The 54,554-nt window shown below is 70.3% G+C and carries 59 protein-coding genes, 1 tRNA gene and 1 pseudogene (2 of these 61 only partly in view); 34 read left to right on the top strand and 27 right to left on the bottom strand.

Annotated features, from left to right (window positions below; genetic code table 11):
• The 6 genes from IO33_RS0103575 to IO33_RS0103550 all read left to right on the top strand — a co-directional run.
• On the top strand, positions 1–820 hold the 3' portion of the coding sequence (locus IO33_RS0103575) for a glutamate ABC transporter substrate-binding protein (RefSeq protein ID WP_031160041.1). 212 nt of this gene lie to the left of the window's left edge; the window shows 820 of its 1,032 coding nt (coding positions 213–1,032); the start codon falls outside the window, past its left edge; the stop codon is at positions 818–820.
• Positions 821–863: 43 nt separating this feature from the next.
• On the top strand, positions 864–2,138 hold the full coding sequence (locus IO33_RS0103570; RefSeq protein ID WP_031160039.1) for a coiled-coil domain-containing protein: 1,275 nt from the start codon (positions 864–866) through the stop codon (positions 2,136–2,138).
• A complete protein-coding gene (locus IO33_RS0103565; RefSeq protein WP_031160037.1) occupies positions 2,135–4,633 on the top strand; it encodes a serine/threonine-protein kinase in 2,499 nt (832 codons plus the stop codon). The genes IO33_RS0103570 and IO33_RS0103565 overlap by 4 nt, the downstream gene beginning before the upstream one ends.
• Before the next feature lie 3 nt (positions 4,634–4,636).
• The gene (locus tag IO33_RS0103560; RefSeq protein ID WP_031160035.1) at positions 4,637–6,052 is read left to right on the top strand and encodes a PP2C family protein-serine/threonine phosphatase; all 1,416 of its coding nucleotides are present in this window, start codon (positions 4,637–4,639) and stop codon (positions 6,050–6,052) included.
• 110 nt (positions 6,053–6,162) lie between these two features.
• Entirely contained in the window at positions 6,163–7,503 is a 1,341-nt protein-coding gene (locus IO33_RS0103555; RefSeq protein WP_031160033.1) for a vWA domain-containing protein, read from the top strand.
• Between the two features lie 35 nt (positions 7,504–7,538).
• On the top strand, positions 7,539–9,089 hold the full coding sequence (locus tag IO33_RS0103550; RefSeq protein ID WP_031160031.1) for an FHA domain-containing protein: 1,551 nt from the start codon (positions 7,539–7,541) through the stop codon (positions 9,087–9,089).
• Between the two features lie 14 nt (positions 9,090–9,103).
• Here IO33_RS0103550 and IO33_RS0103545 read toward each other — a convergent pair whose 3' ends face one another.
• Positions 9,104–10,081: a methyltransferase domain-containing protein gene (locus IO33_RS0103545; protein WP_031160029.1), complete on the bottom strand. Its 978-nt coding sequence runs from the start codon at positions 10,079–10,081 to the stop codon at positions 9,104–9,106.
• An 80-nt stretch (positions 10,082–10,161) separates the two neighbouring features.
• On the opposite strand from IO33_RS0103545, the gene IO33_RS0103540 reads away from it, so the two are divergent.
• Positions 10,162–10,566 (top strand): globin, encoded by a 405-nt coding sequence (locus IO33_RS0103540; protein ID WP_031160026.1) that lies wholly within the window; start codon positions 10,162–10,164, stop codon positions 10,564–10,566.
• A gap of 23 nt (positions 10,567–10,589) precedes the next feature.
• On the opposite strand, the gene IO33_RS0103535 is transcribed toward IO33_RS0103540, so the two are convergent.
• The 4 genes from IO33_RS0103535 to IO33_RS0103520 form a co-directional block, all read right to left on the bottom strand.
• The gene (locus IO33_RS0103535; protein WP_031160023.1) at positions 10,590–11,267 is read right to left on the bottom strand and encodes a DUF8185 domain-containing protein; all 678 of its coding nucleotides are present in this window, start codon (positions 11,265–11,267) and stop codon (positions 10,590–10,592) included.
• Positions 11,264–11,677 carry an acyl-CoA thioesterase gene (locus IO33_RS0103530; protein ID WP_031160021.1) on the bottom strand — a complete coding sequence of 138 codons (414 nt, stop codon included), beginning with the start codon at positions 11,675–11,677 and terminating at the stop codon, positions 11,264–11,266. Before IO33_RS0103530 ends, IO33_RS0103535 begins: the two co-directional genes overlap by 4 nt.
• A gap of 6 nt (positions 11,678–11,683) precedes the next feature.
• Positions 11,684–13,348, bottom strand: a complete 1,665-nt coding sequence (gene ettA / locus IO33_RS0103525; protein WP_031160019.1) for an energy-dependent translational throttle protein EttA — start codon at positions 13,346–13,348, stop codon at positions 11,684–11,686.
• A 365-nt stretch (positions 13,349–13,713) separates the two neighbouring features.
• Positions 13,714–14,469 carry a GntR family transcriptional regulator gene (locus IO33_RS0103520; RefSeq protein WP_031160016.1) on the bottom strand — a complete coding sequence of 252 codons (756 nt, stop codon included), beginning with the start codon at positions 14,467–14,469 and terminating at the stop codon, positions 13,714–13,716.
• A 79-nt stretch (positions 14,470–14,548) separates the two neighbouring features.
• Between IO33_RS0103520 and IO33_RS52100 the strand changes: the two genes are divergently transcribed.
• From IO33_RS52100 to IO33_RS0103485, 7 genes are all read left to right on the top strand, one after another.
• A complete protein-coding gene (locus IO33_RS52100; RefSeq protein ID WP_031160013.1) occupies positions 14,549–14,827 on the top strand; it encodes a hypothetical protein in 279 nt (92 codons plus the stop codon).
• 132 nt (positions 14,828–14,959) lie between these two features.
• The gene (locus IO33_RS52095; protein ID WP_245235670.1) at positions 14,960–15,151 is read left to right on the top strand and encodes a hypothetical protein; all 192 of its coding nucleotides are present in this window, start codon (positions 14,960–14,962) and stop codon (positions 15,149–15,151) included.
• A gap of 202 nt (positions 15,152–15,353) precedes the next feature.
• Complete coding sequence (locus IO33_RS0103505; protein WP_031160009.1) at positions 15,354–15,578, top strand: hypothetical protein; 225 nt, start codon at positions 15,354–15,356, stop codon at positions 15,576–15,578.
• 8 nt (positions 15,579–15,586) lie between these two features.
• A complete protein-coding gene (locus IO33_RS0103500; RefSeq protein WP_031160007.1) occupies positions 15,587–16,318 on the top strand; it encodes a GntR family transcriptional regulator in 732 nt (243 codons plus the stop codon).
• Positions 16,315–16,617, top strand: a complete 303-nt coding sequence (locus IO33_RS0103495) for a hypothetical protein (protein ID WP_031160005.1) — start codon at positions 16,315–16,317, stop codon at positions 16,615–16,617. The genes IO33_RS0103500 and IO33_RS0103495 overlap by 4 nt, the downstream gene beginning before the upstream one ends.
• Before the next feature lie 261 nt (positions 16,618–16,878).
• Positions 16,879–17,103, top strand: coding sequence for a hypothetical protein (locus IO33_RS0103490; protein ID WP_157857787.1), 225 nt, complete (start codon positions 16,879–16,881; stop codon positions 17,101–17,103).
• Between the two features lie 304 nt (positions 17,104–17,407).
• Positions 17,408–18,175, top strand: a complete 768-nt coding sequence (locus IO33_RS0103485; RefSeq protein WP_031160000.1) for an HNH endonuclease — start codon at positions 17,408–17,410, stop codon at positions 18,173–18,175.
• Positions 18,176–18,608: 433 nt separating this feature from the next.
• Here the strand turns inward: IO33_RS0103485 and IO33_RS51645 are convergent, their stop codons facing one another.
• Positions 18,609–18,926 carry a hypothetical protein gene (locus IO33_RS51645; RefSeq protein ID WP_031159998.1) on the bottom strand — a complete coding sequence of 106 codons (318 nt, stop codon included), beginning with the start codon at positions 18,924–18,926 and terminating at the stop codon, positions 18,609–18,611.
• A 404-nt stretch (positions 18,927–19,330) separates the two neighbouring features.
• On the opposite strand from IO33_RS51645, the gene IO33_RS46880 reads away from it, so the two are divergent.
• Entirely contained in the window at positions 19,331–20,794 is a 1,464-nt protein-coding gene (locus IO33_RS46880; RefSeq protein ID WP_245235669.1) for a pentapeptide repeat-containing protein, read from the top strand.
• A 385-nt stretch (positions 20,795–21,179) separates the two neighbouring features.
• Here IO33_RS46880 and IO33_RS50250 read toward each other — a convergent pair whose 3' ends face one another.
• The 4 genes from IO33_RS50250 to IO33_RS0103465 all read right to left on the bottom strand — a co-directional run bounded on the left by IO33_RS50250 (position 21,180) and on the right by IO33_RS0103465 (position 24,499).
• Positions 21,180–22,058, bottom strand: a complete 879-nt coding sequence (locus IO33_RS50250) for an SMODS domain-containing nucleotidyltransferase (RefSeq protein ID WP_157857786.1) — start codon at positions 22,056–22,058, stop codon at positions 21,180–21,182.
• 2 nt (positions 22,059–22,060) lie between these two features.
• Positions 22,061–22,675 carry an SLATT domain-containing protein gene (locus IO33_RS0103475; RefSeq protein ID WP_167349428.1) on the bottom strand — a complete coding sequence of 205 codons (615 nt, stop codon included), beginning with the start codon at positions 22,673–22,675 and terminating at the stop codon, positions 22,061–22,063.
• A 119-nt stretch (positions 22,676–22,794) separates the two neighbouring features.
• Positions 22,795–23,718, bottom strand: coding sequence for a PD-(D/E)XK nuclease domain-containing protein (locus IO33_RS45735; protein WP_051926373.1), 924 nt, complete (start codon positions 23,716–23,718; stop codon positions 22,795–22,797).
• Between the two features lie 316 nt (positions 23,719–24,034).
• Positions 24,035–24,499: an NUDIX hydrolase gene (locus tag IO33_RS0103465; protein ID WP_031159990.1), complete on the bottom strand. Its 465-nt coding sequence runs from the start codon at positions 24,497–24,499 to the stop codon at positions 24,035–24,037.
• A gap of 18 nt (positions 24,500–24,517) precedes the next feature.
• Between IO33_RS0103465 and IO33_RS0103460 the strand changes: the two genes are divergently transcribed.
• From IO33_RS0103460 to IO33_RS0103395, 13 genes are all read left to right on the top strand, one after another.
• Positions 24,518–25,297 (top strand): GntR family transcriptional regulator, encoded by a 780-nt coding sequence (locus IO33_RS0103460; protein WP_031159988.1) that lies wholly within the window; start codon positions 24,518–24,520, stop codon positions 25,295–25,297.
• Between the two features lie 138 nt (positions 25,298–25,435).
• Positions 25,436–25,792 (top strand): SCO3933 family regulatory protein, encoded by a 357-nt coding sequence (locus tag IO33_RS0103455; protein ID WP_031159987.1) that lies wholly within the window; start codon positions 25,436–25,438, stop codon positions 25,790–25,792.
• A gap of 2 nt (positions 25,793–25,794) precedes the next feature.
• Positions 25,795–27,153, top strand: coding sequence for an FtsK/SpoIIIE domain-containing protein (locus IO33_RS0103450; RefSeq protein ID WP_031159984.1), 1,359 nt, complete (start codon positions 25,795–25,797; stop codon positions 27,151–27,153).
• 83 nt (positions 27,154–27,236) lie between these two features.
• The gene (locus IO33_RS0103445) at positions 27,237–27,428 is read left to right on the top strand and encodes a hypothetical protein (RefSeq protein ID WP_031159982.1); all 192 of its coding nucleotides are present in this window, start codon (positions 27,237–27,239) and stop codon (positions 27,426–27,428) included.
• Complete coding sequence (locus IO33_RS0103440) at positions 27,428–28,117, top strand: DUF2637 domain-containing protein (protein WP_031159980.1); 690 nt, start codon at positions 27,428–27,430, stop codon at positions 28,115–28,117. Before IO33_RS0103445 ends, IO33_RS0103440 begins: the two co-directional genes overlap by 1 nt.
• Before the next feature lie 21 nt (positions 28,118–28,138).
• Positions 28,139–28,333: a hypothetical protein gene (locus tag IO33_RS0103435; protein WP_031159978.1), complete on the top strand. Its 195-nt coding sequence runs from the start codon at positions 28,139–28,141 to the stop codon at positions 28,331–28,333.
• 1 nt (position 28,334) lies between these two features.
• Positions 28,335–28,526, top strand: coding sequence for a mobile element transfer protein (locus IO33_RS0103430; RefSeq protein WP_031159976.1), 192 nt, complete (start codon positions 28,335–28,337; stop codon positions 28,524–28,526).
• A gap of 12 nt (positions 28,527–28,538) precedes the next feature.
• On the top strand, positions 28,539–28,694 hold the full coding sequence (locus IO33_RS49130; protein WP_107069211.1) for a hypothetical protein: 156 nt from the start codon (positions 28,539–28,541) through the stop codon (positions 28,692–28,694).
• Positions 28,695–28,717: 23 nt separating this feature from the next.
• On the top strand, positions 28,718–29,035 hold the full coding sequence (locus tag IO33_RS0103420; RefSeq protein WP_031159973.1) for a hypothetical protein: 318 nt from the start codon (positions 28,718–28,720) through the stop codon (positions 29,033–29,035).
• Positions 29,036–29,162: 127 nt separating this feature from the next.
• On the top strand, positions 29,163–30,539 hold the full coding sequence (repSA, locus tag IO33_RS0103415; RefSeq protein WP_209438799.1) for a replication initiator protein RepSA: 1,377 nt from the start codon (positions 29,163–29,165) through the stop codon (positions 30,537–30,539).
• A gap of 53 nt (positions 30,540–30,592) precedes the next feature.
• The gene (locus IO33_RS0103410) at positions 30,593–30,739 is read left to right on the top strand and encodes a helix-turn-helix transcriptional regulator (RefSeq protein ID WP_245235673.1); all 147 of its coding nucleotides are present in this window, start codon (positions 30,593–30,595) and stop codon (positions 30,737–30,739) included.
• Positions 30,739–32,019, top strand: a complete 1,281-nt coding sequence (locus IO33_RS0103405) for a tyrosine-type recombinase/integrase (RefSeq protein WP_031159967.1) — start codon at positions 30,739–30,741, stop codon at positions 32,017–32,019. Before IO33_RS0103410 ends, IO33_RS0103405 begins: the two co-directional genes overlap by 1 nt.
• Before the next feature lie 466 nt (positions 32,020–32,485).
• Positions 32,486–33,799, top strand: a complete 1,314-nt coding sequence (locus IO33_RS0103395) for a cytochrome P450 (RefSeq protein WP_245235668.1) — start codon at positions 32,486–32,488, stop codon at positions 33,797–33,799.
• Between the two features lie 37 nt (positions 33,800–33,836).
• Here IO33_RS0103395 and IO33_RS0103390 read toward each other — a convergent pair whose 3' ends face one another.
• The 5 genes from IO33_RS0103390 to IO33_RS0103370 form a co-directional block, all read right to left on the bottom strand.
• The gene (locus IO33_RS0103390) at positions 33,837–34,394 is read right to left on the bottom strand and encodes a GNAT family N-acetyltransferase (protein ID WP_031159963.1); all 558 of its coding nucleotides are present in this window, start codon (positions 34,392–34,394) and stop codon (positions 33,837–33,839) included.
• A 56-nt stretch (positions 34,395–34,450) separates the two neighbouring features.
• The gene (locus IO33_RS0103385) at positions 34,451–35,857 is read right to left on the bottom strand and encodes a Cys-Gln thioester bond-forming surface protein (RefSeq protein ID WP_390982557.1); all 1,407 of its coding nucleotides are present in this window, start codon (positions 35,855–35,857) and stop codon (positions 34,451–34,453) included.
• Between the two features lie 252 nt (positions 35,858–36,109).
• A complete protein-coding gene (locus IO33_RS0103380) occupies positions 36,110–36,589 on the bottom strand; it encodes a single-stranded DNA-binding protein (RefSeq protein ID WP_031159958.1) in 480 nt (159 codons plus the stop codon).
• A 311-nt stretch (positions 36,590–36,900) separates the two neighbouring features.
• A complete protein-coding gene (locus IO33_RS0103375; RefSeq protein ID WP_425347950.1) occupies positions 36,901–38,859 on the bottom strand; it encodes a GTPase in 1,959 nt (652 codons plus the stop codon).
• Positions 38,860–40,083: 1,224 nt separating this feature from the next.
• Entirely contained in the window at positions 40,084–41,694 is a 1,611-nt protein-coding gene (locus IO33_RS0103370; protein ID WP_031159953.1) for a dynamin family protein, read from the bottom strand.
• A gap of 318 nt (positions 41,695–42,012) precedes the next feature.
• On the opposite strand from IO33_RS0103370, the gene IO33_RS0103365 reads away from it, so the two are divergent.
• Positions 42,013–42,085: transfer RNA gene (locus tag IO33_RS0103365), tRNA-Arg, on the top strand.
• A 256-nt stretch (positions 42,086–42,341) separates the two neighbouring features.
• Here IO33_RS0103365 and IO33_RS0103360 read toward each other — a convergent pair.
• Entirely contained in the window at positions 42,342–42,617 is a 276-nt protein-coding gene (locus tag IO33_RS0103360) for a hypothetical protein (protein WP_031159950.1), read from the bottom strand.
• Between the two features lie 72 nt (positions 42,618–42,689).
• Positions 42,690–43,469 carry a hypothetical protein gene (locus tag IO33_RS0103355; RefSeq protein ID WP_031159947.1) on the bottom strand — a complete coding sequence of 260 codons (780 nt, stop codon included), beginning with the start codon at positions 43,467–43,469 and terminating at the stop codon, positions 42,690–42,692.
• 508 nt (positions 43,470–43,977) lie between these two features.
• Here IO33_RS0103355 and IO33_RS0103350 point away from each other — a divergent pair.
• From IO33_RS0103350 to IO33_RS0103340, 3 genes are all read left to right on the top strand, one after another.
• Complete coding sequence (locus tag IO33_RS0103350; protein WP_031159945.1) at positions 43,978–44,451, top strand: hypothetical protein; 474 nt, start codon at positions 43,978–43,980, stop codon at positions 44,449–44,451.
• Between the two features lie 266 nt (positions 44,452–44,717).
• Positions 44,718–45,017 carry a hypothetical protein gene (locus IO33_RS0103345; protein WP_031159942.1) on the top strand — a complete coding sequence of 100 codons (300 nt, stop codon included), beginning with the start codon at positions 44,718–44,720 and terminating at the stop codon, positions 45,015–45,017.
• Between the two features lie 221 nt (positions 45,018–45,238).
• Positions 45,239–45,541: a hypothetical protein gene (locus tag IO33_RS0103340; protein ID WP_031159939.1), complete on the top strand. Its 303-nt coding sequence runs from the start codon at positions 45,239–45,241 to the stop codon at positions 45,539–45,541.
• Positions 45,542–45,675: 134 nt separating this feature from the next.
• Here the strand turns inward: IO33_RS0103340 and IO33_RS51640 are convergent, their stop codons facing one another.
• The 9 genes and pseudogenes from IO33_RS51640 to IO33_RS45730 all read right to left on the bottom strand — a co-directional run bounded on the left by IO33_RS51640 (position 45,676) and on the right by IO33_RS45730 (position 52,257).
• Positions 45,676–46,110: a hypothetical protein gene (locus IO33_RS51640; RefSeq protein WP_063765728.1), complete on the bottom strand. Its 435-nt coding sequence runs from the start codon at positions 46,108–46,110 to the stop codon at positions 45,676–45,678.
• Positions 46,111–46,450: 340 nt separating this feature from the next.
• Entirely contained in the window at positions 46,451–46,726 is a 276-nt protein-coding gene (locus IO33_RS50245) for a hypothetical protein (protein WP_157857785.1), read from the bottom strand.
• A 147-nt stretch (positions 46,727–46,873) separates the two neighbouring features.
• On the bottom strand, positions 46,874–47,197 hold the full coding sequence (locus tag IO33_RS0103325; protein ID WP_031159935.1) for a hypothetical protein: 324 nt from the start codon (positions 47,195–47,197) through the stop codon (positions 46,874–46,876).
• 112 nt (positions 47,198–47,309) lie between these two features.
• On the bottom strand, positions 47,310–47,555 hold the full coding sequence (locus IO33_RS0103320; protein ID WP_031159933.1) for a hypothetical protein: 246 nt from the start codon (positions 47,553–47,555) through the stop codon (positions 47,310–47,312).
• Between the two features lie 169 nt (positions 47,556–47,724).
• Positions 47,725–49,137, bottom strand: coding sequence for a condensation domain-containing protein (locus IO33_RS0103315; RefSeq protein ID WP_031159931.1), 1,413 nt, complete (start codon positions 49,135–49,137; stop codon positions 47,725–47,727).
• A gap of 278 nt (positions 49,138–49,415) precedes the next feature.
• The gene (locus IO33_RS0103310) at positions 49,416–50,282 is read right to left on the bottom strand and encodes a tyrosinase family protein (protein ID WP_031159928.1); all 867 of its coding nucleotides are present in this window, start codon (positions 50,280–50,282) and stop codon (positions 49,416–49,418) included.
• A complete protein-coding gene (locus IO33_RS0103305; protein WP_031159925.1) occupies positions 50,266–50,763 on the bottom strand; it encodes a tyrosinase cofactor in 498 nt (165 codons plus the stop codon). The genes IO33_RS0103310 and IO33_RS0103305 overlap by 17 nt, the downstream gene beginning before the upstream one ends.
• Before the next feature lie 156 nt (positions 50,764–50,919).
• Positions 50,920–51,204 (bottom strand): annotated as a pseudogene (locus IO33_RS0103300) (vitamin K epoxide reductase family protein); the annotation flags it as partial.
• Positions 51,205–51,603: 399 nt separating this feature from the next.
• Positions 51,604–52,257, bottom strand: coding sequence for a hypothetical protein (locus IO33_RS45730; protein WP_051926372.1), 654 nt, complete (start codon positions 52,255–52,257; stop codon positions 51,604–51,606).
• Positions 52,258–52,885: 628 nt separating this feature from the next.
• Here IO33_RS45730 and IO33_RS52090 point away from each other — a divergent pair.
• Positions 52,886–53,251, top strand: a complete 366-nt coding sequence (locus IO33_RS52090) for an LPXTG cell wall anchor domain-containing protein (RefSeq protein WP_051926371.1) — start codon at positions 52,886–52,888, stop codon at positions 53,249–53,251.
• A gap of 112 nt (positions 53,252–53,363) precedes the next feature.
• On the opposite strand, the gene IO33_RS0103285 is transcribed toward IO33_RS52090, so the two are convergent.
• Entirely contained in the window at positions 53,364–54,236 is an 873-nt protein-coding gene (locus IO33_RS0103285) for a beta-1,6-N-acetylglucosaminyltransferase (RefSeq protein ID WP_078963255.1), read from the bottom strand.
• A gap of 280 nt (positions 54,237–54,516) precedes the next feature.
• On the opposite strand from IO33_RS0103285, the gene IO33_RS0103280 reads away from it, so the two are divergent.
• A protein-coding gene (locus IO33_RS0103280; RefSeq protein ID WP_209438795.1) for a sugar transferase crosses the window boundary here: on the top strand, positions 54,517–54,554 show its beginning. Its footprint extends 1,441 nt past the window's final position; 38 of the gene's 1,479 nt are visible here — the first part of the coding sequence; its start codon is at positions 54,517–54,519; the stop codon falls past the right edge of the window.

Here is a 54,554-nt window from a genome sequence, read left to right as displayed (position 1 = left end):
GTCGCCGTCCGGCGCCGACGGGCCGGCCGTCGACGCGATCAAGGCCCGTACGGGCGCCCGGCGCAAGCTGATCGTCGGGGTCGACCAGAACAGCTACCGCTGGGGCTACCACAACCCGAACACCCAGGGCGCGGAGCTGGAGGGTTTCGACATCGACCTGGTGCACCGGATCGCGCAGGACATCCTCGGCGACCCGGACGCGGTGCAGTTCAAGGCGATACCGACCAGCCAGCGGATCTCCGCGATCCAGGACGGGCGGGTCGACATGGTCGTACGGACCATGACGATCACCTGTGAACGGCTCCAGCAGGTGGCGTTCTCCGCCCCCTACTTCAAGACCGGCCAGCAGGTCCTCGCGCCCAAGTCGTCGTCCGTCACGGGCTACAACGGCACCCTGGCCCACAAGCGGATCTGCACGGCGGCCGGTTCCACGGCGCACACCAAGCTGGACGCCGACCAGAAGGCCGGCTCCCTGCCCGCGTCCACCGACCTCTCCACCACCGTCCCGAACCAGCTGGACTGCCTGGTCAGGCTGCAACTCGGCGAGGTGGACGCGGTGGTGACCGACGGCGCGCTCGCCGCGAGCCAGGCCGCGCAGGACCCGACCGTCGAGCTGAAGGGCGCGGCGTTCACGACCGAGTACTACGGCGTGGCGATGAAGCAGGACGCCTCCGATCTGGTACGCCGGGTCAACCGCGTCCTGGTGGGCTACCGCACCAGCGGCTGGCAGGCGTCGTACGACATGTGGCTGTCGGCCACACTGGGGAAGGACTCGACCGCGTCCAAACCGCACGCGCCGCGGTATCTGCGGACGAGTTGAGCCACATCCGACCGGAACACTTGAGCGCAGCGAGAGGTGATCGATGGGCGTCACGGACCCCGCCGGGCCGGTGATGGACCGGGACGAGGTGGACCGTGCGCTGGCGCGGCTCGGCCAGGAGCACGAGGCGATCGAGACCTCGCTGCTGGCGCTGCAGGACCACGCGGGCCGCAGACTCCTCGAAGGCGCCGAACTGACCGGCGTGACCCGGGAACGCTGGCAGGCCACGGAGGCGCGGATCACCCTGCTGTGGGGGTACTTCGACGCCTACGCGGACACGGTGCGCTCCGCCCGCGAGATCCGTACCCGGCGCCGCTGGGCCAGCCGCGAGGACCTGGTGGAGCTGACCGGGCTGCTGCGCGGCGAGTCGGTGACCGTCGCCGGGAGCGGCACGCTGAGTGAGTCGTTCTCGCTGGCCGGCCTGGTGGACCGGATGAACGAGCTGTACGCGACGAGCCTGGACCTGGTCGTCGCCGCCGACGCGGTGTGGTCGGCGCTGCCCGCGCGGATCGATTTACTCGCCGCGGAACTCCAGCGCACCCGGAAGCTCGCGCACTCCGTCGGCGTGCGCCCCGGCGAGCACCCCTCCGGTGACGACCTGGAGCGCATCACCCGCACACTGACCAGGCTGCGCGAGGACGTCGTCTCGGACCCGCTGGCCTTCTGGGTGCCGGCCGAGGGCAGTTCGGCGCCCGGCGGCGGCCGTCCGGACACCACGGTGTACGACCGTGAGGCGCGCGCCCTGGAGGACGTGCGCCGGGAGATCGACGCCGTGCTGACGGTCCGGCAGGACGCGGAGGCCCGGCTGATCCGGCTGCGGGACGTGCTCTCGCGCGCCGACCGCACCCTGGCCGAGGCCCGCACGGCGCGTGGCGAGGTGCTGGCGAAGATCGCGGCGACCGAGGTGCCGGTGGTCAGCGGCCCGCCGACCGTGCTCCAGGAGCAGCTGGCGACGGCGGCCGAGTACCGCAGGCAGGCGCAGTGGCACCGGCTGTCCCCGCTGCTGGAGTCGCTGGAGCAGAAGGCCGAGGACGAACTGCTGCGCGCCCGCGAGTCGTTGACGGCGGTGACCGCGCCGCTCGCGGTGCGCGCCGAGCTGCGCGGCCGGCTGGACGCGTACAAGGCGAAGGTCGCCCGGCACGGCCTCGCCGAGGACCCGTTCCTGGTCGAGCGGTACGACGCGGCCCGGCGCATGCTGTGGAGCGCGCCCTGCGACCTGCGGGTGGCCGAGCAGGCCGTGCTGCGCTACCAGCAGCTGGCGGCCGAGCTGCTCGGCGGCGCGGGAACGCCGCAGGACCGGAAGGGGGACCAGCCATGAGCCAGCCGGGGCAGAACTGTCAGCGGCCGGACTGCGAGGGGTCGTACGAGGACGTCGGCGGCGGTGAGCTGTACTGCGACACCTGCGGTCTCGCCCCGGTCGTGTCGGCCGGGGGTCCCCCCTCCGGGGGAGGGATGGTCGGCTCACTGGCGACCGGCGTGACCAGGGGGGCGGCGGACAGCGGCAGTTCCCGCAGCAGCTCCCGTACGTCGTCGCAGTCGTCGAAGTCGCGCCGCTCGGTGTCGGGCCGGCTCTCGCGGTCCCTGTCGGGCCGGTCCAGCGGGCGCTCGGTGTCGGTGCGCAGCTCCGGCTCCTCCGCCGGCACCTCCACGCGCGGGCGGCTCGGCGCCGGGCTGGTGAACGTGCCGCAGGTGCCCCGGCCCGACCCGCGCGCCATGGTGCTCGACCACCCGGAGGTGCCCGAGCGGAAGCGGTTCTGCTCGCGGTCCGACTGCGGGGTGCCGGTGGGCCGGGCCCGGGGGGACCGGCCGGGGCGCACGGAAGGTTTCTGCACCAAGTGCGGGCACCCCTACTCCTTCGTGCCGAAGCTGAAGGCCGGGGACGTGGTGCACGGCCAGTACGAGGTCGCCGGCTGTCTCGCGCACGGCGGGCTCGGCTGGATCTACCTCGCCGTGGACCGGGCCGTCTCCGACCGGTGGGTGGTGCTCAAGGGCCTGCTGGACACCGGCGACCAGGACGCGATGGCCGCGGCGATCTCCGAGCGGCGCTTCCTCGCGGAGATCGAGCACGCCAACATCGTGCGGATCTACAACTTCGTGGAGCACCTCGACCAGCGCACCGGCTCCCTCGACGGCTACATCGTCATGGAGTACGTCGGCGGCAAGTCCCTGAAGGAGATCGCCAACGCCCGCCGCGCGCCCGACGGCCGCCGCGATCCGCTGCCGGTGGAGCAGGCCTGCGCGTACGGCATCGAGGCCCTGGAGGCGCTGGGTCATCTGCACAGCCGCAACCTGCTGTACTGCGACTTCAAGGTCGACAACGCCATCCAGACCGAGGACCAGCTCAAGCTGATCGACATGGGCGCGGTGCGCCGCATGGACGACGAGGAGTCGGCGATCTACGGCACGGTCGGCTACCAGGCGCCGGAGGTCGCCGAGGCCGGCCCGTCGGTGGCGAGCGACCTGTACACGGTGGGCCGTACGCTCGCCGTGCTCACGTTCGACTTCCAGGGCTACACGAACGTGTACGTGGACTCCCTGCCCGACCCGGACACCATCGACGTCTTCCGCCGCTACGAGTCCTTCTACCGGCTCCTCGTCCGCGCCACCGACCCCGACCCCGCCCGCCGGTTCGCCTCCGCGCAGGAGATGGCCGAGCAGCTGACCGGCGTGCTGCGCGAGGTGGTCTCCCTGCAGACCGGGCAGGCGCGGCCCGCCCTGTCGACGCTGTTCGGGCCCGAGGTGAGGGTCGTGGACCGGGAGTTGTTCCCCCGGCTGGACGGCGACGTCTCGCTGCTGGGGGCGCGGGAGACACGGGGCCGGAAGCGGACGGCCGCGGCACCGGCCGCAGCCCCGGCCCCGTCGCCGGCCGCCCTCGTCAAGCCCGTCGACAGCCCCGCCACCGCGCTCGCCCTGCCGGTCCCGCTGGTCGACGCGGGCGATCCCAACGCGGGCTTCCTGGCCGGGCTGCTGGCCTCCGCCCCGGCCGAGCTGATCGCCGCCCTGGACGCGGCGCCCGCCCGGACCGTGGAGACCCGGCTGCGGCAGATCCGAGCCCGGCTGGAGAGCGGCGACCACCAGGCCGCGCTGACGAGCCTGGCCGAGCTGGACGAGGAACGGCCCGACGACTGGCGGGTGGTGTGGTACCGGGGCGTGGCCGCCCTGGTCACCGGCGACTTCGAGGGCGCCGCACTCTCCTTCGACGCGGTCTACGACGCCTTCCCCGGGGAGGCCGCGCCCAAGCTGGCGCTCGGCCTGTGCGCGGAGGTGCTGGGCCAGCTGGACAACGCGGCCGAGTACTACCACCTGGTGTGGGCGACCGATCCCAGCTATGTGAGCACCGCCTTCGGCCTGGCCCGGGTGCAGCTCGCGGCCGGGAACCGGCACGGTGCCGTGCGCACCCTGGAGTCGGTGCCGGAGTCGTCCATCCACTACACGGCCGCCCGGGTCGCCGCCGTCCGGGCACGGCTCAGACAACGCACCGCGGCCGCCGGTGACGTACCGTTTCTGGACGACCTGACGGCCGCCGCCGGGCAGGTCGAGGCGCTGGACGCGTACGGTCTGGACCCGGCGCGGCGCGAGCAGTTGGCCGTGGAGGTGCTCGGTTCGGCACTGGACTGGATACTCTCCGGAGGCCAGGGCGCCCAGCCCGCCGCCGGCGGACGGGTGCTGCTGGGCAGCGGTCTGGACGAGCGGGGCCTCCGCTTCGGACTGGAGCGCGCCTACCGCATGCTGGCCCGGCTGGCGCCCGGCGGCGAGGAGAGGATCGAACTGGTGGAACGGGCCAACCGTTACCGCCCCCGGACGTGGGTGTAGTTGATGTCGCAGATGCCCCAGCAGGCCGCACTGTCGAAGTGCCCGAGCTGCGCGGAGCCCGTGGAGTCGGGTGACCTTTTCTGCGGAGCGTGCGGGTACGACCTCTCCGTCGTACCCGTGCCGCCGCAGGACCATCCGACGCTCACCATGACCGGTTCCGCGCCCGGCTCCCCCGGGGACGGCGTGGACTGGCCCGCCCCCGAGCCGGAGGGCCCCGGCACACCGCCTGCGGTGCACCTGCCGGCCGACCTGCCCGGCACCGACTCCGGCGGCTCGCCGCTGCCCGCGGACGAGCCCGCCGGTGCGGCCCCGCACGGGCACGAGCCCGGCGCGCCCGGCGACGAGACCGGCGCGGCCGCGCACGGTGACGAGACCGGTGTGCCGCAGCCGGCCGGTTCCGGGGTGCGCTTCGACCGGCCCGCGGAGCCCGAGGAGTACCCGCTGCAGGCGCCCGACCCCCGCGTGGCCGAACACCCCCGGCCCACAGCCCCGCCCGAGGAGCCGGCGCAGGTGTGCGTGGCCTGCCGGGCGGGCCGGGTGGACAGCGACGGCTACTGCGAGAACTGCGGGCACGCCCAGCCCCGTGAACGCGACCACCTGGAGCGCGAGTCGGGTCCGGTGGCCGCCGTCAGTGACCGGGGCCTGCGCCACCACCGCAACGAGGACGCGTTCACCGTCGGCCACACCACGCTGGCCGACGGCACCCCGGCCGTCCTCGCGATCGTCTGCGACGGCGTGTCCTCCGCGACCCGCCCCGACGACGCGTCGAGCGCCGCCTCCCAGGCGGCCGGTGACACGCTGCTGGCCGCCCTGCCGCGCGGTACGCATCCGCAGACGGCGATGCACGAGGCGATCGTCGCGGCCGCGCAGGCCGTCAACGCGCTCGCCGAGGAGCCCGCCACGGCCCGCGAGCACGCCCCGCACCAGAACGCCCCGGCCTGCACGATCGTCGGCGCGGTGGTCGCCGCCGGGCTGCTGGTCGTCGGCTGGGTGGGCGACAGCCGCGTCTACTGGGTGCCGGACGACCGCGGCGCGCCCGCGGCCCGGCTGACCGAGGACGACTCCTGGGCCGCGCAGATGGTCGCCGCCGGCCTGATGAGCGAGGCCGAGGCGTACGCCGACGAGCGCGCCCACGCGATCACCGGCTGGCTCGGCGCGGACGCCTACGAACTGGAGCCGCACACCGCGTCCTTCAAGCCCGACCGGCCCGGCGTGGTGGTGGTGTGCACCGACGGCCTGTGGAACTACGCCGAGACGGCCGAGGAGATGTGCGAGGTCGTCCCGCCGGACGCGGCCACGCGCCCGCTGCACGGCGCCCGGGTCCTGGTCGGTCACGCCCTGGACGGCGGGGGCCACGACAACGTAACAGTGGCCGTCGTGCCGTTCCCGGCGCCGCCCCAGGGGGCAGGATCGGCCTGAGGCCGTACGAACCGTACGAACGGGGAAGCCTCACCGGGCCGCAGGGGAGCGGTCCGTTCACACGTACCGCCTCGCGTCAGCGGGGTGTGCCGAGGGGGATTCGAGCGAGCATGGCCATTTTCGCGAAGTCGCATGTGCCGCAGTTCTCGATGGACGTCTACCAGAACGAGTACCTGCCCGAGGGCGGCCGCGAGGTCAACGCCATCGTCACCGTGACGGCGACCGGCGGCGGCACCGTCGGCAGCCCCCTGGCGCCGGTGTACCCGCGGGGCCACGGCCCGTCCGCGGCGGTCGCGATCATGGTGGACTGCTCCGGTTCCATGGACTACCCGCCGACCAAGATGCGGGGCGCCCGGGACGCCACGGCCGCCGCGGTCGACGCCCTGCGCGACGGCACGCACTTCGCGGTGATCGACGGCACACATGTGGCCAAGGAGGTCTATCCGGGCGGCGGGCGGCTCGCGGTCGCCGACGCCACCACCCGCGAGCAGGCCAGGCAGGCGCTGCGCCGGCTGAGCGCGGGCGGCGGTACGGCCATCGGGACCTGGCTGCGCCTGGCGGACCGGCTGCTGAACTCGGCGGACGTCTCCATCCGGCACGGCATCCTGCTCACCGACGGCCGCAACGAACACGAGTCGCCGCAGGATCTGAGGGCCACGCTGGAGGCCTGTGCCGGACGGTTCACCTGTGACGCGCGGGGCGTGGGCACCGACTGGGAAGTGAAAGAAGTCACAGGCATCGCCTCGGCACTGCTCGGCACGGCCGACATCGTCGCCGATCCGGCCGGGCTCGCCGCCGACTTCACGCGGATGATGGAGACGGCGATGGGCAAGGAGGTCGCCGACGTCTCCCTCCGGGTGTGGACGCCGGTCGGCACGAAGATCCGCTTCGTCAAGCAAGTGGCGCCCGCCGTCGAGGACTTGACCGGGCGCCGCGGTGAGGCCGGGCCGCGCGCCGGGGACTACCCGACCGGGTCCTGGGGCGACGAGTCCCGCGACTACCACCTGTGCGTGGAGGTCCCGCCGGCCGGCCTCGGCCAGGAGATGCTCGCCGCGCGGGTGTCTCTGATCGTGCCGCAGCCGGACGGTTCGGCGCAGAACCTCGGCGCGCAGGGCCTGGTGCGGGCGGTGTGGACCGACGACATGACGGCCTCGACCTCGATCAACCCCCAAGTCGCCCACTACACGGGGCAGGCCGAACTGGCACAAGCGATTCAACAGGGGCTGGATCTTCGCAAAGCGGGCGATTTCGATGGAGCAACGGCCAAACTGGGTCGCGCTGTTCAGCTCGCCAACGCCTCTGGGAACGCCGATACTGCGAAACTGCTTGCGAAGGTGGTGGACGTGGTCGACGCCGCGACAGGTACTGTGCGGTTGAAGACGAAGGTCGCGGAGGCGGATGAGATGACTCTGGAGACCCGGTCCACAAAGACTGTTCGTGTAAAGAAGTGACCCAGTAGAAGATCCGGAGAAGGGGAAGCGCCGACATGCCGACCTGCCCGAACGGACACCAGTCGGGTTCCGACGACTGGTGCGAGGTCTGCGGTCACCGCATGGCCGGTGCCGTACCTCCGCCCCCGCCGCCCCCGCCCGCGGGCGGTTACGGCTTCCCGCCCCCGCAGGGCGGCCCGGCCGGCGCACGCCCGCCGGCCGCGGCGGCCCCGGAGCCGGAGCTGTGCCCGCAGTGCCGTACGCCCCGCGAGGGCGGCGCGCCCTTCTGCGAGGAGTGCCGCTGGAACTTCCTGACCAACACGGCCACCTCGTACACCCCGGCCGCGCCGCCACGCCCGGCGCAGCCGCGGTTCCAGCCGCCGAGCGCCACGTACGGCGGCGGTGACGGGTACGAGTACCAGGGCTCGCGGCCCTCGCAGGTGAACCGGCCCGCCGAGCCGATCCCGTCCTTCGGCAGCGAGCCGTCGGGCCCGACGCCGTTCGGCGGCGACCGCGGCCCGTCGGGCCCGCCGACCCCGCCCGGCCCGCCGCACCAGGGCGGTCCTTCCGGCTTCGGCGGCGCTCCGGGCCAAGGTCCCGGCGGCCCCGGCGGCCCTTCCGGCTTCGGCGGCACTCCGGGCCAAGGTCCCGGCGGCCCCGGCGGCCCTTCCGGCTTCGGCGGCACTCCGGGCCAGGGCCCCGGCGGCCCCGGCGGCCCTTCCGGCTTCGGCGGCACTCCGGGCCAGGGCCCCGGGGGCCCCGGCGCGCCCGCCGGTCCGCCGCCCTTCGGGCGTGAACCGTCCGGTCCCGGCGGCCCGTTCGGCCGTGAGCCCTCCGGCCCCGGCGGGCCCGCGCCCACCCAGGGCGGCCCCGGCGTGCCCGGTCCCTCCGGCTTCGGCGGCAACCCCTCGCGTCCGGTACCGCCACCGCCGGCCGGTCCGGGCGGTGCCCCGCAGGCGTTCCAGCAGTCCGGTCCGCCCGCACCCCCCGCATACCCGGGCGAGACCGGCCGGCCGCCCGCCGGCGGTCCGTCCTTCGGCGGCGCCGAGGACGACTGGATGCTCTCCCCGCCGTCGTCGGCCGGCCCCTCCGGACCGGGGCAGCCGCAGGGTCCCGGCGGCGGCCCGGGCGGCGGTTACGGCTACCCGCAGCCCGGCGCCACCCAGGCACCGCCCGGCGGCCCCGGCTTCCCGCCGCAGCGGGCCACCTGGACGGCGACCATCGGCCCGGACCGCGACTACTTCATGGCGATGATGCACCGCTCGGGCCCCGAGGCCACGGGGCTGAACCTGCCCGCGTACTCGCCCGAGCAGCAGCGCACGCTCAGCGGCAACCAGCTCACCATCGGACGCCGCCGGCACTCCACCGGCGACACCCCCGACATCGACCTGGCGGTGCCGCCGGAGGACCCGGGCGTCTCGCACCAGCACGCGGTGCTGGTGCAGCAGCCGGACGGCAGCTGGGCGGTCGTCGACCAGAACTCGACCAACGGCACCACGGTCAACATGTCCGAGGAACCGATCCAGCCGTTCGTGCCGGTTCCGCTGCAGGACGGCGACCGGGTGCACGTGGGCGCCTGGACGACGATCACCATCCGCCGCGGCTAGCAGGAGGGCAGGGGTCAGGGCAGGGGCCAGGCGTACGGCCCCGCCGGCTCGTCCAGCCACGCCCAGGTGTGCTCGCCGCCGACCGTGACGCCGTACCGCTCGCGCTCCGGCGTGCCCTCGCGCTCCCACAGCGCGTAGGCCTCCTGCGGATCGAGGGTGCCCCGGGTCAGCGCGAGCAGGAAACGGAACGTCTCCTGCTCGCGGGCCCCGTCCGGCAGCCCGGCGAACGACACGCCCTCCGGCTGCGCCCGGCCCGCGCCGCGCAGCGGTACGAAGTAGGCGGCGGTGGGCAGGAACCGGCCCTCGGCGTGTGCCGCGTCCCGCACCGTGAGCGCGAGCAGCGCGGTGGCCAGCGGGGTCAGGATCCGGGCGCCGGGGCGGCACTGGGCGAGCCAGGCGCGCGGGATCGTGGACAGTTCGCAGGTGGCGATGATCCGGTCGTAGGGGGCCCGTTCGGGCACGCCGCGCGCGCCGTCGCCGGTGACGACGGCCGGGCGGAACCCGGCCGCGGCCAGGTGCCGGCGGGCCGCCTCGGTGATCTCCGGTTCCAGGTCGATGGTGGTGACGAGGTCGTCGTCGCCGAGCCGGTGGGCGAGCAGGGCCGCGTTGTAGCCGGTGCCGGCGCCCACTTCCAGGACCCGGTCGCCCTCCTCGACCTCCAGGGCGACCAGCATCCGCGCCATCAGCGAGGGCTGGCTGCTGGAGGAGACCAGCTCGCCGTCGCGCAGCCGGGTGGCCAGCGGTGCGTCCGCGTAGGCGCCGCGGACCCAGCGCGCACGGGCCTGGGGGTCGGGGCTCTCGCCCCAGCGGCGCTCGTAGCCGCGCGGCCCGGCGACGTAGTAGTACGGCACGAACAGGTGCCGGGGCACCGCCGCGAACGCCTCCCGCCACACCGGGTCCCCGGCGAAGGCCCCGTCGGCGTCGATCTCCCGCACCAGCGCGTCCCGCGCGGCGGCGGCCAGGCGGTCGGTCTCGGTGTCGTAGGCGCCCATGGGTCCACAGTAGGGGCGGGTCGGTCCCCCGGGGTCCTAAGCCTTGAGTCCTGGGCCACCCGGTCTGAGACGATGGACGGGTGAATGAGATTCGGCGCGGCACGCTACAGGAGCAGACCTTCTACGAGCAGGTCGGCGGGGAGGAGACCTTCCGTCGGCTCGTCCACCGTTTCTACGAGGGAGTCGCCGAGGACCCGGGCTTCAGGGCGATGTACCCGGAGGAGGACCTGGGCCCGGCCGAGGAGCGCCTCACCCTGTTCCTGATGCAGTACTGGGGCGGCCCCACCACCTACAGCGACAACCGCGGCCACCCCCGGCTGCGTATGCGGCACGCCCCGTTCACGGTGGACCGGGCGGCACACGACGCCTGGCTGAGGCACATGCGGGTGGCCGTCGACGAACTCGGGCTGTCCGAGGAGCACGAGACGACGCTGTGGAACTACCTGACGTACGCCGCCGCGTCGATGATCAACGCCCCGGACTGACGGTGGAGTGAGACCGGGTGGGTTCAGCGGATGGTGACGCCCAGCGGACCCAGCCCGGCCCGGCGCACCGCGACGGACCCGTAGGGGGTGCGCAGCCTGAGCCACGCCCCCGAGGAGAACAGCCCGGTGTCGGCCGGACCGGCGCCCGGCCGCAGGAAGCCCAGGGACTGGGCCGCGTGCACGGCCCGCACCGGAAGCCCGGTCCCCGCTATCTCCCGGGACCAGATGTCCCGGCCGATCCGGTCCAGTTCCGCGCGGGTACGCCCGTCCGGCGCCAGTTCCTGCGTACGGGACCGGAACTCGGCGACCGCCGCGGCGACCGTCGCCCGCAGCGCGTCCGGGGCGGGCAGCCCCGGCTCGGCCTGCCAGCCGCCGCGCGGCGGCAGCACACCGGCCCACGGCGGGCCGGTGACCGCGGCGGGCACGGTGGCGGTGGCCGCGCGCTCGTCCACGCCCTCCAGGAACTCACCCGCGGAGACGGTCACGTCGAGGGTGACGTCGAGCCCGTTCTCGTACGGCTTGGCCAGCCGTACCGCACGTACGGCCAGCACCTCGAAGGACGGCGGGCGGCCGAAGACGGCGAGCGCCGTGCCGGCCGCCTGCAGGCGCACCGCGGCTCCACGGTCGTAGTGGAGCAGCCGGGAGAGGAAGGCGGCGAGGTCGGCCGCCTCCGTCTCGTCGGCCAGGTGCAGCACCGTCATGCGGCGACGGCCTCCTCGTCGGCGTCGTCCCGGTACTTCTGCAGGAACTCCCGCTCCTGGGCGGTGAGCCGGCGCGGCCGCTGCGTCTCGAAGTCGAACGGGACGACCACGGTGGCGGCCTGTACGTAGACCGCCTCCGCGTCCTTCACCTCGTAGGTGACGGTGAAGGACGCGGCCTTGATCTCCGTGACCCACAGCTCGATGTCCACGGGCGTGGGCCGGTGGACGAGCTGCCGCTTGTAGTCGATCTCGTGGCGTGCCACCACGGACCCCTGCTTGGACTCCTTGCCCCGCAGGGACAGGAAGTCGATCCGGGCCTCCTCCAGATAGCGCAGGAAGATCGCGTTGTTGACATGTCCGTACGCGTCCATGTCCGACCAGCGCAACGGGCAGCGGTAGATGTGACGCAAGACCGATCAGCCCCGGGTCAGCTTCTTGTAGGTGGCGCGGTGCGGACGCGCGGCGTCCGGGCCCAGCCGCTCGACCTTGTTCTTCTCGTACGACTCGAAGTTGCCCTCGAACCAGAACCACTTCGACTCACCCTCGTAGGCGAGGATGTGCGTGGCGACGCGGTCGAGGAACCACCGGTCGTGGGAGACGACGACGGCGCAGCCGGGGAAGTCCAGCAGCGCGTTCTCCAGGCTGGAGAGGGTCTCGACGTCGAGGTCGTTGGTGGGCTCGTCGAGGAGCAGCAGGTTGCCGCCCTGCTTGAGGGTGAGCGCCAGGTTGAGGCGGTTGCGCTCACCGCCGGACAGGACGCCGGTCGGCTTCTGCTGGTCCGGACCCTTGAAGCCGAACGCCGACACGTACGCCCGGCTCGGCATCTCGACGTGGCCGACGTTGATGTAGTCGAGCCCGTCGGACACGACCTCCCACAGCGTCTTCTTCGGGTCGAGGTTCTCGCGGCTCTGGTCGACGTAGGAGATCTTGACGGTCTCGCCGACCTTGATGTCACCGGCGTCCGGCGTCTCCAGGCCCTGGATCATCTTGAACAGGGTGGTCTTGCCGGCGCCGTTCGGGCCGATGACGCCCACGATGCCGTTGCGCGGCAGCGTGAAGCTGAGGCCGTCCACGAGGATCTTCTCACCGAAGGCCTTGCTGAGCTTGTCGACCTCGACGACGATGTTGCCCAGGCGCGGGCCCGGCGGGATCTGGATCTCCTCGAAGTCCAGCTTCCGCATCTTGTCGGCCTCGGCGGCCATCTCCTCGTAGCGGGCGAGACGGGCCTTGGACTTGGCCTGGCGCCCCTTGGCGTTGGAGCGCACCCACTCCAGCTCTTCCTTGAGCCGCTTCTGCCGCTTGGCGTCCTTCTGGCCCTCGACCTTCAGACGGGTCGCCTTGGTCTCCAGATACGTGGAGTAGTTGCCCTCGTACGGGTAGGCACGGCCGCGGTCGAGCTCCAGGATCCACTGGGCCACGTTGTCCAGGAAGTACCGGTCGTGGGTGATCGCCACGACGGTTCCGGCGTACTTGGCCAGGTGCTGCTCCAGCCAGTTCACCGACTCGGCGTCGAGGTGGTTGGTGGGCTCGTCGAGGAGCAGCAGGTCGGGCGCCTCCAGCAGCAGCTTGCAGAGCGCGACGCGGCGCTTCTCGCCACCGGAGAGGTTGGTGACGGGCCAGTCGCCGGGCGGGCAGCCGAGGGCGTCCATGGCCTGCTCCAGCTGGGCGTCGAGGTCCCAGGCGTTGGCGTGGTCCAGCTCCTCCTGCAGCTTGCCCATCTCGTCGAGCAGCGCGTCGGAGTAGTCGGTCGCCATCAGCTCGGCGATCTCGTTGAACCGGTCGAGCTTGCCCTTGACCTCGGCGACACCCTCCTGGACGTTCTCCAGGACGGTCTTCGCCTCGTTCAGCGGCGGCTCCTGCAGCAGGATGCCCACGCTGTAGCCCGGCGACAGGAAGGCGTCACCGTTGGACGGCTGCTCCAGCCCCGCCATGATCTTCAGCACGGTCGACTTACCGGCACCGTTCGGGCCGACGACACCGATCTTCGCTCCCGGCAGGAAGCTCAGGGTGACGTCGTCGAGGATCACCTTGTCGCCGTGCGCTTTGCGCGCCTTGCGCATGGTGTAAATGAACTCAGCCAAGAGAAACCGTCCGGCAGCTTGAAATCTGGCAGTGGGCAGATACACCCCATCTTGCCTGAACGCCAGGCTTGGGTGTTAACCCGTTTGGTTCGGGGGCTGTGACCTGGGGTTTCGCCGGGTGGCGGCGGTGGCTCGTCTGTCGCTGTCGGTCGCCGTTGGGTGACCTCGGGGAACCTCGGACGGCCCAGGGACGGCCCGGGAATGATCACTCGGGCGACCGGGTCTCGGCGCCGTCGTCGGCCGGTCCGTCGGCCCAGGGATGCCGCTGCACGCCGTCCTCCGGTCTCGCGGAGTCAGCTTCGGATGTCACCGCACTCGGCACAGGCGGGAGCGTCGGCGTCGGCCATACGGCAATCCCTACTGGGCTATCGGGTGATCGGAATCTCGTAGACGATCTCGCAGTGAGCTGCGGGCACCACGATGTCCGCCGTCTCGACGGGCCGCCCTTGGTCGCTGTAGTACGTCCGCCGGATGTGCGTGACGAGCGCGGCCTTCTGGATGCCGAGTATCGAAGCCTCCTCGGCGGTCGCCTGCCTGGGCTCGGGCTGCTCCACGGCATGGCTGACGGTGATGCCGATGGCGGCCATGCGGTTCACGACGCCCGCCCCTGCGTGGGGCCCTCCTTCCGGGAGGACGACGAGGGTGCCGGCGGTGAGGTCGTACGGCTCCCAGCTCGTGGACAGCTGCACGGGCCTGCCGTCGGCGAGGAACTCGTACGTCGTCCTGACGCACAGGTCGCCCTCGGCGATGCCGAGCCGCGCCGCGATCTCCGCGGGCGCCGGCACCTTGGCGTCGGTCCGGCTCTCCCAATCACCCTGCTTGCCCACGGCCTTCATGTCCGCACGGAACGGTGACCCATCGGGCTGCTCCCGTGCCGACGAGCGGACGACCCGCACCCGCTGTCGGGGCTCCGCGACATACGTCCCCGACCCGGCCCGTCCCTCCAGCACTCCCTGGGAGATCAGCAGCTCCTGAGCCCGGCGGACGACGTTCTCGCCGACGCCGCACTCCTGGCCGATCTGGGCGCGCGACGGCAGGCGGTCTCCGGGCTCCCATACGTGCTCCGCGATCCGCCGCCGGAGTTCGTCGGCGATGCGGAGGTAGGGCGGCTGCTCAGGCATATGGAAAATCTAGTCCACTAGCTCTAACCTAGTTAACTAGCTTCACTGAAAGTGATCGCCGGTTGACGGAGGCTGCCCTGTGCCCGCTTCGGGAGTTAGCGCGGCGGCCATCGCTGCCCGGCTGTCCGCCGTCGGGCTCCCCGCACGAGTGGAGGAGCACGACCGGTACGCGTCGATCGAGGCGGAGGTGCCGGACTCTCTCTCCGCCGATTTATGGCGGGAGGTCCTGGAAGCGGTGGCGGAAGCCGATCGGTTCGGCCTCGTCGCCACCAGTCTGAGCGGCCGCACCCTTTGGGCGGTCGTACGCAAAGCGGTCCCCACGACGGGCGATGTCGGGGGACCGGGCCATCAGCGATAGGAGCTGAACAGCGTGCTCAACCGTATCCGCCGAGCCGTCTCACTCACCAGAGCGCGGTACGCCCCCAAGGGCAGGCACCGCCGCCCCTTAGCGCCCTCGCGGCCGACGGTCATCTCCGCCTGCCCTGCGCCCATGGATGCTTCGACGGCTGTCCTCGGCCGGGCCACGGACACCGCGAACCACCGCCGCCTCCTTCAGGGTGAGGAGAACGCGCTCGTCCGCCCGTACGTGCTGGCGTGGGAGCAACGGGTACGTCCGCGTGCGGTGGTCGTCGCCTCCCACCTGCCGGCGGAAGCCTGGTCGGCCCTGGCGGGGGCCCACTGATGCCTTCCAGTCAGCACCCCTTCCCCCCAGACACCACGGCTGCCGCCCCCTACCGATCGACCGCCTGCCGGATCGGGACGCACTCCGTCTGCACGGAGTCCTCCCCGGCCTCGGCACCCGTCGACCTGCCGTTGATCTACGAGAGGTGCGGCTGTCCATGCCACTCGACCTGCGACCAGCCCGCCCTCAGGGAGAGGCAGCGGTGAAGACCCCTCTCCCCGGCGGCGCGCTGGCATCCAACGTCGAGGTCACCGCGACCACCGTCCGGCGCGGCGACATCATCCAGGTCGGCGGCCGGGCCTGCCGCGTAAGCAACCTCTTCCAACTGCCCCACGGCGCCAAGCAGCTCCTCTTCGAGTCGGGCGAACTGCTGACCATCCACACACGGACCCGCCTCGCCGCCGTACGGATGACGAGAAGGCGGTGACCGGCTCCATGTCCTCTCGTCATCACGGCATCGCCGACGACCTCAGACACCAGATCACGACCGGTCGCATCAAGCCCGGCGAACGCCTCCCATCCGAGTCGGAACTGGCCGGCCAGTACAAGGTCAGCACGGCGACGCTGCGGAGCGCTCTCGCGGTGCTTCAACGGGAAGGCCTCGTCGAGAAGATCCACGGCAAGGGAAACTTCGTCCGCCGCCCCCACCGCAAGATCACCTACGTCGGCGGGTGGGGCACGCTGGACCCCCGCACTGCCGCCGGCACCGATCTACGCGTCACGGTCCGCACTACCGCGACGGTCGCGACCGGGGAACTGACAGCCCTGCTGCGCATCCCGACTGGCAGCCCCCTGACGGAGTACCTCTGCCTCAGCCACGAGGGACACTCCCCGCACAGCCTGGCCCGCATCTACGTCCCGCACGACCTGGCGCCGCGTTCAGTGCCCGGCGACGGATCACCAGGCGCGCGAGCGGAAGCGGGATTCACCGTGCCGATCCCTCCGCCGGCCGAGGTCCGGGAGACGGTCTCCGCCCGGCTCCCGACACCGGATGAGGCGACGATCCTCCGGATCAATCCCGCCGCGGCGGTCCTCACGATCGCGCGCGTCGCAGCCGACACGGCCGGACGAGTCGTCGAGACCGCGCTCCTGGTATTCCCCGGCGACCGCGTCGACGCCGTCTTCACCACCCACCACCCCACCGACGAGAGGACGACGCAGGAATGACGGCACGGAACGAACTGCGGCTCCTCCCCTGGTCGGGGCCGGAGGGCAAGCCCTGCTACCTCAGCACCGACGACGAGGCCGGCCACATGTCCCGCCTGGCGGACAACATCGAGGCGGTGCAACTCGGGATGGCGGCGGAACTGCTGGACCAGGCCTCGGAGGCCCTTGACGGCGAAGGCTCCACCTTTGAGGAGATGCGCTTCCTCACGGAGAAGCTGACCGGATCTCTGCGGGACGTACTCCGGGTGGCAGTCAGCCGCGGCCACCTCCTCGCGGCGAGCGATCCTCACCGCTCCTGAAGGGGCCAGGCGTTTGCCGGTCTACTGATCACGGGCCTCACCGATCGGCGAGGCTGAGGAAGCCCACGGCTCTGAACTGCTCAGATGCCGTGGGCTTCTGTCGTTGTTGGTTGGCGCTGTGCGACCCCGGACGGCCCAGAGACGGCCAGCTGAACTCGTTCTCGCGAACGTCCGCCAGAAGCCGGTACTACTGCCGGGTTCTTCTCTATTCTGTGGCCACCGCGCGGGGTGGGGGAACCACCGCAGATGCAGGGGGGCAATGTGCTGATCATTCTCATTGGGTTGGCTGTGGGTGCCGCATACGTGTGTCACGGAACACCGCTCTTTGCCCCAGCCGTCATCGTCGCGATCTGCTCCTTCTGGTCCAACGGCGTCATCTCTAACTTCCGTCGCACGTACGAGGTCCCGCGCCTTGCAACGGCGGTAAGCCTGATCTGCTTCGTCCTCACGCTCGTCTTCGGCATCACGGGTCTGGTCATCGGCTGAGCACGGGGAGGCCGGCGCCGAGGGCTCGGACCCTCAGCTTGGGAAGCGTAGGGCTCACGGTCGGCCTGACCTGGAGCGGAGGGTGCTGGCGCCCGGTTGGCGGGTTCGTTCGGTCCCCGGTGCTCCCCGCAGTTCCCCGTACGATCTGGCACGCGTCTGTCACGACCTCCTCGGCCGGATCGCTGAACACTGTGGCGGCCAGCAGCCAATGCACAGCGCCCCATCAACTTCCGGTCAATCTACCCCTGTTGTCAGTACCCCTCCCTATCGTCCCAAGTAGTCCTGTCGACTAGAGGAGGGCACCATGGCCGAGGAGACGCAGAGGAAGTACGACAACACCACCATCGCCGCTCTCATGACCCTAGCGAGGGGCGGCTGCTACGCCCCCCGCTGTGGAGCACCGACGGTGCGCATCATCGACGGCAAGCCCGTCCTGAACCTGGACATCGCCCACATTCGCGCTCTGAAGGCGGGCGGGAAGCGGTACGACCCTTCGTGGAGCCTGGAAGAGAGGAACAGCTTCGCCAACCTGCTGTTGTTGTGCAATGTGCACCACAAGCGCGTCGACGGTGTGGACGGCGAGAAGTACACCGTGGAGATCCTTGAAGGGTGGAAGCGCGTCCGCGAAGCCGACGGACAAGACGCCCTTGCGGGATTGAGCGGGCTGACTGAGGCCCGGTTGGTCAAGATGATCCAAGAGGCTCAGGATCAGTACGTCGATCGTCTCGCTCCGGTGTTGGGGGCCATCGCGAAACAGGTACCGGAGTTGTCGTCTCTTCTCAAGGTCCTCAAGACAGACCTTGAGCGCACACAGGGGCGTACGCCTGGCATTTCGGAGGACACGGCCTGGATGGTTTACGAGGCCGGCCGAAGCCTGGCGCATCTCCAGGACAACGCGCCTTTGCTGATGGAGGCCGGTGACGACCTCGCGCATCTGCAAGACAACGTCAGCTTGCTGACGTCCGCAGCTCAGGCCTTGATGCGCCTGTCAGAGCTGCCGGCAGCTCTCGACAACGCAGCCGACAACATTCGGAGCGCTGCGGCTTCCCTCTCGGACGCAAGGAGGTACTGAGCGAGGTAGGCGCCAACTGGCTAGACCCGAGCTGCCACCTGGGCCCGTAGCTGAGGCCCAGGTGGATCAATCAAGTTCTGCACCAGGAGGCTCGGCCGTCATCGCTTGCGCTATTTGCGCCCATGACCTCTTCGTCCCGAAGCAACTTCGGTAGGTGTGCTGCCGTGGGAGGTCCTGCCGCCCACCTGCGCTGATGATCCGCAGACGTCCGCACTCGTCCGCCGTTGTTCGTCGGCGTTGTCACGCAGTTAGACACTCACCGATGCGCGGATCAGCGCACGTCAGCTCAATTCTCCGGGCCTGGGCATGGTTCAACCAGTGTCGGAGATCCAATTGGGTGACCTGCGGCTGTCGCCCGCTACGACTGTCGTCAGCAGTCGTCACCGGTCACCGCTGAAGGGCCTCGGACGGCCCAGGGATGGCCCAGCGGAGATCACTCGTCGGCTGCCAGCCACTCATCGAGCCGGACCTTGACCTGGTGGTTGTGGGCGGCGTGCCAGATGACCTTCCCGCTGACGAAGGCCCCGAGGGCTGGGAGGTCCATCCCGAGTGGCATGGCCGTGATCTCCGCCAGCGCTATGGCGTTCGGCACGCCGTCAATGCGTATGAAGACCCCGAAGCGCTGGCGCCCGATGACCTTGCCGGTGATCCGGGCCTCGACGGGCAGAGCGGCGACGGTTGCCTCCCAGCTCTCCCGCACCAAGTCCGCGGCCGGCACTCCGGAGTGCGTGGGCCACGCGTACTCATCCATCGGTAGATCATGACGCTGGGAGCAGGCCCTCGTCTGCCACCCGGCTGTAGCCGACGGATCAATCCATCATGATCTGAGTCATGTCTGATACTTGGTCACCGCGTTGGCCGTACTGTGGCACAGGAGCAACCCAAGCAGACCCGGTTGGCTGCCCTGGCATTCTCCTAGAAAATCAATCCTCGTGCCTGGCTCACGCCAGCGATGAGGCCCGCAGTGACTATTTGCAGAGTCTCCGCCCTGGGGCGAGCTTCGACCTTAGAGGGACCCCGTTCACTGAAGAGCTATTTCAGCAAGTGGCTAATCGTCTGCGTGTCGCTCCCCAGACTACCCCCGAGTTCGGCAGGGTGGACTTTTCTCTCTGCGACTTCCAGGCGGTACAGCTTCAAGGTGCGGCATTCCATGGAATGGCAGACTTCACCGGAGCAACCTTCAACGGCGTAGCTAATTTCATGAGAGTAACCTTCGAGAGGATCGCCGATTTCCGGGCGGCTATATTCAATGAAGCTGGAATGTTTGACATGGCCGTCTTTGAGTCTGCTGCCCTCTTTGAGGGTGCAAATTTTATGCGCCAAGCGGCGTTCAGCTCAGTAAAGATAAAAGAGGAGGCTGATTTTAAGGAGGTTCAAGTATCAGGAGAAGGCGAATTCTATGAAGTTAATTTCTCGGCTGACGCAGATTTCCAGGGGGCGGTATTTTCTGACAGTGTATGGATGGAGAGAGCAACCTTTCAGGCCGCCCCTCAACTTGGACCGCTCAGCGTGGCAGGTCAGTTTGACTTGAGTCATGCCGTTTTTGAAGTGCCAGTCACCATTGAAATGAGCGCGCAAGAGCTAAGGTGCCGACGTACGCGCTGGAACTCCACAGTCACGATGCGATTGAGGTACGCGCAAGTTGACTTGTCTGATGCCGTGATTGATCACCCAATGGCTCTAATGGGGCACCTTGCGCCTTTTGACCTTCCGCTGGGCCAGTCCTTGGACGAGTCGAAAGTGACAGATGCCGCTAATCCTAATCCGTCGGTTTATGTCACTTCCATTCGGGGCGTAGACGCTGCCCACCTAGTTCTCACAGACGTGGATCTATCGCGCTGCCTCTTCGTGGGAGCATTTCATCTTGATCAGATCCGACTAGAAGGCCATTGCGATTTTGCTTATACGCCCAGAGGGCTACACTTTGGCCGCACTTTGGTGCCGGTACGCTGGTGGACTAAGCGGCGTGTTATTGCAGAAGAGCATCATTGGCGTGCGCTTTTTTTCTTTCCATCAAATTCTAGAGCCGGGTGGTCCCCCGTCTCGCCATCTGAGTGTGTTGGACTGGGTCCGCGCGGTCTGGCAGCCGCCTATCGTCAACTGAGAAAAGGGTATGAAGACGGGAAGGATGAGCCCGGCGCGGCAGATTTTTACTACGGCGAGATGGAGATGCGCCGGAAAGACCGTATGAGTCCTTTGGGAGAACGTGGTCTACTCTCCCTTTATTGGCTTCTTTCGGGCTATGGCCTGAGAGCTTCTAGAGCGTTTGGTTGGCTCCTTCTTTTTATGTCGATCACGGTTTTGCTGATGCTGGGAATCGGTCTTCCTGGTAGCACTCCCAAGCAAGTGGCTTCCGGAAATATCCCGCCGAACCTGGGCCGGGTAACTCTCACCATTGATAAACAGGATGCGACGCTTACGCTGCCGAGAAGGGATCGCTTCACGCGAAAAAGGTTGGATCAGGCACTGCAGGTAGTACTGAATTCAGTGATATTTCGCGCAAGCGGTCAGGACCTCACGCCGTCGGGCACCTACCTTGAGATGCTCAGCCGGCTGACCGAACCGGTCCTGCTGGGGCTGGGAGTTCTTGCAGTGCGGGGACGGATCAAACGCGGTTGACACCGCATGCGCTTCGTCCGCACTCGTTGCCGTCACTCCGTCCGGCCCTCGATACGTGACCACCGCTTTACAAGTTCGATCCGCGCCCGCGCCGACCGTTGCTGTCGACTGGTGCGACAGCCGGACGAAGCCGCTGGTGTGCGCCTCCGTCCGGCGTCGTTGATGTCAGCCGTAGATGTCAGAGACCTTCTGATCCGTCAGCTCTGGAGAGTTCGGTCGTTAGAGGTTTCACAGGCTGCCATGGGAGCTGTGGGGGCCGATGCCGAGCGCTACCAGTTGCTGGTACTGCTGTACGTCTGCCCGTGGCGTGATAGTCGAGTGTGAAGGCTGAGGTCGGCTGTGGGATGTGACCGCTGCCAGCCTCTCGCGTACCCCGTGGGGGTTGTCACCCGTACGTAGGGAAGTCATTGCCCAGGATGATCCGCCAAAGACGTATAGCTTCACGGTGGTCGCCCCGTTTCTCAGCGGCCAATGCCAGGCCTGCTCTGTCCCGAGCACTCTTGAGGCTGTCATTCACGGCGCCCTTGCTGACCCAGTTCAAGTAGGTGGAAAGGTCACCGCTAAATCCGGCGGGATCTTGCACGGAGAGATTGTGAAGGTTGTAGTCGAAGAACAATCGAAGCGCTGCCCTTGAGTTATTTCCCAGGGTTCCGTACGTCCGCGCAACCAGCATCTCAAGGTGGAAGGAGGAAAGGCGCGAGCTGTGAGCCTCGTTCCACTTCTTGGCGAACCGAATGATTTTCTTGAGGTCACCGCCCAGAGCGTTGTTACGATCGTTGAGATACGTCTCGTGTTTGTTGGGATTGGTGGTCAACCAATTACCCGCACCATCAGGGATGCCGTAATTTCCACTCGTGTATTTTTCAACCGGTGCCACGTCCACGCTCAGGCCGTCGGCATAGAAGAACCGCACGGCCTGGCCGCGAGCGCCAATCTTGCGCACGGGCGAGTTTTCGTTAAGAACCTTCCGCACCCGATACAGAAACTCAGAGGAATTGTCCCGGTATCTTCGGTTCCACAATTCCTGGTCGACATGTAGATGAACCATGAGATCAATGTCATCGACAGGATTGCGCGCGGTGTTCCGCCCGAGCGAGCCGATAATCGTGTGAGACTGATAGCGGATGTCGTTCCCGGCAGGAAATGCTGCCTTGAGGACGTTTACGACGGCATCTCGGCGGCCGTAGACCTTGGTCCAGGTGGCAGGTGACGGCTTCACCTTGGCGTCGAACTCGTTGAACGCGGCCACTGTGGTCGTCGCCATTCCTACTCCCCCTCGTCCGTGGTGTAGCTCTGGCCCCCGCCGCTTATGTTTTTGCTGGACTTCTTGTAGGCCAGGCGGCCCGGTGGGTCGGACGTCTTGTTGAGCTCATCCCGAGTATTGGTGAGATTGCGCAATGTGTCTCGCGCGTCCTCGTGGCTCATGTCGGCCAGGTCAATCGTGAGGAACTGTCGGGCGGCTGTCTGCAACTGAAGGTAGGCGTTTGCCGACGCCTGGGCCTGTGTCATGCGACGCGACGCGTTCACGGTGGTCAGGGTGGCGCTGAACGCGGCCGAGATGAGAGCCAACACCCCGGGCCAGACGCCGAGGTCGCCGCCTAGGGCAGTTCCGCCAGAGATGGCGGCGAGCGCTGCTGCCGGGACACCGAGAGTTAGATTGATGAGCCGCCACAACTTGGCCTGCTCGAACTGTCCTTGAGCACTCCACAACGCACTCTCGTGAATGCGGTCGGCTTCTTGTGCGATGGCTCGATGCGACTCAGGGATGCCGTTAGGGATCAGTGACACAAACACCTCATTAGGCCAAAAATCATGCAAGCAGGTGAAGATGGGACAAGCAGAGAAGCCGGCCAATGTAATGCGATGCTTTGCGACGTCCATCAGCGCGCGGCATGCTCGCGCCTGCAAAACAGGCCTGATCCACGGAGTGTGGCCGACTGATGGATAGTCCCCTCGAACTACACGCCCGTCCGCTACACCATTTTGCCCCGTGACGCCAGTTAGCCTACTATCACGGTTACCGTGAATTCGCTGTCGCCCTTTTTGCGTAGGCCGCTAAGGTCGCGCATGAACTCTTCGGGATCTAGGATGCATCGTCCCGGATCATGAACGTAGGCGAAAAGGCGTCGACATTCGGAGTGGGCGTGATAACTCTCAAAGTCCACCCGGAGTTCGTCCGCTACCCTCTTAGCGTGTCGGGCATCGCGCACATATTTGCATTCGATCACAATGCCGACATCCTTCACGATCAGATCTATCCTCTTTGCCGACCCGGCATTCTTAGGTGTCCATTCTTCCCGCGAAACGGAGGGAAATACGGCGCTAAGTGCGGCCTCGGCGATGTCTTGAACGTCGTACTCGTTTTCAACGCTGAATGCAGGTCGGGAGTTAGACCGGGTGGCCAGCTTTCGCGCTGTCACAGGGATCGACTTCAGGGCCTGAAGCGCCAGTTCCTCGTGATTTGATTGCCCACCGAGCGTGGGAACTGCCTCGTAGCGATCCCTCCTCGCGCCGCATATCAGCAGCTCCATCTCGGAACTCAGGAAGCTAGCGAAGCAGCCGCGGTTGTCAATCGGTGTCCCGTCTTTGAGTCTCCCATTGCCGTATTGGGCGTAACTGGCGACACGCTTCCGATACTTTTCATCCTGTACGGCTAGAACCGCCCCTGTGAAATCGCGCGTCTCCCGGTATGCTGCGTTGAATTGCTGGTGAGCAACATGGGCTTCGACGTATTCATATATCTCGGCGGGAGTAAAAGCGATTCGGTACCGCGTGAACGTGCCCAGGAACTCACCATCACTGTCACGGTCGGCGAACTCGTGGTACACGGCGCCCTCGGCCTCAAGGGTTCGCAAGTCCTCGGCGTGACCCGAGAGCACCTTGAACGTCTTGCCGAATGCTGTAATGGTGACCCGATCGCTCATCTCCGCCCCTCCTGATGGTAGCTGCTTTGGGGCGAGTGATCATGGCCCCGTAAGCTTCCGGCGCGTCGGGCAGTCTGTGGACCTGCCCGTTAAAGCACGACGTTGGGGCCATGATCTTAGAGGCTCGCCCCAAAGTGGCTGCCTAAAGCCGTGGAGCCGACCGCCCCAGCCACAGAGGGTGTCTCCCACTTCATGCCCGCAGCCGCCGAGCGCGCCGCCGGGCGCGGCCAGCCGGGGCGAAGACAGGAGGCAGGCCGCGCCGCAGAGGCGGCGCGCGCCCGCGCCGTGCGCGGGCCTTGATGAAGTAGAGAAGGTTTTATCCCGCTGGAATGAGGCGCTTGCCGTCGTGGCTGCGGACGTGGGGGCCGTTGCCGTCCAGGGCGTCCAGGAGTCGGACCGCGAAGACCTCGGCCATGCGCTCGCTGACCTCCTGAGGGGTGAGCCAGGAGACGGCAGTGGACTCGCTGGAGGTGCGCTCGGTGCCGCCGGAAGGCTTGCAGCGGAAGACCAGGGCGACGACGCCGCGGGTCAGGTTCTTGTAGACGCCGGTCAGTTCGTCCACCTCGATGTGGATGCCTGTCTCCTCCAGGACCTCACGGGCGACGCCGGCCTCGGGGGTCTCGTTGAGTTCGAGGATGCCGCCGGGGAGTTCCCAGGTGCCGTTGTCGGCTCGGCGAATCGCCAGGAGTCGGCCGTCCTCGCGCACCACCACTCCGGCCACGGATACGGAGTGCAGGGGAGACGGCGTCGCTTCCTGTGCTTGACTCATGTAGAGGAGCATAGGAGGCAGGGAAGGACTATGGGAACTGCGGCTGGAGGGGTCGGAACCGGACCTCGATATGTGCAGATCGCGGACGAGATCGTGCAGCAGATCCGGGCGGGCGTTCTCAAGCCTGGCGACATGGTGCCCAGCGAGTCCGAGCTGGTGGAGCGCTACGGAGTGTCCGGCGGGACGATCCGTAAGGCCATGGTCGAGGTGCGGGCCAGTGGGCTGGTCGAGACCCGGCACGGCAAGGGCTCCATCGTGAAGAACCGGCCTCCGGTACGGCACCGCTCCTCCGATCGCTTCCGGCGCTCGCTCCGGCAGGGTGGGCAGGCGGCCTACCTCGCGGAGTCCGCGCAGTCCGGTGCGACGGCCAAGGTCAGCGTCCTCTATATCGGGCCCATGGAGGCGCCCGAGGATGCCGCCCAGAGGCTGGGGGTCCCGGTCGGTGCGCAGGTGCTGGCTCGTCGGCGTCTCTACTTCCGTAACGGCACCCCGGTCGAGACCGCGACGTCGTACCTGCCCTGGGACGTCGTGAAGGAGATCCCGGAGCTGTTCGCCGAGAACCCCGGCGGTGGTGGCATCTACGCCCGGCTCGAAGACCACGGGCACGAGTTCGCGGAGTTCGTCGAGACGTTGCAGGCGCGGCCGGTCTCGAAGGCGGAGGCTTCGGAGCTGGCGCTCAGCCCCGGTGCGCCGGTGGTGCACCTGATCCGTGAGGCGCGTACGACCGCGGGGATCGTGGTCGAGGTCTGCGACACCCTGATGGCCGCTGACCAATTCGTCTTCGAGTACCGGATCCCTGCCGTCGACTGACGCGCACTCAACTCTCCACAACCCGTCGTGAGTTCTTCTTCGCGGCGGGTTGACTCATGTACAGGAGTGGGGCACTCTTCTTCATGTCACTCATGTACATGAGTGACGGAGTTCATCATCTATAGAGGAGTGATCGCTATGCGTCAGATCCCCGTCGACACCTCCGGCGCGGTCGTGATGGTCGCCAAGCCCCCGCAGCCCAAGGTGCGTGACCGCCGTACCGGGGAGATTGCCACGGACGTCGAGACCGGTGCGCCTTTGATGACGGTCGACGTGATGTTCGCGGCGAACGAGGAGGTGGAGATCCTCTCCATCACCGTTCCGGAACCCGGCGTCACCGGCGAGCTGGCCATGGGCACCCCGGTCGCGCTCACCGGCCTGATGGCCCGGCCCTGGGAGAACGACTTCAACGGCCAGAGGCGGCACGGCATCGCGTTCCGCGCGGTCGCGGTCACCTCGCTCGCCGACGCCGTCGCAGGACCAAAGGCGGCCTGATCATGACCGCCTTAACGGTCGCTCTGGTGTTGGTCGCCGTCGCCGTGGGTCTCCTGCGGTGGCGGCGCCCCGCCTGGTACTGGTTGACCTTCGGGGTCACGCTGGCCGTGGTGCGGGTCCTGGTCCGGTACGGCTCGGTCATGGACGCGTGCGGGTTGACCGTCCCGCCCGCGCGATGGCGACTCGCTCTCGCCCGTGCCACCAACCGGCCGACGCCGGAGTTCCGGGCCCCTCGGATCCTGCGGATGCGGCCCACTCGTACCGGCCTGGTCCTGCGGCTCAGACTCCGCCCTGGGCAGGACGCCTTCGACGTCGCCGCCGCCTCGGACCGGCTCCGGCACTCGTTCGCGATGTACGGCGTCACCTCGCGGGAGCTGCGCTCCGGCGTCGTAGAGGTGCGGATGACCGGCTACGACGTGCTGAAGCGCGTCCAGATGCCGGCCGAGACGGACACCAGGCCGATGCGGGTGCCGGTCGCCCTGCGGCAGGACGGCTCGGTGCACTACCGCGACTACCGGGCGATACCCCACGCCCTCACCCTCGGCGCCACGGAGTCCGGCAAGTCCGTCTACCAACGCAACCTGGTGGCCGGACTCGCCCCGATGGACGTCGCTCTCGTCGGCATCGACTGCAAGCAGGGGGTGGAACTGTTCCCGCTGGCCCGCCGGTTCTCCGCGCTGGCCGACGATCCCGACACCGCCGCCGACGTACTCGATGCGCTCGTGGTCCGGATGGAGGGGATCTATCAGGTCATCCGGGCTCAGCAGCGGATCGCCGCCGATGTTCCCGATGCGGAGATCGCCGCCGACATCTGGGACCTGCCCGATCACCTGCGCCCGGTCCCGGTCGTGGTCCTGATCGACGAGGTCGCCGAACTCGCCCTGTTCACCACCAAGGAGGAGGAAAAGCGCCGAGACCGCATCATCACCGCACTGGTCCGCCTCGCTCAGCTCGGCCGCGCGGCCGGCATATACCTCGAAATCTGCGGACAGCGCTTCGGCTCCGAACTCGGCAAGGGCATCACCATGCTCCGTGCCCAGCTCAGCGGCCGTACCGCCCACCGCGTCAACGACGAGACCTCCGCCAACATGGCCTTCGGCGACATCGCCCCGGACGCCGTCCTCGCCGCCATCCAGATCCCGGCCGAGATGCGCGGGCTCGCCATCTCGGGCGACTCCTCCGGAGGCTGGCACCGCATCCGCGCCCCGCACACCTCGCTCCGGCAGGCCGTGAACATCTGCAACCGGCACGCCGACCGGACGCCGGACCTGCCCGAACTGGCCTCGTTCCGGCCCGTCCTCTCCGCCTCCGCCCCCGCTCCCACATCGCTGGCGAAGGCTGCTTCCTCAGCAACAGGCTGATCTCTCTCGGATCCCCCCGGTCGGCGTGACCGCCTTCGCGCCAGATCCCTACCCCGCCATGCCCAGAGAAAGGAGATCCCGCCGTGTGCCCGAACTGCGAGGACTTCGCCCGGACCCTGCTCCTCCTCGGCCAGCTCGCCTTGTACGCCGAGACCGCCGGCGCCGACCTCGACTTCGTGGAAGACGTCAGCGCCTCCCTCGCCGTCTCCCTGCCCGAGCCGCCGCCGGGTACGTTCCCGTCCGCCTACGACCCCGACTGGCCTGGTGACTTCTGATGGGTGCCCGTCACGGTCTCCGGGTCGACGCGGTCCTCGTTCAGGCCGTCATCGCCGGTGCCCTGTCCTTCGCCCACCTGCACGACCTCGCCGCCGCTGCCGGACAGACCGGCTGGAAGGCGTGGGCCTACCCGGTCAGTGTCGATCTGCTCCTGGTCGCCGCCTGGCGACGCCTGCGCAGTGAGGGCCCGTCTCGGCTGGCCTGGTGCTGGTTCGTCGTCGCGCTGTTCGCCTCGCTCGGCGCCAACGTCGCCACGGCCGGGTTCCTGGACCTGGCCGACCCGCCCGCCCTGCTCCGCCTCGGCATCGCTGGATGGCCCGCGCTCGCCTTCCTCGGCGGAACGCTCCTCGCGCACTCGTCGCCTGCGGAGTCGGGGCCGGTGCCGCCGGCATCCGCCGTGGACGTGGAGGAGGTCGTGTCTCCGGTGGAGCAGCCGGTCCCGGATACCGAACCCGCATCGGCAACTGAGCCCGCGCCCGAGCCTGACGCGGCCCCCGCATCCCCGGCCCCGGCTCCCGCTCCTCCGGCTCCCGCTCCTCCAGTTCCTGCCGTCCTGGTCGACCACGCCCGCAAGGTCGCGGACGAGTACCGAGCCCGTACCGGTGCCCCGATCGACACGGACACCTTGCGCTCCCGCATGGGCGTCCCGCCCCACCTTGCCGACGCCATCGCGGCCCACCTCACCTGATCAGCGAGAGAGGCAGACCCGGTGACCCACGACCCGGCAGACCTGACCGCCTCCGACTACCTCGACGGCGCCCGCGAGATGGCCGCCGCCGACCGCCCCTTCCTCGCCCACCTGCTCGCCGAGGAAGCCGCCCGCCTCACCGCCGACCCGGCCACCGCCGCCGGTATCCGCGCCGGCTTCCCCGCCCCGGCCACGACCCGAGAGGAGACCGACTGACATGCCCGCTCGTGACCACTTCCACTCCGTGATGCGCATCGGCCCGGTGCAGATCGGCACGCACCGCAACCGCCACGGCCAGACCAAACACGCTGCCGTGTGCACCTCCGACGGCTGCGGCTGGTCCTCCGACTACTCCACTCAGTCCGCGGCCCAGCTGGCCGCCCGCACCCACCGCTGCCGCATCCGCTAGGAGGTCACCGCGATGCAGGTCCCGCTCTGGTTCGCGCTGCTCGTCGTCGGCTACCTCGGCGTCAAGCTCATCCGCCCGCCCGCCTGGCTCATCGCCGTACTCCTGCTGGGCGGCTTCCTCCTCGCCGACAGCGTCCTCGCCCCGGCCATCAACGCCCTCGTCAAGTAGCCCACCGCGAGAGGAGACCACCCATGTTCCGCCCGAAGATCCCCACCATGCCCCTGCCGACGGGCCTCACCACCCCGCCCGCCGTCATCGAGGCGACCACCATCACCCGGCGCGCAGAGACTCCGCCGGCCGTCCAGCCGACTCCGGCGCCGTCCCGGCCCACGGTCCAGCTCACCCCCGGCACCGCACTCGCCCTCGTCGGCGGCGGCACGGCCGTCGTCCTGGTCCTCGGTGCCGTCCTGGTCTCGCTGCTCCTGGCGGTCGCCATCACCGGTGCTTCGGTCGCCGTCTGCGCGGTCGTCCTGCGCTCCCTGCTCGCATCCGACGCCAAGCGTCGCTGACCGGCCCCCGGGCGGCCTCGATACCGCCAAGCATCCGCCGCCCGGGCGCCGTCCCTCACCGATCTCGCAACCGGAAGGAAACCCAAGCATGGCCCACCGCGCCTCACCCGCGACACCGAGGGCGCCCATGCCGAACACGCTGCTCGACCCGATCGCCCTCGGGGGCGTACTCCGAGTGGCCTCGGCCTCCGACTACGCCCGGTGGGAAGACCAGATCCGCCGCACCGGTGGCTGCTCCGACCCGATCCACCTCACCGGCTGGGTCCTCCACAAAGACAAGACCAGCGGCGAGACCCTGCACCACTACTCCACTGAGAACGAGCCGGGCGGACGCCTCCGCCTCGCCTGCGGCAACCGTCGAGCCTCCCGCTGCCCGTCCTGCGCCTGGACCTACGCGGGCGACACGTACCACCTGATCCGCGCCGGACTGGCCGGAGACGACCGCCGCGACGTCCCCGCCACCGTCCGCGATCACCCGCGCGTATTCGCCACCCTCACGGCCCCCTCGTTCGGCTCGGTCCACAACCGTCCCGACCACGGCTCCTGCCGCTGCGGCACCCCGCACGCGCCCGACGCCCCTGAGCTGGGCACCGCTCTCGATCCGGAGAGTTACGACTACGCGGGCGCTGTGCTGTTCAACAACCACGCCGGTCAGCTCTGGCAGCGCTTCACCACGCGACTCCGCCGCGAACTCGCCGCCCGCGCCGGCCTGCCTCGCCGGGAACTGGCCGACCACCTTCGCGTTTCGTACGGCAAGGTCGCCGAGTTCCAGAAGCGTGGTGCCCTGCACTTCCATGCCGTCGTACGGCTCGACGGCCCGGAGGGGCCCGGGACGCCTCCGCCCGCCTGGGCCACCGTCGGCCTCCTCACGGACGCACTCCAGGCCGCCGCAGAGCACTCGTACACCTCCGTCTCGGTCCCCGCTGCCGGTGACGAGCCCGCCCGCACCTTCCGCTGGGGTCGCCAGCTCGACGTCCGCCCGGTCAAGGCCTTCGGCGACGGCTCCGACATCACCGAACAGGCCGTCGCCTCCTACGTCGCCAAGTACGCGACCAAGGCCGCCGAGAACACCGGCACCCTGGACCGTCGTATCGGCGAACTCGCCGAACTCGACCGCCACCAGGTCCCCGACCACACCCGGCGGCTCATCACCGCCTGCCGCGACCTGGACAGTCTGTACCCGGACCGCCGCCTCTGGGCCTGGGCCCACATGCTCGGGTTCCGCGGGCACTTCTCGTCCAAGTCGCGCAGCTACTCCACGACCCTCGGCGCCCTCCGCCAGGACCGCGCCGACTTCCGCGCCGCCCAGGAGGCAGCCGTCCTCGGCCTCGACGACCGCGAGCCGGACACCGTCCTCGTCCTGGCGGACTGGCAGTACGCCGGCCACGGCCACACCCCGGGTGAAGCCGCCCTCGCCGCAACCATCGCCCGCGACCTCCAAACCAACCGCGAGACCGCCCGGGACGTCCTTGCCGGCCAGCTGAACGCCGAAAGGGAGGTCTGACCGTGGCAGCAAAGCTTCCGACCCGGTTCCTGACCCCTGAGGACCTGGTCGAGATGTTCGAACTCCCCAGTGTCGAGACGATCTACCAGTGGCGCCGCAAGCACACCGGTCCGCGCGGCTTCCGCGTCGGTCGGCATCTCCGCTTCGACCCGACCGATGTGCGGGCCTGGGTGGACACCCAGCTGGGGGAGGCCGCCTGATGGCCGGACACGTTCAGGACCGCTGGTACAGGACCGAGGTCGGCGCGGACGGCAAGCCTCACAGGGTAAAGACCGAGCGCTACGGCACCGGCATGCGCTACCGGGCCCGCTACATCGGCCCGGATGGCACAGAGAAGTCCAAGAGCTTCCCTGACAAGCAGAAGAGGTTGGCCGAGAAGTGGCTGACCAACATCGAAGCCGACATGGCGCGCGGGCAGTACATCGATCCGCAAGCGGCCCGGACAACGTTCCGGGAGTACACGGATCGCTGGCTCGCGTCGCTCACGACCGATCTGACGAGCCGGGCTGCCGTCGAGGGCCGACTGCGCTTGCACGCTCTGCCCTACCTCGGCACCCGCCCCATCGGCTCGTTCCAGCCCGAGCACATCCGCGACTGGAACCGCCACCTCGAAGACGCCGTGGCGTCAGCCCAGTACCGGCGCCTCATCTTCGACGCCGTCTCCTCCGTACTGAACGCGGCCGTAGATGACCGCCTGCTGGCCTCGAATCCTTGCCGGGCCCGATCGGTCAAGGCGCCCCGTCCCACGCCGACACGCGTGCACCCGTGGTCTGCTGAACAGGTCTTCGGCGTACGGGCTGGCCTCCCCGAGCGCTATATGGCCATGGTCGACCTCGGCGCGGGATGCGGGCTGCGACAGGGCGAGATCTTCGGCCTGGCCGTCGACAACATCGGAGACCTCGGCTGGCTGTACGTCCGCCAACAGGTGAAGAAGGTTCGCGGCACGCTCGTCTTCGCTCCGCCGAAGCGCGGCAAGCTCCGTGACGTCCCCCTCGACCCCGAGGTATCGGCGGCCCTCCGCGAGCATATGGAGCGCTTCCCGCCGGTCGAGGTGACCTTGCCCTGGCTTACACCGACCGGTCCGAAGATCACACACCGCCTCGTCTTCACAAGCAGCATCGGCGCCGCCATCTGGAGCCAGGGGTTCAACGACCAGGCATGGAAGCCTGCGCTGGCCTCGGCCGGCATCATCCCGACCCCGGAGAAGGGTCAGCGCTATGCAGCCGCCCGCGAGCACGGCATGCACGCCCTCCGCCACTTCTACGCCTCGGTCCTCCTGGACGCCGGGGAGAACATCAAGGCCCTGAGCCTCTACCTCGGACACAGCGACCCGGGGTTCACCCTCCGCGTCTACACGCACCTGATGCCGTCCAGCGAGACCCGGACCCGGAAGGCCATCTCCGCGATGTATCGGGCGGCCGGTCACGCTCACGACGGCCCGAAGACGGACGACGGCCCAGAGACGGCCCAGGCTGCCTGAGACGGCCCCTCATCGGCGGGAAACCTGCTGGTGAGGGGCCCTTTCGTACCCTCCCGTGGCAAGTAACACCCCATCTTGCCGTACGGCCACCCCTGGGCGGAAACCCGTTAGCTCGGGCGGCTCTGACCTGGTGTTTTACCGCGGACGACGCAGGCCGTTCGAACCTCGACCCGGGCAGCCGATTCCCCTTACCACACATACGCCACCTGTGGCAACATTGCTTGTGTGGCACCTGGTGCTGAAGACAGGCGAGAGGAGTGCAAGATGATCGCCAAGCTGCTCGGCATGCTGTCCTTCACGCGCCACTACGGTGCGTACGGGGCCCACGAATGGGATGCGTACGCCGGCGACTGAGGCTGACCGCGATACCGGCGGGCGCCCCCGGGCGCCCGCCGGCTCCCGGCCACGCGGCCGACGACATCGGCCTGGCCACGTCGCGAGAGTCGGGGACGGTCTCATGGGCCGGATGAACGAGCCGCCGCGGTTGCCCGAAGGCGGCTTCGCGTCCTGGAGCCGCGACCGGCTGGCGATGGCGCGCCGTGGCGCTGACGAGTGCGGGGACGTCTGGCAGCTGGAGCCGGGCGTCTACGTAGCCGCTACGGCCGGGCCGTGTGAAGAAGTCCTGTGTCGTGCGCGGGACTTCCCCAAGGCGCCTTCGCCGCTCTTCCCGCCGTTGAAGCGGTCGAGCGGAGCACCGACGCCCGAGGAGCGTGTGCACGCACACGCCGCCCGCATGCGGGGACTGCGCCCCCAGGCGGTCGCGGCCCGGATCGGTGAGATTGCGCCCGGGACCGCTCGATTCGCCGGCCGGTGGCCCGTGGGCGAGGACGTCGACGTTCTGCCCCTGGTCCGGCACACCCTTGCCGAGGTCGGCGTGCGCTACCTCTTCTCCGAAGACGCTCCCACCCTGCTGCCCCACGCCTCACAGCTCTTCCTGGCCCGGGAGGTGCTCGTACGCCCCTCGCGCTGGGTGTGGCCGCGCTGGATTCCCACACCGGCACGGCGGTTCCGCACACGGCAGCAAGTCGCCTTCACCAACGCTCTGCGGCCCATCGTCCGCCGGCGCCGTTCATCGGGCCGGCTCGGTGACGACGTGCTGGGACAGATGCTCCGGCCCTCCTCCCGCCACGGCCTCCTGCCGGAAGAGGCCGTCCTCGACACTCTCCCCGGAATCACCGTCGCCACCTTCGAGACACCTTCCCGAGCGGCCGGATGGATCCTTCTCGCCCTGGCCCGGCACCCCCAGGCAGCGGACCGCGTCGCAGCCGAAGCCGCCTTGCTGCCCGCGGACCCGGCCGCGACGACCAGCACCCACCTCGACAGGCTGCACTACACCCAGGCACTGGTACGCGAGGTGCTCCGACTGCACCCCCCGAGCTGGCTGCTGACCCGGCGCACCACGCGACAGACCGAGCTCGCCGGCTACACCATCGACGCCGGGTCCACCGTTCTCGTCTGCCCCTACACCGCCCACCGCGACGCACGGGAACACTCCGAGCCGGACCAGTTCCAGCCCGAACGCTGGCTCGACGGTTCGGGCTCGCCGACGAAACCCGGGGCCTTCCTCTCCTTCGGCACCGGGCCGCACGGCTGCGAGGGAGAGGCGCTGGCCATGGCGATGCTGACGCTCCTCACCGCGCAGACCGCCCGCCGCTACCACTTGAGCGAGCCGCCCGGACCCGAGCCCAGCCACCAGGTCACCACCCTCGAAGGTCTCGCCCCCGTCGGCTTGCGCCTGCGTGCCACCTCGCGCAGCCGAGAGCGGTCCCGCTTTCCGTGACAGCCCGCCTCCGCCCGCGAACAGCGGGCATGGATCCTCATGGTTCGCTCAGGGCGTGCCGCTGGTCGAACTCGTCGGCGAGCATGCCCATCATGACGAGGTCGTGGTACCGGCCGGCGAAGAAGACGTGTTCCCGCAGGCGCCCCTCCTCGGTGAAGCCGAGCCCGCGGAAAAGCGCCAGCGACGCCTCGTTGTGGGCGAAGACCGCTGCCAGGCATTTGTGGTAGCGCCGCTCGGCGAACATGAAGCGCAGCAGCAGCACCACGGCTTCTGCCGCGTAGCCCTTGCGCCGGTGGTCAGCCCCGATCGTGACATCACACTCGAACCAGCCTGAACGAGGGCCGGTGCGATGTGAGCCGACTGTGCCGACCAGCTCTGCCGTGACCGTCGTTTCGACCGCCAACAGGAAGCGGTCGTCATCGCACTCGGCAACGGCCTGCTCCTTCGCCCACGCGCGGTAGCTCTCGGCCGACCGGGGCAGATCCAGCCGGCGCCCTCGCCGCCCGTCATCGTCGGCGAAGCGCATGAACACGGTCCAGTCGTCGGGCTCGACAGCGCGCAGGCGTACCCGATGACCGGTCCAGGACGATGCCATGCGCCATTTGATCACGCCGCCGTGCGCGCGAGACCGAGAGGCGCGCCGAGGCTCCGTCAGTCGCCCGGCTGCTCCCGCTTGCGGAGCACCACCAGTACCGCCCCGCCGATCACCACGAACCCGATGGCCACGCCGGCGATCAGGGGGGTGATCGCCGAGCCGCCCGTGGTGGCGAGGTCGGGGCCGGGTGCGGTGGTGCCGCCGCTCACCGTGGCCGGGCTGGGCTCGTTGCGGGTCCGGGTCGTCCGGGTCGTGATCGCGCCCTGGGTGCGGCAGTCGAGGACGCCGGTGAAGCGGTGGCTGAAGCCGTGCGGCCCGGTGATCGTGAAGTCGTAGGCCTGGTCCTCCTGGAGCGGGACGGTCACTGTGCGGGAGGCACCCGCGGGGACGGTGTGCTCCGCGCCCATCAGCTGGAAGGTGAAGGGCTTGTCGCCCTTGTTGGCCGCGATGACGTCCACGCCGCTGCGGGCGCAGTCCTTACGGGCCGACAGCTCCGGTATGGCACCCTCGGCCGCCCAGGTGGCGGTCGCGGTCGCCGAGACCGTGGACTCGCTGGAGCCGGCCAGGATCTGGGTCTGGCTGCGGCTGTCGGAGGCGAAGGCACGGCCCACGGGCACGGTGGTCGAGCCCTGCACGGTCAGCTGGGCCGTGCCGGCCGACGCGTCGGCGGGGATGCGGAAGTACAGCCTGCTGCCGTCCTGCGCGGACGTGATCGCCTTGCCCGTCTTGTCGATGATCCGCACCCCGCTGGTGGCCGCGTCCGCCGGCGGACTCACCGCGACCGTGCCCGCATTGGTGTGCACGGTCACCGGTCCGAGCAGGCCGCCCGGCCGGCCGGAGACCGCGGGCGGGTCCAGGGTGAGCGAGGCCTGTGGTTCACCGAGGCCACGGGCACTCTTGTGCAGGTAGTCGGCGAGCTTCTCGGCCTGCGGGTCGACGGCGTCGACCTTCGCGCCGTCGGAGTAACGCCAGATGGCGACCTGGGTGCCGGCCGCCGCGTCCTGCTCGGTCAGGGCGCCGACGCCCGCCTGGCGGGCGAGCGCGGCGAGGTCGTTGACCTGGGGGTAGGAGTGCTGCAGGATCCAGCGGATCTTGCCGGCGTCCTTGTTGGCGCCCAGCGAGGTGCCGCTCCAGGGCGTCTCCTGGTAGCGGGCGTCGCGCTGGGTGGGGTTGTGCAGGTCGACGCAGTACGTCTGCAGGGTGCCGCCGCCGTCCACGGACATCTCGAACAGGCCGGCCTCCACACGCTGGTCGCCGCCGTCCTCGTGGATCACGGCCTCGCCGAAGGTCTTCAGACCGTTGATCGTGGCCGTCGCCCCGCCCTGGGTCTGCGGTGTCTCGTCGGCCTCGGCCCTGCCGGCCCCGGACAGCACACCGGCCGCCATCAGACCGGACGCCGTCGCGGCGGCGGCCAGACGGGCCGCTCCGGTGGAACGGCGGAACCCAGAGAACGCAGCAAGCACAGAATTCCCCTTCGAGCAGGACCCGTTGGACGTGGGGGGACGGTCCCACCAGCAGAATCGGCAGCCCCTAGGGGCACGCCCGGCATCCTATGGATCAGGCGGAGCCTGTCCTGCCGGTCGGATGATCCGATGGGCGATCCGATCCGTAATCGTTATCGCCGGACCGTCCATGAGCTGGGCATATCGACAAATCCACCCGTTCGTACGGGGAGTTCGGCCACCGGGTGACCGGCGGCCGGGTGCGCGCTGACGTCATGTCACGGCTGCTGGCTCCGGCACCTGTTGGGCCGCGTCATCGTCCCGTGTACGGGCGGGCCTGGGAGGTGTCTCCCAGTTCGGCTCCGGCCGGGTCGCCGTGGCAGGCGACTCCGGTTTGGCCGCGCGCTGGAAGGCGGCCGTGCCCCGGGCGAGGTCGTGGCCGATCGCCACGGCGTCGATGTCGGCGGAGGTCCACTGCTGTTGCCCCTCGCGCGTCTCCGTGCGCACCTTCAGCCGGCCCTGAACGACGACCGGCTGGCCCACCTCCACGCTCGCGGCCACGTTGACCGCGAGCTGGCGGCCCGCCCACACCGTGAAGAAGTTGGTGTGCCCGTCCGTCCAGACGCTCTTCTCCCGGTCCCAGTAGCGCGCGGTCACCGCGAGCCGGAACCGGGCCGACGGACCCGTCGACTGCTCCCGGTACACCGGCTGGGTCGCCACGTTGCCCACCACGCAGACGATCGTCTCGTTCATGTCCTCGCTCCCCTCCGCCGCCCAGGCCCGTCACGGCCGGGCGGACACGCGTACGGGCCCGTCCCGTACGGCTGCGTCTGCCGCGCCGGCACGTACGACCGCCGTACGTGCCCGCGCGTCCCGCCGATCGCCGCCAGCGTCCGCCGTCCCTCCGGCCGGACCTGCCGTGCGATCGCCGCGACCCCAGACTGCATCCGCCGGGCCGGGCCCGCCGAGCGCTGTGGACGACCGCCCACCTGTGGAGAACCCCGCCACCCGCACGAGTGAAGCCGCTCCCTGGCCACCGCCGTCACCCCGGCGACCGCGGCCGCTCAGCCCACCCGGACCCCCGGCCCGGTCCGTGCGACCCGCCCGTACTGCTCCCGCACCTCCCGGTAGCGCAGCAGCTCCGCCGCGACCGGGTCGAGCACCCGGGCCCGGCCGCAGCCGGCGGCGGCCTCCCGCAGGCGCCGTTCCGCCTCCTGGCCGTAGCGCCGGGCCGGTCCTCTGGCCGCCATGCGGCAGCCCCACTCCACCAGCGGCCCGCCGATGATCCCGCACACCATCAGCAGCACCGGGACGCCGAGGTTGGGCGCCATGACGCCGGCGATCTGGCCCGCCAGCCACAGGCCGCCCACGATCTGCAGCAGGGTCATGGCCGCCTGGACCAGCACCGCCGCCGGCCACCAGCCCGGCCGCGGCGGCCGTCCCGGTGGCAGTCCGGCGCGTGCCGCCAGCTCGTCCAGCGCCTCGGACAGCCCCTGCGAGCCGCGTACGGCCGCCTCGCGCACCGCCTGCGCCCACGGCCCGGGCAGTCCGGCCGAGGCGCGGTCGGACACCGTACGGACCGCCTGCTCGACGCGCTGGCGTGCCGTGGCCTCCTCGTCGGCCTGCGCGCGCACCGCGTGCCGGCCCGTCGTGGAGTCGCCGCGGCCCTGGTACCAGCGCCACAGCCGCAGCCAGGGCGTGCCGCAGGCGCGGTTGGCGTTGCGCAGCCAGGCGCGCTCGGCGGCGTCGCCCGCCGCGGTGGCGCCCACCGCGTCTGCGAGCCGTGCCGCGAACTCCTCGCGTGCCTCCTCGCTGAGGCCGACCCGCCGTTCGGCGGCGTAGACGGGCCGCAGTTCGACCGCGGCGGCGTCCACGTCGGCCGCGACCCGGCGGGCGGCCGCGCCGCGCTCGGCCACGAACTGGCCGAGCGCCTCGCGCAGTTCGCCGACGCCCTCGCCGGTGAGCGCGGACAGCGCGAGCACGGTCGCGCCCGGTTCGCCGTGCTCGCCGAGGGCGACGCCGTCCTCGTCCAGCAGCCGCCGCAGGTCGTCCAGCACCTGGTCGGCGGCCTCCCCGGGCAGCCGGTCGACCTGGTTGAGGACGACGAACATGATCTCGGCGTGGCCGGCCAGGGGCCGCAGGTAGCGCTCGTGCAGGACGGCGTCGGCGTACTTCTCGGGGTCGACCACCCAGATCACGGCGTCGACCAGCTTCAGGATCCGGTCGACCTGCTCGCGGTGCTGCAGGGCGGCGGAGTCGTGGTCGGGCAGGTCGACCAGGACCAGCCCGCGCAGCTCGGCCTCGGTCTCCGGGTTGTGCACGGGGCGGCGGCGCAGCCGGCCCGGGATGCCGAGCCGGTCGATCAGGCCGGCCGCGCCGTCGCTCCAGCTGCAGGCGATGGGGGCGGCGGTGGTCGGACGCCGTACCCCGGTCTCCGAGATGGCCACGCCGGCCAGGGCGTTGAACAGCTGCGACTTGCCGCTGCCCGTGGCGCCCGCGATGGCGATGACGGTGTGCCGGCCGGAGAGCTTGCGGCGGGCGGCCGCCTCGTCCAGGACCCGGCCGGCCTCGGCGAGGGTGCGCTTGTCCAGCCGGGCGCGGGAGAGGCCGACGAGTTCGCGCAGGGCGTCCAGGCGGGAGCGCAGCGGGCCGTCGTACGCCAGCGGGACGGGCGGGTTGCCGCCCAGAGCACGGGTGGCGCTCTCGCGTTCGGCGGCGAGCGCGGCGGCTGCGGCGTCCGTGACGCGCCGGGCGATCAGGCCGTCGTCCCAGGTCTCCGCGGAGTCGGCGTCGGGGCCGAGGCCGGGGCCGGGGTCCGGGTGGGCGCCAGGGTCTGCGTGGGTGCCGGGACCGGGGTCGGCGGCGGGACCGGGGTCGGGGCGGCGCCGGGGAGCCGCCTCGTCGCTGGGGCCGGACTGCCGGGGGGTGCGGTGCGGCGGGCGCAGGCGCTGACCACCGGCCGCGTCGGCGCCCTTGCCGGAGACGGGCCTGCCCCGATCCGGGGCCTGATCCTTGGCACCCACGTCGGCGCCCCTACCGAGAACGGACCTGCCCCGATCCGGAGCCTCGTCCTTGGCACCCGCGTCGGCACCCTTGCCGAGAACCGACCTGCCCCGATCCGAAGCCTCGTCCATGGCGCCCACGTCGGCACTCTTGCGAAGCCCGGGCCTGTCCCGGCCGGCAGTCTGATCCGTCCTGCCCGCATCGGCGCTCTTGCCGAACACGGGCCTGCTCCGGCCCGAGCCCTGTTCCTTGACGCCCGCGTCGGCACTCCTGCCGAAGACGGGCCTGCTCCGGTCCGGAGCCTGGTCCTTGACCCCCGCATCAGCAGCCTCGCCGAAAACAGGCCGGCCCCGGTCGGAACCCTGATCCTTGACGCCCGCGTCGGCACTCCCGCCGAAGGCAGGCCGGCCCCGGTCCGGGGCCTCGTCCGTGACGCCCGCGTCGGGGCCCTCACCACCCCGCGCAGGTCTGCCCGGCCCATGCCCCGGCACACGTCCGTCGACGCCCTCAGCGTCCCGCACAGACCCGCCCGGCCCGTGCCCCGGCACACGCCCGTCGACACCCTCAACGTCCCGCACAGACCCGCCCGGCCCGTGCCCCGGGGCGCGCCCGTCAGCGCCCTCGCCGGTCCGCACGGAGCCGCCCGGTCCGCGCCGCGATCCGTGCTCCGGCACGTGCCCGTCGCCGCCCCGCACGGACCCGTTCGGCCCGTGCTCCGACGCAGGCCCGTCGCCGCCCTCACCGGTCCGCACCGACTCGCCCGGCCCCTGCCCCGGGGCACGCCCGGCGCCGCCCCGCACAGACCCGCTCGGCCCCTGCCCCGACACGCGCGCGTCCCGCTCGTCGGCGGGTCTCGTCGGTACCCCGCGCGACGGTGGCTCTGAGCCCGTCTCCTCCCCCGCGGCGCGTGCGTACCAGCCCCGGCCGGGGTCCCTGTCCCTGGTCTCCGCCGCGGGCTCGCCCGCGTCGTCGCCGGCCGTGGCCCGGTTCTCGTCCGCGTCCGCCGACGGGGCGGCCGGTGCGAAGTCCCTGTCCGCGTCCCCGGTCCGGTCCCCGGGGGTGCCGTCCTGCGGCGCGGTGCCGGCGTCGCCGGGCCCGCCCGGGCTCGGGGTCGGCAGCTCCCCGCGCAGGTCGCCACGCTCCATTGGTCTCCTGACCTCGGCATTCTCAGGACCGCTGGGCTCGGTGCGGGCCGTGCGGTCGGTGTGCTCCATGTGGTCCTGATCGGTGGCGGCCGTCACCGGTCACCTCTCCTTCTGCAGTACGGACAGCGCGGCGATGAGATCGGCCTGGGGCCCGGGGTTGACGCCGAGGGCGTCCAGCGGGGCGAGGCGCCGCTCGCGTTCGGTGTGCATGACCCGGTCCACGCAGTCGGCCAGCAGGCGTGCCGCCCGGTCGCGCAGCCGCAGCGCGCCATGGGCGCCGAGCTTGTCGGCGAGCCCCTCGCCCACGTTGCGCGTCCGGCGCCCGCCCAGCAGCGAGGTGGCGACGACGGCGGCGACGACCTCGGGGTCGGGTGCGGAGGTGCGCTCCAGTACCCGCACCTCGTCCTCGGCGTACTCCTCCAGCTCGCGCCGCCAGCGCCGTACGGCGAGGCCGATACGGTGCTCGGCGCTCTCCGAGGAGTGATCACGGCCGGCGAGGCCCGGCGCGCCGGCCGCGGGCTCGTGGCGCCAGGCCTCGTGGACCCGTTCGTCGGCGGCGGTGACGGAGCACAGCAGCAACGCGCCCAGGCTTTCCACGAGAGCGTCGAGGAGCTCCCCGGGCGTGCAGTCCAGGGGGAAGGCCCGCCAGCGCTTGAGCGCGTCCCCGGCCAGTACGGCGCCGGCCTGCAGCCGGCCGCGCACGCGCGCGTGCTCGCTGTCGTAGGCGGTCTCCACGGCCCCGGTGAGCCGGAGGGAGGCCGCGTACTGGGCGGCGGCGGCGCTGGCCAGCTCGGGCATCCGCGAGGTGAGCGAGTTGAGGAGGCCGTGGACCGTACGGGCGATCACGTGCTGCCGGGCGGCGGCGTCCTGTGTGTGATGGACCAGCCAGGTCCGCAGGGGCGCGACGGCGGTGGCGGGGAGCAGACCGGCGCCCCAGGCGGACTCGGGCAGCTCGGGCACGGTGAAGCGGGGTACGTCGCCGAGCCCGGCCTTGGCTAGCAGGGCGCCGTACTGCCGGGAGACCTCGGAGACCACCTGGTGGGGCACCCGGTCCAGGACGGTGACGAGGGTGGCGTCGTACTCCTTGGCGGTGCGCAGCAGGTGCCAGGGGATGGCGTCGGCGTAGCGGGTCGCCGTCGTGACCATGATCCAGATGTCGGCGGCGCAGATCAGCTCCGCGGCGAGGACACGGTTGTCGGCGATCAGCGAGTCGATGTCGGGGGCGTCGAGGAGGGCGAGGCCGCGCGGAACGGTTTCGGTGGTCTCGATGCGCAGCACGCGCGCGGGGGGCTCACGGTCGGGGAGCAGCAGTTCGTCGACGGGATCCTGCTGGTGCGCCCACACGCGCGTGAGCTCGGGGAGGACGCGCATCCCGCTGAACCAGTGATGATCATCCGGGTGGCAGACGAGGACCGGTGTGCGGGTTGTCGGCCGCAACACGCCGGCCTCGCTCACGCGCCGCCCGACGAGGGAGTTGACGAGAGTCGACTTGCCCGCGCCGGTCGATCCACCGACGACGGCGAGCAACGGCGCCTCGGGGTCTCGCAGGCGGGGCACGAGATAGTCGTCGAGCTGCGCGAGGAGTTCGTCGCGGTTGGCACGCGCGCGTGCGGCCCCGGCCAGGGGCAGCGGAAAGCGTGTGGCGGCGACACTGTCGCGCAGAGCGGAGAGTGTGTCGAGCAGCTGAGGCCGTACGTCCAAGGTCACCACATGCGAAGAATGCCCAATTTTAGGGGAATTCTGAAGCATATAGACATGTCTGCGCGCCGAGGGGACAGAACGGACGGAAGGAACCATTGGGACACGGGCACAGTCGAGGCATAACGAGTGCACAACACCCGGTGCGTCGGAGGCCAAAAGCGATGCACGAATCGCACCTGCCTGCGATTATCAGGACCGCTTCACCGAACCTCCACATCGAGGCACGGAGGCGAAGCGACGGGGTCGAGGAACCGGGAGCCCTATCCTTGTCCCCGGGCAGCGTCAGGGATCAGCCCTTCAGGGGCACCCAGGACGCGGCCGCACCAGGCCCCCGTAGCTCAGTGGATAGAGCAGGCGCCTTCTAAGCGCTTGGCCGCAGGTTCGAGTCCTGCCGGGGGCGCCCACGCTCCGCCCTCCTTCGGGAGGGCGTTTTCGTCGTTCCGGGCGATACGACGGCCACACCGTGCGACACGGCCGCACACCGCAGGCGGAAACGAGCCGGCCCCACGCGGAAGCGAGCCGGCCGCAGACCCCGCGCGGAAGCGAGCCGGCCGCACACAGAAAGGCGCCGGACCCTTCCCCGGTGTTCGCGGGGAGGATCCGGCGCCGTCCGTCCGCCGCCGGAGCCGTACAACTCCGGCGTGCGGCGCCGCCCGTCAGAGCGCCCGGCTGTTACAGCCCATGTCCGCGCCGAGGTGGCTCTGCTGCGCGCCCGGGTTGCCTTCGCCGTTCAGCAGGTTGCCGGCCAGGCCGTTGACGGCACCGACGCTGCCGAGCACGTCGATGTTCATGTCGTGCGAGCGGCACTCGATGCCCTGGGTGACGTCGAGGTCGTGGCCCGGCTCGCCGTGTGCGGAGGCCGGGTTGACACCGAAGGTGCCGACACTGCCGAGGACGGCGCCCACGAGGACGGCCTTGTGAAACGTGCGCATTACTTCTCCGAATGGTCTGGCGGATGCGATCTGCAGCAGATCGAGAGGGGACGGCGGAGCGCGACGGAGCGGTCAGCCGAGGCGGGGAAGACCCAGCTGGCCGACGGGGGGCGCCGCGACCTGCCCGAGGCCGAGCCCGGGCACCTGCGGCGTGCCGGCCCCCGCGACCAGCGGGTTGACGAGCGGGTTCACCTGCGGGTTGACCTGAGGGTTCACCTGGGGGGCGACCCGCGGCGGGGCCTCCGTCGCACCGAAGGTCTGGGGCACGGCGACCTGCGGGGCGACCCGCGGCATCACCTCCGGCGCGGACTGCGGGCTGACCTGGGGCATGACCTGCGCCGCCGGCTGCTGCGGGGCGACCTGCGGAGCGGCGACCTGCTGCGGGGCGTACGGCGAGTTGGAGGCCTGCGCGGAGCCGTTCGACGTGGCCGCCGCGGCGGCGTAACCGGTCTGCTGCGGCGGCGCGGGCGGCGGGGGCGGAGGCGGCATCATCGGCTGGGCGTACGCCTGGGGAGGGGCGACCTGCGCCACGCCCCGCGAGTTGGCCACCGCCGAGGCCTGCGGACCGCTCGGCTGGGGGGCCGCGTACTGCGGTGGCGCGTACTGGGGAGCCGGCGGGTACTGGGGCGCAGCGTACTGAGGAGCCGGGTACTGGGGAGCCGCGTACTGCGGTGGCGCGTACTGGGGAACGGGCGCCGGAGCCGCGTACTGGGGTGCGGGGTACTCGGGAGCCGGCGCTGGAACGGCACCGCCGTACCCGACGGGAGTGTCGGCATGGCTGACGCCGGCGCCGATGGCGGACAAGCCGCCGGCCGCTGCTACGACGAGCGCGGCCTTGTGAATCTTGCGCATGGAACCCTCGGCCCTTCAATACCTGAACAGGGAAATCCGTTGTATTCAGCGGTCTCGCGTGCGCTCAGCCCGATGTTCATATGGTCACACCGCACCGTTACAGGAATAACTCCCGGGCTGCGCGCGGGCTTACGCAGGAGCCGGCAGCGAACCCCCTTTTACTCTCCCGTGATTCATGATCGCTGCCCTCTCCCAGCTGGCAACGACTTTTCCCCCGCCCCGGTCACGGGACCCGGAACTCCGTCACCCATTTGCCATTGACGGGCGGGTGCGTCGCGTCAGGATCGCAGGGGCACCGGGGACGCGGCACCGAGGCGCGCACGGCCCTGGGGCAAATGGGTGACCAGGGCCCGACACCCGTATCCGGACCCGCACTTACTTCGTTCCCCCGGGGACAGAGCGATGGTCCATCGCAGCCGCCCAGGCAGCAGGAAAAGCAGCAGCCGCACCGAGTCATTCAGTATTTCGATACGTTCCGTGCACAGGTCAATGAAGGGCCGAGGGTTCCATGCGCAAGCTTCAGCAAGTCGCGCTCGTCGTCGCAGCAGCCGGAGGTCTGTCCGCCGTCGGCGCCGGCCCCAGCTCCGCCGCGGCACCCGCCTACAACGGCTACAACGGCGCCGCCCCGCCCCCCGTTTCACAGCTGGACGCCCAGGCCGCCTCGGCCACCTCCGCCCAGGCCAGCACGCAGAGCTACGGGGCCCCGCAGCAGGCCCCGCAGCACGGCGCCGAGGTCACCCCGCAGGTCAACCCGACGCTGAGCCCGTCGATCAGCCCGCAGATCAGCCCGCAGGCCACCCCAGGGGAGGGCTCCTCCGCCCTGCAGAGCAACCTCTTCCGCCCGTCCCAGGAGTGCAGCCCGCAGTCCCTGCTGAACGCGGCCGTCCCGGTCGCCGTGCTCGCCGCCTCCGAGACCCGCGGCATCGACTGCGGCCAGGTCAACACGCAGTCGAACGCCCTCGCCAACGCGACCGCGCACTAGGACCGTTCCGGCCTCGGGCCGGCTCCGCCCACCGGAACAAGCGGCCCTGACACCGGAAACGGCCGGACACCGACGCCCAGCACGGGCCCTTCGGAGATCTCCCGAAGGGCCCGTTCGCATGCACTGCGGCTTTCGGGTGCTTTTGCCGAGAGATCATCAAACCGGCGCGTCGTTGACCGTTTTGGGATATTTCTTATTAACCTCCCGTAACTGTAAGAAGTCGATCTGTCACAGATCGCAACCCACTTCACTCCACCGGAGATGACATGCACAAGCTTCGCAAGGCTGCCGTCCTGGTCGCCGCAGTCGGCAGCATCGCGCTCATGAGCGGCACCGCCCACGCCGGCCAAGGCGGCTGGGGAGGCGGCAAGGGCGGCGAGCACGGCGACAAGTTCAGCGTCCTGCAGAGCTCCAACTGCAAGTCGCACGACCTGAACCTTGACGTCCTCGGCGAGGTCGGCATCCTCAACGGCCTCCTGGGCAACGGGCTCAACGGCGAGGGCGACCCGGGTGCCCAGTCGACCCACATCGGCTCGACCATGGGCTGCAACAACAGCGCTTTCTGAGCGCACCGTCGCACAGGCGACTAAAAGCGGGAAATAATACCGGCCCCGAGCCTCAGGCTCGGGGCCGGTCCCTTTTCGGGGACGTATGGGCATTCAGAGTGACAGCAATTCAGAATTCGGCGCGTCGTCGATTGTCCTTGGTTATTTCCTATTAGCCTCCATAACCGTACGAAGTCGATCTGTCACGGATCGCATCCACTTCATCACCCACCGGAGATGACATGCACAAGCTCCGCAAGGCAGCCGTCCTGGTCGCCGCCCTCGGGAGCATCGGACTCCTGAGCGCCGGCGCCGCTCACGCCGGCCAAGGCGGCTGGGGAGGCGGCAAGGGCGGCGACAGCGACCGCTTCAGCGTTCTGCAGAGCACCACCTGCAGGTCGCACGACGGCAACGCCGACGTTCTCGGCGAGGTCGGCATCGCCAACGGCCTGGGCGGCAACCTGCTGAACGGCGAGGGCAACGCGGGGGCGCAGGAGTCGTCCCTCGGCTCGAGCATGGGCTGCAACAACGGCGTCGGAAAGTAAGTCGGAATCATTCCCCGGTGTTCCGGCCGCAGGCCGGGGCACCGGGGAATTCCATGTCACCAGCAGGCCCTGCGGCCATGAAGCCGAAATGCCGGACCGGGAGGATCCCGGTCCGGCATTTCGCTGGTCGCGCCTCAGAGCTCGACGTCGGGCTTCCTGATCTTCGGAGTCGTGATCTGCGGGGCCTTGATCTTCGGGGCCTTGAACTGCGACTTCGAGATCCGGGGCTTCTTGAACCGGGGCTTCTCGAATCCCTTGGGCAGTTGCGCCTTGTTGGAGCAGTCCACGGTCGGCCCGACGTTCCTGGTGCCGCCGTGCAGCAGATCGTCGTCGGGAAACACCACGCGTGGCCGGTCGATGACCGAGCAGTCCCGCATCTGCCTGAGGGCGTGGGCGCCGTGCTTGTCGTCGTGGGTGTCGCTCTTGCGCACGCAGATGGTGTCACCCAGAACGGTGTTCCTGCACTCGCTCTTGGGTTCATCGGCGTGCGCGTGCGCGGCGCCGACGCAGATCACGGCGAGACTTCCGACGAGCCCCGAGACGGTCGCGATCTTCTGCCGAGTGAACATGTGCTGCGTCCTTTGCCATGGAGGCCCGGGTGCCGACGCCGTCGACCGGCGTGCGCCCGGGCCTTGGAGAAAGTCGAACGTGGGACCCGGCGCCTCGACGTGCTGTCAGTCGCGTCCGGCGCCGACACGGCCGCAGCCCGGACGCGCACCCTGAGGTGTCTGCCGCGCGTCCGGGCTGCCTTCGCCATGGGGTATTACTCAGCACACCGTCGAACAATCCGAGTTGATCCAGGACAGGGACGTTTCGTTCGTGCGATGTGCATGTCGTGCTCCAAAGAGGCGTCGATGCGCTACGACCGCAGCGCGCTCACACGTGCGCATCGATACCTGGGTGGTCCTCTTACTGCTGCTGGCCGCCCTCGGAGGGAGCCGAGTACTGGCCGTAGCCCTCCTCCGGCGCGGCGGTGTCCTTGTGGCCGCCGTCCCCGGGCTGGGGGGTGAAGTAACCGCCCCACGTGGCCACGGCGTTGGCCGAGGAGTTGGCCACGGCGTTGATCTGCGGAGGAGTCTGCTGAGAAGCCTCGTCGTAACCGCCGGCGAAGCTGACGCCGACGCCAAGGGCGGACAGTCCGGCAACCGCTGCGGCTACGACTGCAGCGCGCTGAAACTTACGCATGGTTTGACCCTTTCTTACCCGGGCGCGAGGCCCTGGCCTGACTACTTACTGTGAGCATATACACACAATCCGTAGCTATTTGGGATCTTCTCCACACGTCGTGTCGTATTACGACGAGAAATCCACCGGAAGTTTTCGCTCGAAGGCTCAGCCCAACAGTTCGGACAACCTGTCACCCTTGTCCGGCGCCGGTGCCCGGCAGGTCACCTCGGGCCCGATGCGCATCGTCCCGTTGCCCAGGGCGGCGGGCAGCGTCAGGGGCTGCGTCGGCATGCAGTTGTCCTGGTGGGGGATGACCCCGTCCTCGGGCAGCTCGCCCTGGATCCGCTGGATACAGGTGACGTTGCCCTGGATGTCGCGCGTGCAGATGCCCGGACCGCCCGCGGCATACACCTGGGCGACACCGGCGCAGGTCACGGCGAGGCCGCCAACGAACCCCGAGACAGCCGCGATCTTCTTCCTACTGAGCATGTGGTGCGTTTCCCTTTCGAGTTCAGGCAACCGGCCCGGCGTGCAGGGAACCCTTCGGGAGCGATCCGAAGGGTTCCACGGAAGGCGTCGCACGCGCTGACGCCTTCGGATCTCAGCCAGTGAAAGCGTTGTTGAACTGGCCGCAGGTGGTGTCCAGGGTCTGGGCGAGACCGAGCACGCCGATCGGGAGGTTGCCGTCAGCCACCGTCTGCGGGCTGCACTCCTGGTAGGGGCGGTAGAGGTCGTTCACCTCCAGGCCGCCGCCGGCGTGAGCGTAGGCGGTACCGGCGGCGCCGCCGACGGCGGACAGTCCGCCGGCCGCCACTGCTGCGATCACGACCTGCTGAAGCTTGCGCATGGAACCCTCGGCTCTTCATTGCTCGTACGTCGAGGCTGATTGCCTACCGTGACTGACTGAACACTAGCAGTAGCGATACTCCGTATTCCACTTTGGCGGATATCCGTGTCCAAAAGGGGAGTTGAGCTGTCAGATCCACCAACAGGAATACGTGAAAGGCAATTTGGTATTACGAGAATGTCGGTTCCGCGGTCCGGACGCGACGGGCCGCGGGTACGGACCCGACGAGGTCCCGCAGCGCCTCGATGTACCGCCGGACGTTCTTGTACGCGACGTCGGTGTCCGGATAGCGGCAGGCGAGCCACAGCCCCTCGTGCAACCGGCTGACCCAGACACAGACCTGGTCGCCGTACGACACCCGGAGCAGTCCGTACACCTTCTGCTCGCTCCAGCGGTCCGCACCGGGGACGGCGCGGGTGTCGACGTACGAGACGATCGAGTACAGGTCGGGCGAGGTGGGCCGGAAGTCCGCGCCGAGCAGGCGCAGTACCCGGGCCAGCGGAATCCGTGCCAGTGACCGGTTGGCCTGCAGCTCGGCGCGGACGGCGGCGAGCGCGGCGTCGAAGTCCCCCGCCGCGGGCACCTCGATCGGTGCGCCGCCGACGTACCAGCCCACAGAGTCCGACCAGGCGGACTTCACCCGGGTGTGGAACGGCACGACCGTGCGGTAGACCGGCTGTCCGCCGAGCTGGTGCACGATCAGGCTGGTCGCGGCCAGGACGCCCACCATGCTGCCGCCGTAGGGCCGGCAGTACGCCTCGAACGCGGCGGCCGCGTCCGCGTCCACGAGCGGCTCGCGCAGCAGTTGCTGGGCGGGCAGTGGGCCACCGGGCCGCAGACCGAGGTCGACGGGGAAGTCCGGGAGCCTTCCGTCGCACCGGGCGATGAACTCCCGCCAGCGGGCGACGATCGCGTGGGTGTCGTCGATGCCGTCCGCGTCCGCCCGCTCCTGCTCGCAGAAGTCCACGTAACTGCTCACCTGTTGCCCGGCCGGGGACCGGCCCGCGACATCGGCGCGGTACAACTCGCCGATCTCGTCCGGGATGCGCTGCAGGGAGTAGGCGTCGACGTTGGTGTGGTCGAAGGCCAGGTACACGCTGGTGGAATCGTCGCGGACGACCGCCGCGTAGAGGAAGTTCGGCCAGCCCAGCGCGTCCGCCGCGACGTCGAACCGGTCCTGCAGATACCGGGCCAGCGTGTCCGCGTCGGCGAAGTCGCCGACCACCTCACGGCGCAGCGACACGTTCCGCCCGTCGAGCGTGAACCGGTGCATGTCGTCGCCGGCCCACCGAAAGCCGCTGCGCAGCGTCTCGTGCCGCAGCGTCCAGCCGTGCAACGCCCGCTCCAGCGCGCCGAGATCGGCTCGGCCCGGCAGATCGAACGCCGCGCCGATCCAGGTCGGCACGAACAGTCCGTCCTCGCGCACCGACCGGGCGGTCCTGATGTGCGACTCCTGGATGTACGCCGGCGGCCGCGGATCCGTCGGCAGCCCCGCCGCGGCCGCGACGGTCGCCGGGCTGAACCTCCACTCGACGAGCCGTCCTGGACGGACTTCGCAGCGCTGAATGTCAGAAATTCGCACGGGGGCGTCTCCTTCGCAGAAGACACAGACTTGATCAAGGGGGAGCCGCGCGCGAGCGGCGCGATGCCGTGTCGCCGGCTTTTCAGCGGGACGTGTGACGCCTCGAACGGCGAAGCGATCGGCCGGCGGTGATCCGGTGCGGCGGCACCGGGGTTGCCTCGCCCGGTACGTGAACCCGCCGCCGTGGAGGAGCAGTTGACCGCGTGTGGGCGTCCGGGGAGGAGCACCGGCCTCGGGCACCGGCGCCCCTCCCGTGTGACGACCGCCGCGCCGCGGCCTCACTCGTACCGGTAGATCTCGCTCATGTCCTCCAGCTGGTCCGGCGTCACGTCCCACGGCGGCATCCGCTCGTGCCGGGCCACGATCCGGCCGTGCTGGCTGTCGCGCGCGCCGGGCGGTTCGGCCGGGAGGTAGCGGTGCTCGCGGTGCCGCTGCTGCCAGCGGGTCCACTGCAGGTCGATGAAGGAGTGGTGCAGCCAGAAGACGGGGTCGTTGACGGAGGCGCCGCCGACCATCACCCCGCCCACCCAGCGGTGCACCCGGTTGTGGTTGTGCCAGGAGACGCTGCCCCGGCCGGGCGCCCACCCCTCCAGCTTGTTGCGGAACCCCCTGGTGACCGTCGAGTTCCAGGGCGCCGTGTCGTAGACCGGGTCGGCCAGCGCCGACTCCAGGTCACGGGCGGTCGGCAGGTCGAACGGGTTGCGGGCGCGGCCGAGGTCGCGGGTGAGGTACTGCCGGTCGGTCACCCCCTCGTTGATCCGCCAGTGGCCCGCCCGGTAGGCGAACGGCCCGGTCATCACCTGCCGGTCCGTGCGTCGCCCGTTGCCACCCATCAGGTCGTCGGTCCACGGCAGGGAGGTGGCCGTGCGGTCACGGGTCCAGTCCCAGTACGGCACCGTCACCGAGTCGTCCACCCGGCGCAGCGCCCGCTCCAGTTCCAGCACGAGCTTGCGGTGCCAGGGCAGGAAGGAGGGCGTCATGTGGGCGGTGCGCAGCCCGTGTTCGCCGTCGGCGGTGTTGTACCTGATGTGCGTCCGCACGAACTCGTCGTACTCACCGCGCCGTTTGACCTCCAGAAGGGCGTCCACGAACCGCCGCCGCTCGGTGCGGGTCAGCCTGCTGACGTTCTTACGCGTGTACGCCATGCCCGCCTCCTCCGTGCTCCGGTGCCCCGCCCATCGGTCCCGGTGCCAGATCCCGCAACTTTTCGTCGGGGCCCAGCTCGTCGACCGCTCCGCGGGCCGCTGCGAGCGGGGTCGAGTACGAGCGGTAGTGGTCGACCATGCTCAGCCAGCTGCCGTCGGCGCGGCGCATCAGATGCAGCGGACGGCCGTCGATCGTGACCTTCCACTGGGCGACGGCGGCCCGGCCGGCGGCGCGGACCTCGACACCGCGGATGCGGCGCCCGCGGTAGGTCTCGTCGAAGGTGCCGCCCTGCCGGCCGTCGTCCGGGGTGTGCGGGGGCCGTCCGCAGGCCGCGGCCACCGGCGCGAGCGCCGCGCCGACGGCCGAGGCGAGCAGCCTCCGGGTCATGTCCCGCCGCGTTCCGCCCCGGGGCCGCGCTCCGCCCGCGGCCGGCGTGACGCGCTGCCCGCCCCCCGGCACTCCGCCGACGCCTAGAACCATCGTTCACTCCTCGTCCGGTTCGGATGTCGAAGCCGTAACCTCCGGACGGCCCCGCCGGTCACCGACGTGCGGCCGGACCGGTGACCCGGGTAGGGGACCGGGCCCGGCCGGGGGGCCGCGCCGGGAGGGCGCCGCGACCGCCGTGGCCGGGAGTGATCAGCTGGTCCAGAAGTCCCGCGAGCGGGTCAGGATCAGCATCCCGGCAACCCCCGTGTGCAGCAGTGGCGGCACCCAGGCGAACTCGGCGAGGAACGCCCGCAGCGGAGCCGGTGCGGGCAGGAACCGGTGTCGTACGGCGAACGCGGTCACGTACCGGAACAGCAGGATCGTGGCGACCCACGTCAGACAGCACCACAGGCACAGCGCGCCGATCCGGTAGAGCGGCTCGAACCGCAGCCACGACACGAACCCGATGCCGAACAGACAGCCCGCGTCGAAGGTCTGCCGCCGTCCGCGGGGCCGGTGCCACCGCCATCAGCCGGGGAGCCCGTGCGGGCCGCGGCCCGCACCGTCGTGCCGGCCCTCGGCCCGGGCGGGGCGGGACGGGACGGCGGTGGGACGACCGCCCCGACCTGCTCCGCCGGCCGCGGCACCGGCCGGCCGGGGCGGGCGGGACGGCCCGGTGCGCGCTCACCCGACCTGAGGAGGGCGGCCGGTGCGCCACACGGTCGGGGGACGCGGGGGCGTTCTTCGGCGAAGGGATCGGGGGACGCCCCACCCCCAGGGCGTCGTGGGGCGTCCCTCGGTCAAGGCGCCGTGGGGGCGCCCCTCGACCCTGGCATCGGGGGACATCCCTCGCCCAGGGCCACCGCTGCGGTGCGGCCCTGGGTCGGCGCCTCGTCAGGAGGCCGGCACCGTCGGTACCGGTACCGGCACCCCGGGCAGCGAGGGCAGCGTCGGCAGTCCCGGCAGATTGGGAGCGGGCAGGCCGCCCGAGAGCAGCAGGGCGGCCAGATAGTTGACCAGGCCGGTCAGGACTCCGTTGACCGCCGGGACGACCTGGGTGGCGTCACCGGAGGTGATGGCCTTCAACAGGGCGTCCAGCGCCTTGGTGAGGTTGGCGAGCGCGTCGCCCGCGAGGTCGGCCCGCGTGGTGGCCCTGTGGTCCGTCGTGGTGCGGGGGGACAGCGGTCCCGGGGTCGCCGGGGTGGTGGGTGCGGCGGTCGGGGTGGCCGGCGCGGCCGGGGTCACCTTGGCGATGGCGTCCTTGGCGGCTTGCACGAGGGCGGTGGCCTGGTCGGTGGGCAGCTGCCCGTTGTCGGCCTTGAGCACCGCGGTGAGCAGGCCGGTGACCGGGGTGAGGACGATCCCGAGGTTCGCGAGGAGTGTGACCTGCGCGAGGAGCGCGTCCGCGCCGGGGACGGGCGCGTGGGACGCCGCACGGGCGCGGTCCCGGGTGGAGTCGGCCGCGACGGCGGCCGGGCCGGTGACGCCGGCCAGGAGAGCGGCGCAGAGCGTGATGCACGCGATGCGCCGGGCGGGTGGGCCACCCATGGAACTTCCTTTCGGTGGTGCGTCAGGTCCTGTGGCCACCGTGAGATCACGCCCGGCCCTCTGCAACCGATCAAGCTCGTTCCGGTGAACCGCCCGGCCATTCGGGGCAACAGCGGGGGTCTCCCGAGGCGCTCCGCGGCGGCTGAGGCCGTCCCCGGGCGACAGCGCGTTCCCGCACGCGCGGGCAGCGGGCACGGGCGGGCAGCGGGCACGGGCGGGCAATCGGGTGAATTCACCGCCAATACACGCCTCTCGGTATCTTCGGGCCTTCATATCTCGTTCACAGTTCGCAGGTCGTGGCGAGTGTGAACGTGCGGCATCACGGTCCCCTGCGACGACCCTGCGGAACCCGGCAAGCGAGAAGGCCGGATCAACGGCCGCCGCCGGCTTCCCCTTCCCGCCTGAGAGAAAGACAACGAGAGTGCGACAGACCCTGACCAAGGGATTGGTCGTGGCCGCCGCCGCGACAAGTGCCCTGACTCTGTCCGGCACATGGGCGTTCGCGGACTCCGGTCCGCAGGCGACAGGGGCAGACTCACACACCGTCCTGTCCGGTGATACGGCTCCCCAGCCGGCCGCTCCCGGTGAGTCAAGTGCCCTGAGGGCGATCGCGCGCGCCCAGGCCGCTGTGCGGCAGGCGCACCGGGAGGCGGGGGTCACGGCCCCGGCTTCCGGCAGCCCCACGACAGAGGCGAGCGACCAGAGCTACGGCGCCGACGAGCCGAGTGACGAGCCCTCCTGCGCCTGCTACGGCGAGGACACGCCCACGCCCACCCCCACCAAGGCGACCCCGCCACCCCGCGCGCACACCCCGGCGCCCAAGCCCACCCCGGTGAGGACACCGCCCGTGAAGCGGACCCCGCCGCCGCCCGCGCCCCCGGAGCTGGCCAAGACCGGCGCGGAGACCACCATCGGAACCATGGCCGTCAGCGGTGCGCTGCTGGCCGCCGGAACCGTGCTGTACCGGCGGGGCCGGGCCGCTGCCCGTCCGTAGTACACCGGGTGCCGGACGCCGCGCGCCCGGCACCCGCCGTCCCGCTGTCCGCCCGCTGCGCCACCCGGTCCGGGAGCGTGGCGGGCGGACGGCTTTCCCGGTACGCCCCGGCTCACGACCGTCTGTCGAGGGCGTCGAGCAACCCGGCCGACCGGGGTGACGCGACCTTGCGGGTGAAGAACATCCGGGAGGCCTCGATCGCCGGCAGATCGGCGAGGGTCCTCGTGCCCTTGAGCAACCGGTCCAGGTGGTGGAAGTTGGTGAAGTCGGCGGTGACGCGCCCGGCCCTCGGCCGCAGCACCGGGTCCTCCACCTCCTCGCGCCAGCCGCTGTTCCAGACCAGCGTGTGGAAGAACATCTCGTCGGGCGCGTGCGTCGTACGGAACAGGCTCTCCCAGCGGGGGTCCTCGGCCTTGCCGAGCAGGTCCGCGACGCAGTCGGCGGTCAGCGCCGTCCACTGGCTGCCCGCGACCGGCTCGACGTCACCGAACACGGAGCGCCTGCGCCGGGGGGTCAGCTCGGAGATCCCCCGGCGCAGCAGGGCGCGGGGAAGATAGGTCGGCCCCGGTCCCGTCGGCACGGCGTCGAGGTACCAGCGCTTGAGGACGCGGCCGGCGGTGATCCTCTCGTCCAGCACCGCGGCCGCCCGGCAGTGCTGCCGGAACGGCGCCGAAGCGAGGTGCGCGGCGAACTCGCCGACCGGACGGGCGGGGTAGCACTGCCCGGACAGCAGCACGATGTGCTCGCCGGGCTGCGCGAACTCCAGCGCCGTGCGGTACAGGGCGAGCGTCGCGCGGACGACGGAAAAACCTCCCCAGCGGACGGCGACGCGGTCGCGGACGTACGCGGTGCGCGGCACCCCCGCGAAGTCCTCCCCTCGCGACCGCGCGTCCACGTGGACGACCACCGGGTACGGTGCCAGTCGCTCGACCAGCCGCGCGAACAGTCCGGGCTCGGTGTGCGCGAGCACGGCAAATACCGGCATCGTTCTCTCCTCCCTCGGTCCACCGGCTTCTCCCCCACGCTCTCCCACGGTGATCGCGCGGCCGTGGGACGCGTCGTGGGCTCGCTGGCACGCGGGAGCGATGTCCCTCTAATGGCACGTCACCGAAGGCCGCACCGGCGCCACCTCGGCCGACGAGCCGTCAGCATCCTGATGATCCTCAGGTGATCGTTCCTCTCGTACCGAATGACATTGTTTTGTGAAGAATGCCTGATATAAGTAGTGGCCGACGACAGCGACTGGGGGCTTCTGAAGGAGAGCCATGGGGCGGTCCACCAACGCGGTGTCGGGGCAGGCGCC

The sequence above is a fragment of the Streptomyces durhamensis genome, from assembly GCF_000725475.1.
Lineage (GTDB): Bacteria > Actinomycetota > Actinomycetes > Streptomycetales > Streptomycetaceae > Streptomyces > Streptomyces filipinensis.
Note: the sequence above shows the minus strand (reverse complement) of the source record. Positions and strands in the feature narration are given on the sequence as shown.

Bases quoted from the DNA above. Each gene is read 5' to 3' on its own strand.
- IO33_RS0103455 (WP_031159987.1), top strand. From the start codon at position 25,436: ATGCGTCAGATCCCCGTCGACACCTCCGGCGCGGTCGTGATGGTCGCC.
- IO33_RS51645 (WP_031159998.1), bottom strand. From the start codon at position 18,926: ATGGATGAGTACGCGTGGCCCACGCACTCCGGAGTGCCGGCCGCGGAC.
- IO33_RS0103460 (WP_031159988.1), top strand. From the start codon at position 24,518: ATGGGAACTGCGGCTGGAGGGGTCGGAACCGGACCTCGATATGTGCAG.
- IO33_RS0103550 (WP_031160031.1), top strand. From the start codon at position 7,539: ATGCCGACCTGCCCGAACGGACACCAGTCGGGTTCCGACGACTGGTGC.
- IO33_RS0103355 (WP_031159947.1), bottom strand. From the start codon at position 43,469: ATGCGCAAGATTCACAAGGCCGCGCTCGTCGTAGCAGCGGCCGGCGGC.
- IO33_RS0103305 (WP_031159925.1), bottom strand. From the start codon at position 50,763: ATGGTTCTAGGCGTCGGCGGAGTGCCGGGGGGCGGGCAGCGCGTCACG.
- IO33_RS0103380 (WP_031159958.1), bottom strand. From the start codon at position 36,589: ATGAACGAGACGATCGTCTGCGTGGTGGGCAACGTGGCGACCCAGCCG.
- IO33_RS46880 (WP_245235669.1), top strand. From the start codon at position 19,331: ATGGCAGACTTCACCGGAGCAACCTTCAACGGCGTAGCTAATTTCATG.
- repSA (WP_209438799.1), top strand. From the start codon at position 29,163: ATGCCGAACACGCTGCTCGACCCGATCGCCCTCGGGGGCGTACTCCGA.
- IO33_RS49130 (WP_107069211.1), top strand. From the start codon at position 28,539: ATGCAGGTCCCGCTCTGGTTCGCGCTGCTCGTCGTCGGCTACCTCGGC.
- IO33_RS0103395 (WP_245235668.1), top strand. From the start codon at position 32,486: ATGAACGAGCCGCCGCGGTTGCCCGAAGGCGGCTTCGCGTCCTGGAGC.
- IO33_RS0103360 (WP_031159950.1), bottom strand. From the start codon at position 42,617: ATGCGCACGTTTCACAAGGCCGTCCTCGTGGGCGCCGTCCTCGGCAGT.
- IO33_RS50245 (WP_157857785.1), bottom strand. From the start codon at position 46,726: ATGCGTAAGTTTCAGCGCGCTGCAGTCGTAGCCGCAGCGGTTGCCGGA.
- IO33_RS0103420 (WP_031159973.1), top strand. From the start codon at position 28,718: ATGTTCCGCCCGAAGATCCCCACCATGCCCCTGCCGACGGGCCTCACC.
- IO33_RS0103350 (WP_031159945.1), top strand. From the start codon at position 43,978: ATGCGCAAGCTTCAGCAAGTCGCGCTCGTCGTCGCAGCAGCCGGAGGT.
- IO33_RS52095 (WP_245235670.1), top strand. From the start codon at position 14,960: ATGGATGCTTCGACGGCTGTCCTCGGCCGGGCCACGGACACCGCGAAC.
- IO33_RS0103565 (WP_031160037.1), top strand. From the start codon at position 2,135: ATGAGCCAGCCGGGGCAGAACTGTCAGCGGCCGGACTGCGAGGGGTCG.
- IO33_RS0103430 (WP_031159976.1), top strand. From the start codon at position 28,335: ATGCCCGCTCGTGACCACTTCCACTCCGTGATGCGCATCGGCCCGGTG.
- IO33_RS0103310 (WP_031159928.1), bottom strand. From the start codon at position 50,282: ATGGCGTACACGCGTAAGAACGTCAGCAGGCTGACCCGCACCGAGCGG.
- IO33_RS0103450 (WP_031159984.1), top strand. From the start codon at position 25,795: ATGACCGCCTTAACGGTCGCTCTGGTGTTGGTCGCCGTCGCCGTGGGT.
- IO33_RS0103465 (WP_031159990.1), bottom strand. From the start codon at position 24,499: ATGCTCCTCTACATGAGTCAAGCACAGGAAGCGACGCCGTCTCCCCTG.
- IO33_RS50250 (WP_157857786.1), bottom strand. From the start codon at position 22,058: ATGGCGACGACCACAGTGGCCGCGTTCAACGAGTTCGACGCCAAGGTG.
- IO33_RS51640 (WP_063765728.1), bottom strand. From the start codon at position 46,110: ATGTTCACTCGGCAGAAGATCGCGACCGTCTCGGGGCTCGTCGGAAGT.
- IO33_RS0103500 (WP_031160007.1), top strand. From the start codon at position 15,587: ATGTCCTCTCGTCATCACGGCATCGCCGACGACCTCAGACACCAGATC.
- IO33_RS0103285 (WP_078963255.1), bottom strand. From the start codon at position 54,236: ATGCCGGTATTTGCCGTGCTCGCGCACACCGAGCCCGGACTGTTCGCG.
- IO33_RS0103495 (WP_031160005.1), top strand. From the start codon at position 16,315: ATGACGGCACGGAACGAACTGCGGCTCCTCCCCTGGTCGGGGCCGGAG.
- IO33_RS0103560 (WP_031160035.1), top strand. From the start codon at position 4,637: ATGTCGCAGATGCCCCAGCAGGCCGCACTGTCGAAGTGCCCGAGCTGC.
- IO33_RS0103320 (WP_031159933.1), bottom strand. From the start codon at position 47,555: ATGCGCAAGCTTCAGCAGGTCGTGATCGCAGCAGTGGCGGCCGGCGGA.
- IO33_RS0103390 (WP_031159963.1), bottom strand. From the start codon at position 34,394: ATGGCATCGTCCTGGACCGGTCATCGGGTACGCCTGCGCGCTGTCGAG.
- IO33_RS0103440 (WP_031159980.1), top strand. From the start codon at position 27,428: ATGGGTGCCCGTCACGGTCTCCGGGTCGACGCGGTCCTCGTTCAGGCC.
- IO33_RS0103405 (WP_031159967.1), top strand. From the start codon at position 30,739: ATGGCCGGACACGTTCAGGACCGCTGGTACAGGACCGAGGTCGGCGCG.
- IO33_RS0103345 (WP_031159942.1), top strand. From the start codon at position 44,718: ATGCACAAGCTTCGCAAGGCTGCCGTCCTGGTCGCCGCAGTCGGCAGC.
- IO33_RS0103570 (WP_031160039.1), top strand. From the start codon at position 864: ATGGGCGTCACGGACCCCGCCGGGCCGGTGATGGACCGGGACGAGGTG.
- IO33_RS0103555 (WP_031160033.1), top strand. From the start codon at position 6,163: ATGGCCATTTTCGCGAAGTCGCATGTGCCGCAGTTCTCGATGGACGTC.
- IO33_RS0103485 (WP_031160000.1), top strand. From the start codon at position 17,408: ATGGCCGAGGAGACGCAGAGGAAGTACGACAACACCACCATCGCCGCT.
- IO33_RS0103325 (WP_031159935.1), bottom strand. From the start codon at position 47,197: ATGCTCAGTAGGAAGAAGATCGCGGCTGTCTCGGGGTTCGTTGGCGGC.
- IO33_RS0103340 (WP_031159939.1), top strand. From the start codon at position 45,239: ATGCACAAGCTCCGCAAGGCAGCCGTCCTGGTCGCCGCCCTCGGGAGC.
- IO33_RS0103410 (WP_245235673.1), top strand. From the start codon at position 30,593: ATGTTCGAACTCCCCAGTGTCGAGACGATCTACCAGTGGCGCCGCAAG.
- IO33_RS45735 (WP_051926373.1), bottom strand. From the start codon at position 23,718: ATGAGCGATCGGGTCACCATTACAGCATTCGGCAAGACGTTCAAGGTG.
- IO33_RS45730 (WP_051926372.1), bottom strand. From the start codon at position 52,257: ATGGGTGGCCCACCCGCCCGGCGCATCGCGTGCATCACGCTCTGCGCC.
- IO33_RS0103520 (WP_031160016.1), bottom strand. From the start codon at position 14,469: ATGCCTGAGCAGCCGCCCTACCTCCGCATCGCCGACGAACTCCGGCGG.
- IO33_RS0103475 (WP_167349428.1), bottom strand. From the start codon at position 22,675: ATGGACGTCGCAAAGCATCGCATTACATTGGCCGGCTTCTCTGCTTGT.
- IO33_RS0103535 (WP_031160023.1), bottom strand. From the start codon at position 11,267: ATGACGGTGCTGCACCTGGCCGACGAGACGGAGGCGGCCGACCTCGCC.
- IO33_RS0103545 (WP_031160029.1), bottom strand. From the start codon at position 10,081: ATGGGCGCCTACGACACCGAGACCGACCGCCTGGCCGCCGCCGCGCGG.